71 protein-coding genes, 1 rRNA gene and 1 other annotated feature (1 of these 73 cut by a window edge) are annotated in these 54,598 nt (G+C 51.7%); of the genes, 3 read left to right on the forward strand and 69 right to left on the reverse strand.

All coding sequences use genetic code 11. The annotated features are described in order from the left end of the window. From FE783_RS33220 to FE783_RS33230, 3 genes are all read right to left on the reverse strand, one after another. Positions 1–124 (reverse strand): 16S ribosomal RNA (locus FE783_RS33220); the annotation flags it as partial. 480 nt (positions 125–604) lie between these two features. Beyond that, positions 605–823, reverse strand: a complete 219-nt coding sequence (locus tag FE783_RS33225) for a hypothetical protein (protein WP_138883706.1) — start codon at positions 821–823, stop codon at positions 605–607. A 133-nt stretch (positions 824–956) separates the two neighbouring features. Continuing rightward, positions 957–1,568: a stage II sporulation protein M gene (locus FE783_RS33230; RefSeq protein ID WP_138883707.1), complete on the reverse strand. Its 612-nt coding sequence runs from the start codon at positions 1,566–1,568 to the stop codon at positions 957–959. A gap of 145 nt (positions 1,569–1,713) precedes the next feature. Between FE783_RS33230 and pdaB the strand changes: the two genes are divergently transcribed. After that, complete coding sequence (pdaB, locus tag FE783_RS33235; protein WP_138883774.1) at positions 1,714–2,496, forward strand: polysaccharide deacetylase family sporulation protein PdaB; 783 nt, start codon at positions 1,714–1,716, stop codon at positions 2,494–2,496. Between the two features lie 117 nt (positions 2,497–2,613). On the opposite strand, the gene FE783_RS33240 is transcribed toward pdaB, so the two are convergent. Beyond that, entirely contained in the window at positions 2,614–3,237 is a 624-nt protein-coding gene (locus FE783_RS33240; protein WP_138883708.1) for a KinB-signaling pathway activation protein, read from the reverse strand. 174 nt (positions 3,238–3,411) lie between these two features. On the opposite strand from FE783_RS33240, the gene gerD reads away from it, so the two are divergent. After that, positions 3,412–4,140 carry a spore germination lipoprotein GerD gene (gerD, locus tag FE783_RS33245; protein WP_138883709.1) on the forward strand — a complete coding sequence of 243 codons (729 nt, stop codon included), beginning with the start codon at positions 3,412–3,414 and terminating at the stop codon, positions 4,138–4,140. A gap of 64 nt (positions 4,141–4,204) precedes the next feature. On the opposite strand, the gene FE783_RS33250 is transcribed toward gerD, so the two are convergent. The 62 genes from FE783_RS33250 to FE783_RS33555 form a co-directional block, all read right to left on the reverse strand. Further along, positions 4,205–5,278, reverse strand: a complete 1,074-nt coding sequence (locus FE783_RS33250) for an Mrp/NBP35 family ATP-binding protein (RefSeq protein ID WP_138883710.1) — start codon at positions 5,276–5,278, stop codon at positions 4,205–4,207. An 87-nt stretch (positions 5,279–5,365) separates the two neighbouring features. After that, positions 5,366–6,106 (reverse strand): N-acetylmuramoyl-L-alanine amidase CwlD, encoded by a 741-nt coding sequence (gene cwlD, locus FE783_RS33255; RefSeq protein ID WP_138883711.1) that lies wholly within the window; start codon positions 6,104–6,106, stop codon positions 5,366–5,368. A gap of 67 nt (positions 6,107–6,173) precedes the next feature. Continuing rightward, positions 6,174–7,358, reverse strand: coding sequence for a sulfate adenylyltransferase (gene sat / locus FE783_RS33260; RefSeq protein ID WP_138883712.1), 1,185 nt, complete (start codon positions 7,356–7,358; stop codon positions 6,174–6,176). 100 nt (positions 7,359–7,458) lie between these two features. Then, positions 7,459–8,151 (reverse strand): phosphoadenylyl-sulfate reductase, encoded by a 693-nt coding sequence (locus FE783_RS33265; protein WP_138883713.1) that lies wholly within the window; start codon positions 8,149–8,151, stop codon positions 7,459–7,461. A 218-nt stretch (positions 8,152–8,369) separates the two neighbouring features. Continuing rightward, positions 8,370–8,762, reverse strand: coding sequence for a 30S ribosomal protein S9 (gene rpsI / locus FE783_RS33270; RefSeq protein WP_138883714.1), 393 nt, complete (start codon positions 8,760–8,762; stop codon positions 8,370–8,372). 19 nt (positions 8,763–8,781) lie between these two features. Then, the gene (gene rplM / locus FE783_RS33275; protein WP_138883715.1) at positions 8,782–9,219 is read right to left on the reverse strand and encodes a 50S ribosomal protein L13; all 438 of its coding nucleotides are present in this window, start codon (positions 9,217–9,219) and stop codon (positions 8,782–8,784) included. A 178-nt stretch (positions 9,220–9,397) separates the two neighbouring features. Continuing rightward, on the reverse strand, positions 9,398–10,156 hold the full coding sequence (gene truA / locus FE783_RS33280) for a tRNA pseudouridine(38-40) synthase TruA (protein ID WP_138883716.1): 759 nt from the start codon (positions 10,154–10,156) through the stop codon (positions 9,398–9,400). A 132-nt stretch (positions 10,157–10,288) separates the two neighbouring features. Further along, on the reverse strand, positions 10,289–10,657 hold the full coding sequence (rplQ, locus tag FE783_RS33285) for a 50S ribosomal protein L17 (protein WP_138883717.1): 369 nt from the start codon (positions 10,655–10,657) through the stop codon (positions 10,289–10,291). A 71-nt stretch (positions 10,658–10,728) separates the two neighbouring features. After that, on the reverse strand, positions 10,729–11,673 hold the full coding sequence (locus FE783_RS33290) for a DNA-directed RNA polymerase subunit alpha (protein ID WP_138883718.1): 945 nt from the start codon (positions 11,671–11,673) through the stop codon (positions 10,729–10,731). 126 nt (positions 11,674–11,799) lie between these two features. After that, the gene (rpsK, locus tag FE783_RS33295; RefSeq protein ID WP_138883719.1) at positions 11,800–12,198 is read right to left on the reverse strand and encodes a 30S ribosomal protein S11; all 399 of its coding nucleotides are present in this window, start codon (positions 12,196–12,198) and stop codon (positions 11,800–11,802) included. Positions 12,199–12,216: 18 nt separating this feature from the next. Further along, positions 12,217–12,585 (reverse strand): 30S ribosomal protein S13, encoded by a 369-nt coding sequence (gene rpsM / locus FE783_RS33300; RefSeq protein WP_138883720.1) that lies wholly within the window; start codon positions 12,583–12,585, stop codon positions 12,217–12,219. 20 nt (positions 12,586–12,605) lie between these two features. Then, entirely contained in the window at positions 12,606–12,719 is a 114-nt protein-coding gene (rpmJ, locus tag FE783_RS33305) for a 50S ribosomal protein L36 (RefSeq protein WP_022738894.1), read from the reverse strand. Positions 12,720–12,850: 131 nt separating this feature from the next. Next, positions 12,851–13,069, reverse strand: a complete 219-nt coding sequence (gene infA, locus FE783_RS33310) for a translation initiation factor IF-1 (protein ID WP_110843848.1) — start codon at positions 13,067–13,069, stop codon at positions 12,851–12,853. 2 nt (positions 13,070–13,071) lie between these two features. Beyond that, positions 13,072–13,419, reverse strand: a complete 348-nt coding sequence (locus FE783_RS33315; protein WP_138883721.1) for a KOW domain-containing RNA-binding protein — start codon at positions 13,417–13,419, stop codon at positions 13,072–13,074. After that, positions 13,419–14,183, reverse strand: a complete 765-nt coding sequence (gene map, locus FE783_RS33320; RefSeq protein WP_138883722.1) for a type I methionyl aminopeptidase — start codon at positions 14,181–14,183, stop codon at positions 13,419–13,421. The genes FE783_RS33315 and map overlap by 1 nt, the downstream gene beginning before the upstream one ends. Beyond that, positions 14,183–14,833: an adenylate kinase gene (locus FE783_RS33325; RefSeq protein ID WP_138883723.1), complete on the reverse strand. Its 651-nt coding sequence runs from the start codon at positions 14,831–14,833 to the stop codon at positions 14,183–14,185. The genes map and FE783_RS33325 overlap by 1 nt, the downstream gene beginning before the upstream one ends. A 50-nt stretch (positions 14,834–14,883) precedes the next feature. Beyond that, positions 14,884–16,191 (reverse strand): preprotein translocase subunit SecY, encoded by a 1,308-nt coding sequence (gene secY / locus FE783_RS33330; protein ID WP_138883724.1) that lies wholly within the window; start codon positions 16,189–16,191, stop codon positions 14,884–14,886. After that, complete coding sequence (gene rplO / locus FE783_RS33335) at positions 16,191–16,631, reverse strand: 50S ribosomal protein L15 (protein ID WP_138883725.1); 441 nt, start codon at positions 16,629–16,631, stop codon at positions 16,191–16,193. Before rplO ends, secY begins: the two co-directional genes overlap by 1 nt. A gap of 64 nt (positions 16,632–16,695) precedes the next feature. Continuing rightward, entirely contained in the window at positions 16,696–16,878 is a 183-nt protein-coding gene (gene rpmD, locus FE783_RS33340; protein ID WP_138883726.1) for a 50S ribosomal protein L30, read from the reverse strand. Between the two features lie 12 nt (positions 16,879–16,890). Beyond that, the gene (gene rpsE, locus FE783_RS33345) at positions 16,891–17,388 is read right to left on the reverse strand and encodes a 30S ribosomal protein S5 (protein ID WP_138883727.1); all 498 of its coding nucleotides are present in this window, start codon (positions 17,386–17,388) and stop codon (positions 16,891–16,893) included. Between the two features lie 29 nt (positions 17,389–17,417). After that, complete coding sequence (gene rplR / locus FE783_RS33350; protein WP_138883728.1) at positions 17,418–17,786, reverse strand: 50S ribosomal protein L18; 369 nt, start codon at positions 17,784–17,786, stop codon at positions 17,418–17,420. A 95-nt stretch (positions 17,787–17,881) separates the two neighbouring features. Next, complete coding sequence (gene rplF, locus FE783_RS33355; protein ID WP_138883729.1) at positions 17,882–18,424, reverse strand: 50S ribosomal protein L6; 543 nt, start codon at positions 18,422–18,424, stop codon at positions 17,882–17,884. A 30-nt stretch (positions 18,425–18,454) separates the two neighbouring features. Next, positions 18,455–18,853, reverse strand: coding sequence for a 30S ribosomal protein S8 (gene rpsH / locus FE783_RS33360; protein ID WP_138883730.1), 399 nt, complete (start codon positions 18,851–18,853; stop codon positions 18,455–18,457). 34 nt (positions 18,854–18,887) lie between these two features. Further along, positions 18,888–19,073 carry a type Z 30S ribosomal protein S14 gene (locus tag FE783_RS33365; RefSeq protein WP_138883731.1) on the reverse strand — a complete coding sequence of 62 codons (186 nt, stop codon included), beginning with the start codon at positions 19,071–19,073 and terminating at the stop codon, positions 18,888–18,890. A gap of 35 nt (positions 19,074–19,108) precedes the next feature. Next, positions 19,109–19,651: a 50S ribosomal protein L5 gene (gene rplE, locus FE783_RS33370; RefSeq protein WP_138883732.1), complete on the reverse strand. Its 543-nt coding sequence runs from the start codon at positions 19,649–19,651 to the stop codon at positions 19,109–19,111. A gap of 32 nt (positions 19,652–19,683) precedes the next feature. Beyond that, positions 19,684–20,037: a 50S ribosomal protein L24 gene (gene rplX / locus FE783_RS33375; RefSeq protein WP_138883733.1), complete on the reverse strand. Its 354-nt coding sequence runs from the start codon at positions 20,035–20,037 to the stop codon at positions 19,684–19,686. Positions 20,038–20,143: 106 nt separating this feature from the next. Next, positions 20,144–20,512: a 50S ribosomal protein L14 gene (gene rplN, locus FE783_RS33380; protein ID WP_127584000.1), complete on the reverse strand. Its 369-nt coding sequence runs from the start codon at positions 20,510–20,512 to the stop codon at positions 20,144–20,146. 39 nt (positions 20,513–20,551) lie between these two features. Further along, entirely contained in the window at positions 20,552–20,815 is a 264-nt protein-coding gene (gene rpsQ, locus FE783_RS33385) for a 30S ribosomal protein S17 (RefSeq protein ID WP_120751510.1), read from the reverse strand. Positions 20,816–20,839: 24 nt separating this feature from the next. Continuing rightward, positions 20,840–21,037, reverse strand: a complete 198-nt coding sequence (rpmC, locus tag FE783_RS33390) for a 50S ribosomal protein L29 (RefSeq protein ID WP_138883734.1) — start codon at positions 21,035–21,037, stop codon at positions 20,840–20,842. Beyond that, complete coding sequence (rplP, locus tag FE783_RS33395; RefSeq protein ID WP_120751508.1) at positions 21,024–21,461, reverse strand: 50S ribosomal protein L16; 438 nt, start codon at positions 21,459–21,461, stop codon at positions 21,024–21,026. The genes rpmC and rplP overlap by 14 nt, the downstream gene beginning before the upstream one ends. A 2-nt stretch (positions 21,462–21,463) precedes the next feature. Beyond that, a complete protein-coding gene (gene rpsC / locus FE783_RS33400) occupies positions 21,464–22,126 on the reverse strand; it encodes a 30S ribosomal protein S3 (protein ID WP_138883735.1) in 663 nt (220 codons plus the stop codon). A gap of 13 nt (positions 22,127–22,139) precedes the next feature. After that, entirely contained in the window at positions 22,140–22,472 is a 333-nt protein-coding gene (gene rplV / locus FE783_RS33405; protein WP_138883736.1) for a 50S ribosomal protein L22, read from the reverse strand. A gap of 36 nt (positions 22,473–22,508) precedes the next feature. After that, positions 22,509–22,781, reverse strand: a complete 273-nt coding sequence (gene rpsS / locus FE783_RS33410; protein ID WP_138883737.1) for a 30S ribosomal protein S19 — start codon at positions 22,779–22,781, stop codon at positions 22,509–22,511. Positions 22,782–22,821: 40 nt separating this feature from the next. Next, positions 22,822–23,652 (reverse strand): 50S ribosomal protein L2, encoded by an 831-nt coding sequence (gene rplB / locus FE783_RS33415; RefSeq protein WP_138883738.1) that lies wholly within the window; start codon positions 23,650–23,652, stop codon positions 22,822–22,824. A 26-nt stretch (positions 23,653–23,678) separates the two neighbouring features. Then, a complete protein-coding gene (gene rplW, locus FE783_RS33420) occupies positions 23,679–23,969 on the reverse strand; it encodes a 50S ribosomal protein L23 (RefSeq protein ID WP_138883739.1) in 291 nt (96 codons plus the stop codon). Continuing rightward, entirely contained in the window at positions 23,969–24,592 is a 624-nt protein-coding gene (rplD, locus tag FE783_RS33425; RefSeq protein WP_138883740.1) for a 50S ribosomal protein L4, read from the reverse strand. The genes rplW and rplD overlap by 1 nt, the downstream gene beginning before the upstream one ends. 24 nt (positions 24,593–24,616) lie before the next feature. Beyond that, complete coding sequence (rplC, locus tag FE783_RS33430) at positions 24,617–25,243, reverse strand: 50S ribosomal protein L3 (RefSeq protein ID WP_138883741.1); 627 nt, start codon at positions 25,241–25,243, stop codon at positions 24,617–24,619. 107 nt (positions 25,244–25,350) lie between these two features. After that, the gene (rpsJ, locus tag FE783_RS33435) at positions 25,351–25,659 is read right to left on the reverse strand and encodes a 30S ribosomal protein S10 (RefSeq protein ID WP_013921163.1); all 309 of its coding nucleotides are present in this window, start codon (positions 25,657–25,659) and stop codon (positions 25,351–25,353) included. A gap of 464 nt (positions 25,660–26,123) precedes the next feature. Then, positions 26,124–27,314, reverse strand: a complete 1,191-nt coding sequence (tuf, locus tag FE783_RS33440) for an elongation factor Tu (RefSeq protein WP_138883742.1) — start codon at positions 27,312–27,314, stop codon at positions 26,124–26,126. Between the two features lie 33 nt (positions 27,315–27,347). Next, complete coding sequence (gene fusA / locus FE783_RS33445; RefSeq protein WP_138883743.1) at positions 27,348–29,420, reverse strand: elongation factor G; 2,073 nt, start codon at positions 29,418–29,420, stop codon at positions 27,348–27,350. A gap of 77 nt (positions 29,421–29,497) precedes the next feature. Then, the gene (rpsG, locus tag FE783_RS33450; protein WP_138883744.1) at positions 29,498–29,968 is read right to left on the reverse strand and encodes a 30S ribosomal protein S7; all 471 of its coding nucleotides are present in this window, start codon (positions 29,966–29,968) and stop codon (positions 29,498–29,500) included. A gap of 59 nt (positions 29,969–30,027) precedes the next feature. Continuing rightward, positions 30,028–30,447 carry a 30S ribosomal protein S12 gene (gene rpsL, locus FE783_RS33455; protein ID WP_138883745.1) on the reverse strand — a complete coding sequence of 140 codons (420 nt, stop codon included), beginning with the start codon at positions 30,445–30,447 and terminating at the stop codon, positions 30,028–30,030. A gap of 190 nt (positions 30,448–30,637) precedes the next feature. Next, positions 30,638–30,889: a 50S ribosomal protein L7ae-like protein gene (locus FE783_RS33460; RefSeq protein ID WP_138883746.1), complete on the reverse strand. Its 252-nt coding sequence runs from the start codon at positions 30,887–30,889 to the stop codon at positions 30,638–30,640. Between the two features lie 97 nt (positions 30,890–30,986). After that, complete coding sequence (gene rpoC, locus FE783_RS33465; protein ID WP_138883747.1) at positions 30,987–34,607, reverse strand: DNA-directed RNA polymerase subunit beta'; 3,621 nt, start codon at positions 34,605–34,607, stop codon at positions 30,987–30,989. A 46-nt stretch (positions 34,608–34,653) separates the two neighbouring features. Next, positions 34,654–38,190, reverse strand: coding sequence for a DNA-directed RNA polymerase subunit beta (gene rpoB / locus FE783_RS33470; protein ID WP_138883748.1), 3,537 nt, complete (start codon positions 38,188–38,190; stop codon positions 34,654–34,656). Positions 38,191–38,697: 507 nt separating this feature from the next. Further along, the gene (locus tag FE783_RS33475) at positions 38,698–39,294 is read right to left on the reverse strand and encodes a class I SAM-dependent methyltransferase (RefSeq protein WP_138883749.1); all 597 of its coding nucleotides are present in this window, start codon (positions 39,292–39,294) and stop codon (positions 38,698–38,700) included. 94 nt (positions 39,295–39,388) lie between these two features. Next, positions 39,389–39,751: a 50S ribosomal protein L7/L12 gene (gene rplL / locus FE783_RS33480; RefSeq protein WP_138883750.1), complete on the reverse strand. Its 363-nt coding sequence runs from the start codon at positions 39,749–39,751 to the stop codon at positions 39,389–39,391. 42 nt (positions 39,752–39,793) lie between these two features. Next, the gene (gene rplJ, locus FE783_RS33485) at positions 39,794–40,303 is read right to left on the reverse strand and encodes a 50S ribosomal protein L10 (protein WP_138883751.1); all 510 of its coding nucleotides are present in this window, start codon (positions 40,301–40,303) and stop codon (positions 39,794–39,796) included. Positions 40,304–40,357: 54 nt separating this feature from the next. Next, positions 40,358–40,514, reverse strand: a sequence feature (ribosomal protein L10 leader region). A gap of 64 nt (positions 40,515–40,578) precedes the next feature. Then, complete coding sequence (gene rplA / locus FE783_RS33490) at positions 40,579–41,271, reverse strand: 50S ribosomal protein L1 (RefSeq protein WP_138883752.1); 693 nt, start codon at positions 41,269–41,271, stop codon at positions 40,579–40,581. A gap of 84 nt (positions 41,272–41,355) precedes the next feature. Continuing rightward, positions 41,356–41,781: a 50S ribosomal protein L11 gene (gene rplK, locus FE783_RS33495; RefSeq protein WP_138883753.1), complete on the reverse strand. Its 426-nt coding sequence runs from the start codon at positions 41,779–41,781 to the stop codon at positions 41,356–41,358. A gap of 103 nt (positions 41,782–41,884) precedes the next feature. Continuing rightward, complete coding sequence (nusG, locus tag FE783_RS33500) at positions 41,885–42,418, reverse strand: transcription termination/antitermination protein NusG (protein ID WP_138883754.1); 534 nt, start codon at positions 42,416–42,418, stop codon at positions 41,885–41,887. 18 nt (positions 42,419–42,436) lie between these two features. Further along, the gene (gene secE, locus FE783_RS33505) at positions 42,437–42,646 is read right to left on the reverse strand and encodes a preprotein translocase subunit SecE (protein WP_138883755.1); all 210 of its coding nucleotides are present in this window, start codon (positions 42,644–42,646) and stop codon (positions 42,437–42,439) included. 260 nt (positions 42,647–42,906) lie between these two features. Then, positions 42,907–43,551 (reverse strand): RNA polymerase sporulation sigma factor SigH, encoded by a 645-nt coding sequence (gene sigH, locus FE783_RS33510; RefSeq protein WP_138883756.1) that lies wholly within the window; start codon positions 43,549–43,551, stop codon positions 42,907–42,909. Between the two features lie 93 nt (positions 43,552–43,644). Next, positions 43,645–44,157, reverse strand: coding sequence for an NYN domain-containing protein (locus tag FE783_RS33515; protein ID WP_138883757.1), 513 nt, complete (start codon positions 44,155–44,157; stop codon positions 43,645–43,647). Positions 44,158–44,175: 18 nt separating this feature from the next. Then, positions 44,176–44,919, reverse strand: a complete 744-nt coding sequence (rlmB, locus tag FE783_RS33520) for a 23S rRNA (guanosine(2251)-2'-O)-methyltransferase RlmB (RefSeq protein WP_138883758.1) — start codon at positions 44,917–44,919, stop codon at positions 44,176–44,178. A gap of 4 nt (positions 44,920–44,923) precedes the next feature. Continuing rightward, complete coding sequence (locus FE783_RS33525; protein ID WP_138883759.1) at positions 44,924–45,334, reverse strand: Mini-ribonuclease 3; 411 nt, start codon at positions 45,332–45,334, stop codon at positions 44,924–44,926. Between the two features lie 13 nt (positions 45,335–45,347). Further along, the gene (gene cysS / locus FE783_RS33530) at positions 45,348–46,745 is read right to left on the reverse strand and encodes a cysteine--tRNA ligase (protein ID WP_138883760.1); all 1,398 of its coding nucleotides are present in this window, start codon (positions 46,743–46,745) and stop codon (positions 45,348–45,350) included. Then, positions 46,726–47,409 (reverse strand): serine O-acetyltransferase EpsC, encoded by a 684-nt coding sequence (epsC, locus tag FE783_RS33535; RefSeq protein ID WP_138883761.1) that lies wholly within the window; start codon positions 47,407–47,409, stop codon positions 46,726–46,728. The genes cysS and epsC overlap by 20 nt, the downstream gene beginning before the upstream one ends. A 413-nt stretch (positions 47,410–47,822) precedes the next feature. Further along, positions 47,823–49,289, reverse strand: coding sequence for a glutamate--tRNA ligase (gltX, locus tag FE783_RS33540; RefSeq protein WP_138883762.1), 1,467 nt, complete (start codon positions 49,287–49,289; stop codon positions 47,823–47,825). Between the two features lie 36 nt (positions 49,290–49,325). Next, on the reverse strand, positions 49,326–49,808 hold the full coding sequence (ispF, locus tag FE783_RS33545) for a 2-C-methyl-D-erythritol 2,4-cyclodiphosphate synthase (RefSeq protein WP_138883763.1): 483 nt from the start codon (positions 49,806–49,808) through the stop codon (positions 49,326–49,328). Continuing rightward, entirely contained in the window at positions 49,805–50,515 is a 711-nt protein-coding gene (gene ispD / locus FE783_RS33550; protein WP_138883764.1) for a 2-C-methyl-D-erythritol 4-phosphate cytidylyltransferase, read from the reverse strand. The genes ispF and ispD overlap by 4 nt, the downstream gene beginning before the upstream one ends. Positions 50,516–50,574: 59 nt before the next feature. Next, a complete protein-coding gene (locus FE783_RS33555; RefSeq protein ID WP_138883765.1) occupies positions 50,575–51,660 on the reverse strand; it encodes a PIN/TRAM domain-containing protein in 1,086 nt (361 codons plus the stop codon). Between the two features lie 166 nt (positions 51,661–51,826). Here FE783_RS33555 and FE783_RS33560 point away from each other — a divergent pair, with 166 nt between their 5' ends. Next, on the forward strand, positions 51,827–52,222 hold the full coding sequence (locus tag FE783_RS33560) for a DUF1573 domain-containing protein (RefSeq protein WP_138883766.1): 396 nt from the start codon (positions 51,827–51,829) through the stop codon (positions 52,220–52,222). An 82-nt stretch (positions 52,223–52,304) separates the two neighbouring features. Here FE783_RS33560 and pssA read toward each other — a convergent pair whose 3' ends face one another. The 3 genes from pssA to radA form a co-directional block, all read right to left on the reverse strand. After that, the gene (gene pssA, locus FE783_RS33565) at positions 52,305–53,063 is read right to left on the reverse strand and encodes a CDP-diacylglycerol--serine O-phosphatidyltransferase (protein ID WP_138883767.1); all 759 of its coding nucleotides are present in this window, start codon (positions 53,061–53,063) and stop codon (positions 52,305–52,307) included. Positions 53,064–53,161: 98 nt separating this feature from the next. Further along, a complete protein-coding gene (gene disA / locus FE783_RS33570; RefSeq protein ID WP_274381471.1) occupies positions 53,162–54,238 on the reverse strand; it encodes a DNA integrity scanning diadenylate cyclase DisA in 1,077 nt (358 codons plus the stop codon). Positions 54,239–54,288: 50 nt separating this feature from the next. After that, positions 54,289–54,598: the 3' portion of a DNA repair protein RadA gene (gene radA / locus FE783_RS33575; RefSeq protein ID WP_138883768.1), read on the reverse strand. Its footprint extends 1,058 nt past the window's final position; 310 of the gene's 1,368 nt are visible here — the last part of the coding sequence; its start codon lies beyond the right edge, outside the window — the gene reads right to left on this strand; the stop codon is at positions 54,289–54,291.

Raw genomic sequence — 54,598 nt, forward strand, 5'->3', positions numbered from 1 at the left:
TTACAGGCAGGTTGCCTACGTGTTACTCACCCGTCCGCCGCTAGGCCCGAAGGCCTCGCTCGACTTGCATGTATTAGGCACGCCGCCAGCGTTCGTCCTGAGCCAGGATCAAACTCTCCAATAAGGTATTGCTTATTAGATGAGCTGATTGCTCAATTCGTACTGACTTGTGTCGAATCTTTCGGAGTTTGCACAACCGAAAATTCAACTTGTTTGGCTTCTTGCGAAGCCTCACTTGCACGCTCGTTGTTCAGTTTTCAAGGAGCAATTTCTTGCTAAAAGCCGTCATTCAAGTCCATTCATTTCATTGAATACCGTTTAGCGACGACCTCTTTAATATATCATATCTACTTGTACTAACGCAAGCTTTTTTTAAAACTTTCTTTAAAAGCTTGTCCCGTACAGATGTGGATCGATGGTGCGAAACATAATTTATCACATCTGCTTTAGAAAAGTCAAGCATCCTTTTACAAAAACCATCGATCTTTTTTTACGATAAAAAATGTTTAAGTTCGCTAAAAGCGAAACACAACATTCATTACCCAGAAAAACTTTGTTTTAATCACGGTCACTCATTTTTGAAATTCGAAGATAGTCCTTTTTGTTACTGATAGTTATGATTTCGCGCATACCGCGATAAATCCTTGGAAGATGCCAGCCTGGCATACATGCGGAAGACGACTTTATACCGCGATTCGATCGCTTTCTTTACTTCACTGTCCAAGCGGTTGTCTTTCAGGTCGAACAGCATCTCGTCCAGCTCTTTGCGCAGCACGTACCCTAATTCCTTGCATTCTCTTTGATTAAATAGAAATCCGAGCATAGTACAGCCAAGCGCCCCCTGTTAAATAAAGTCGGTAGCCTTCTTCTCGCAAGGTAATGTTCACCGCTTTACTGTTATGCTCACAATTTGGCAATTTTATGATCGCTTACAGTCAAAAACTCATAAATTTTGTCTACATTCGGATGAGCCACGGCGTGATCGTGCTCTCGATTATGGCAGCCACAAGCAAAGAAACGACCAATAGACCGATCAGCGGCACCGTAAGCTTGATAAACCGTTCCAGATCCGCGGCGAACAGGTTTCTCCCTCTGGAGCTGAGCAATCGAAGCAGCCCTTTGCCCATAATACTCCCGAATTTGATACCATAAGCGCATGCCACTATAATGGCGGGAATCTCTATAATGCCATGCGGCAGAATGCCCTTAAAGAAAACGCCCATAAGCCCTGCATCAGCTTGCAGCTCGGCCAAATACCCGATTACCATTCCATTGATCAGCAAAAAACCGATCGGAAGCAAGCCGAAAAAAATGCCGGCAAAAATAATCAATATCGATTTCAAAGCATTGTTCAAGAAAATGAAACCGAACAGCCATAACATGGAATGATCTTTGGCCTGGATCGACTTCGCCAACTCGCGCAAACCTTCGATTTGACTTTGGAGCACCGCCTCAAACCGTTCGGAATAGCCGTATCCGAGCACAATACCGGCTGCAAATACAAGTGCGGCGGCAATGAAATAGTTGTTCATTTCTTTAAAATGGGCGAACAGCGCCTTCAAGGTCATTTTTTTCCCTCCGCATCAACTGTTTGTCCGCGAATCCGAGCATAAGATTCGTGTACGGGCATACATTTTATTATAAATCATAAACAAGCCTTTCGCGCACGACCCCGATGGCCGTGAAAGGAACCAAAGGAGGCATCGATTGACCGTGAACTTCTTCTACGTCATGAACGGAACGAAGCTGAAACGTTATTTAATCATCTTTATTGCCGTATTATTCGCAATCGGTATCGTTTATTCCGAAAGTGACAACATTACGGTCTTTTCCCAAGGCGAACCGTCGGCCGTCTACAGTGTGGAAACGGACAAGAAAGTCATCGCCCTCACGTTCGATATAAGCTGGGGAGATAAACGCGCGGAACCGATCCTCAAAATTTTGGAGGATAAAGGTGTAAAGAAAGCCACCTTCTTCTTATCCTCTCCCTGGAGTCAACAGCATCCCCAAATCGTCCAAAAAATCGTCAAGGGCGGTTGGGAAATCGGCAGCCACGGACACAAGCACGTCAATTACAGCAAGCTGAGCGACGAGGAGATACGAACGCAGATCCAAACCGCTCACGGCATTTTACAGCAGGTCACGGGACAAAATCCGAATCTGATCCGCATGCCGAACGGCGACTTCGATAAAAGAGTGCTTCGTATCGCCGGCGAACTGAATTACAAAGTGATCCAGTGGGATACCGACTCGCTCGATTGGATGAATAAAGGCGTCGACAATATCGTCAACCGCGTCCTGACAAAGGCGCACTCGGGCGACATCGTACTGATGCATGCCAGCGATACATGCACGCAAACGCATGAAGCGCTCCCGACAATTATCGACCAGCTTCGAGCCAAAGGATACGAGTTCGTCACCGTCGGAGAGCTTCTCCAGCAAACAAGCGTCGAGCATAAGGAAGCGGAACGATTGTCCAGCGGAAAAATTCATTAAGGATCCGGTCATTAGGGAGCAGGTACGTTATTCCGTTAAAGTTCCTAAGAAAAAAAGAGCTAGCAGCTAGCTCTTCATGTAAGTCGTCAGCCCCGAGAATCGTCAGAAGGCTATTTTTCAAGCCTTCGACATCTTCTCGGGGTTGTTATTTGCGGGCAGCAGCCGATGCAGCAGCATAATTTGCCAAGCGTTGCAGGCAAGTAAAGGTACTACCATAATAATCGTGTAAGAGGCTTCGTTCAAATTGAAAGCCGGGATCGCCTCCATAATCGTTACGACGCACATGAAAAATAAGGTGGGGATCCGCGCCTTCCGATTCGTCTCCTTCACCTTCCGATGAGCGACCGCAATAGATACGAGCAGGATGACGATGGGGAGCACAATATATTGAACCCATCCGTTTCCGTTGTCAGCGGCGCCGGTATACCGCAAATAAACGATATCGAATAAGGCAACAATAATAATAATGACCTGAAGAATGTCCCAATACAGCAGTTTGCCACGGAACAAACTCATTGCCACGAACCGGACGGTTAAATAAGCAAAGAAGCCCATCTCGCTGAGCACTGCGATCATGCTGGCGCCGAACAACATAAAGATCCATTCGTACCAACCGACCGATATGCCGAGAAAATCAAAATCCGGGACGGCCAGCTTGATGATGACGCTCGTGATCATGCCGGCGATCGTTCCGATGAGCAGCGTTGTCCAGAACAAATAGTTCCATTTTTTTAATGTCAACTTCCAACCCCTCCGCAATCCCTTCTCCATCGTAAGCAACCTGCACCCTATTATAGTCAATTGTACCAACACGTACAACAAAAAGCGAATCGGCAAAACCAAAGTTCTCCGAACATAAAGAGGCGAAATGAACAAATACTAAGCGCAAACCACATGAAGGGAGCAACAGGTTCCATGACTTGGAAAAAGGTGCGCGGATTATCCGCTTTTCTGCTGTTGCCTTTATTGATTGCTTGCGGCAGCGGCGGTTCTTCCGAAGGAAGCAGCTCTTCAGGCTATAAAGATACAAAATCGATGGTCCTTGATATTTTAAAATCGGATGACGGCAAGAAAGCCATTAAAGAAGCGTCCAAAACCGGCGATGAAACGGCGACCGGCATGATTCAAGCGCAATCCGCGCAAAGCGGCGGCGGTGGCGGCGGCAAAATTCAAATGCTGTCCGCTCAAGACGCCCAGCAGCTTCAATTGGTCGTCAAGGATGTTCTTACATCCGACGGCAGCGATAAAATGCTCAAAGCGATGATGACCGATCCCAAGTTCGCCGGCGATTTCGCCAAAGCACTCCAGAAAGAAAATAAACAACTGCAAAAAGATTTGATGAAGGATCCGGAATACCAGAAGCAAATGCTGGATCTGATGAAAAACCCGGATTACGAAAAGCTGATGATCGACAACATGAAAAGCGCCCAATACCGGCAGCAGGTTATGACGATCATGCAGGAAGCACTTCAAAGCCCATTGTACCGTCTTGAGCTTATGACTTTGCTGAAAAAGGTTATGGAGGAAGAGGCTCAGCCAAAAGGCGCTCAGGGCAAAGGTAAGCAAGGCGAAAAGAAACAAGAGAAGAAACAAGAAGGTGGCGGAGATAGCAGCGGCGGTGGAGGCGGTGGCGGCGGACAATAGTCGTAAACGATAATCTCCCGTCACGCAAAAGGGACAGGCTTCAAAGCCCGTCCCTTTCTCTCGTTTATTGTTCGCAGCGGCGGATAACCGCATCGGCTACTTCCAAATACATGCCGCCTGCCTCCGTATCGGCTCTATAGATCGAAGGCGAGTAATCCGGTTCAGCGGGATGGTTGTCCGGCGCTCCAAGCGGGATTTGCGCCAGCAGTTGCGTATGAAGCTCATCCGCCAGCTTAGCCCCGCCTCCGCGGCCGAACACGTAATCTTTATGCCCGCACTGTCCGCACGAGTAATAGGCCATATTCTCGACGACGCCTATAATTTCATGATTCGTATGCACGGCCATCGCGCCTGCCCTGGCCGCTACGAAAGCAGCTGTAGCGTGCGGGGTCGTGACGATAATTTCTTTGCTTTGCGGAATCATTTGATGTACGTCCAGCGCCACATCGCCTGTTCCGGGCGGGAGATCGAGCACCATGTAGTCAATCTCACCCCATTCGACTTCGTTAAAAAAGTTTCTCAGCATTTTGCCGAGCATCGGACCGCGCCATATGACAGGAGCGTTATCTTGTACAAAAAAACCCATCGAAATGATTTTGACTCCGAACCGTTCAACAGGCCGAATAAGCTGATCGACGAGCTCCGGACGTTCTTCGATGCCCATCATGTCGGGTACGCTGAAGCCGTAAATGTCCGCGTCGATAATCCCGACCTTCTTACCTTTTCTCGCGAGTGCAACGGCCAAATTAACCGCTACCGTGGACTTGCCTACACCGCCTTTACCGCTTGCTACGGCAATGAAGGTGGTTTTGGACTCAGCGCCCAACAGATTGGTAGGAGTCGGCTTAGCCGGCTCCGGCTGCGGATTGGTCCGCTTGGATATTTCCGTACGCTCGTAATCGGACATGGCGCGAAATCGGATATGTACATCAGCAATTCCTTCCTTGCCGAGCGTTTCCTCAATTTGTCGGCGAAGTTCATCCTTCCGTTCCTCTTCGTCCGAGGAGAGGACAACGCTCATCGCTACGCCGCCTTCCTTCACCATAATATCCTTGATCAAATTTAATTCGACCATGCTTATACGATAAACCGGATCGTGCAGATGACGCAGCTTCTCCAGCACTTGTTCCCGAGTCATGTGGACAGCCTCCCGTGACGACATTATAAATTCTCCGATTATTATATCATATGTCAGGTTACGGGATGAAATCGAACGGTTTCAACTTTACTGATCGGCGGCATATCGAACGATACCCCGATAAATGGACTCCGCCACTTTTTTCTGGTAGTCGGCACCGGCCATCAACCGGGCTTCCTCGGGATTGGAAAGAAAACCGATCTCGACCAATACCGCAGGAACGGTCAACGCTTTAAGCAAATAAAATTTGTCCTCGGTCCTCGGAACCCGATCGGTATTGCTTAAATTGGCGCGTATTTCATTTTGAATGGATTCGGCCAGCTTCTTCCCTTCCGCATTGGATGGATAATAAAACGTCTGAGCCCCTTTCCACTTGCTTGAAGGAATACTATTCAGATGGACGCTGATCAACATGCCCGCTTTATTTTTTTCGATAAGATCGACACGATTGAGCAAGTCTTCGGTTTTCCGCTTGCTGTAACCTTTCGTCGCATCGCTTGCCAAATCACGGTCATTCTCCCGGGTCATGACGACCAGTGCTCCGGCTTGCTGTAAATAATCGCGCAAATAAAGCGAGATGGCGAGATTCACCTCTTTCTCGATCAAGCCGTCCTTACTGACCGCCCCCCCATCCGGACCACCGTGGCCGGCGTCAATGGCAATCACTCTGCCCGATAAAGGCATCGTCCAGTAGGTCCAGGTACGGGTCGAGGGCAGCTCGTACGTAAACAAAAAAATCATGAGCATGACTAACGCCGCCGACATAAATAGTTTCAACATGCCGTTCATGTTCAGCCAGACGACGATTCGAGCCCTTCTTCTGCGCATATAAAAACCACCCCAGTTCCACAAGACTTCTCATAGAAATCTTATGGACGAGGGTGGACAATTATACCTACGGATTGGACGAAGGGATCAGTTGATCGGACATTCCTTCGATCAGCACTTGAGCCACTTCAGGACGGGTAAATTCTGCAGGAGGACAAATGCCTTCTCTCAACATCGCGCGCACCTTCGTACCCGACAAATGCATATGGTGCGACTTATCGTGCGGGCACGTTTTGCTCGTTCCCATATTGCCGCATTTCGTGCAGAAGAAGCTGTGTTCGAAAAATAAAGGGGTAATGCCCAGTTCTTCCGCCGAGAAATTTTTGAAAATGTCTTGGGCCTCGTAAGTACCGTAGTAGTCTCCTACACCTGCATGGTCCCTTCCTACGATAAAATGCGTACAGCCATAATTTTTGCGAACCATGGCGTGGAAGATCGCTTCACGTGGGCCGGCATAGCGCATAGCCGCCGGGAACACTCCGAGAAACGTACGCTGCTTAGGGTAGTAATTCTCCAACAGCACCAGATAGCTTCTCATCCGGACGTCGGCGGAAATATCGTCGGACTTCGTTTCCCCTACAAGCGGATTCAGAAACAGACCGTCTACAATTTCCATCGCCGTTTTCTGAATGTATTCGTGAGCGCGGTGAACGGGATTGCGCGTTTGAAAACCGACTACCGTCTTCCAGCCGTTTTGCACGAACCGTTTGCGCGTCTCCGCAGGGTCGAAATAAAATTCTTGAAATTTGTTCGGCTTCGGACGATTCAACACTTGTACCGGGCCGCCCACATAGGTTTTGGATCTCGCGAACAGCTTCTGTACGCCCGGGTGCTCCAGATCGTCAGTCTTGAATACCTTTATCGCTTCATCGCGCTGATCGACCCGATAAATGCTTCGCACCTCGAGTGTGCCGTAGACGATCTTATCTTCTTCTCCTACAAGGGCAACGCGCTCACCTACCAACAGCCGTTCGGCCAAAGCCTCTTCGACCGGAAGTACGATCGGAATGCTCCATACCGTGCCGTCGGACAAACGCATCCGGTCCACAACCGATTTATAGTCCTTTTCTTCCAGAAAGCCGGTCAGCGGCGAAAAAGCTCCGATACCGATCAGATCCAGATCGGATATCGTCCAGGCGTTTACGGGGATTTGCTGAAGCTGTTCCGCTTCCTTCAACAGCTTGCTGCGAGTTTCACCCGTTGCCACGCGGTTTATCAGTGTGCCGCCGTGCGGTTTTATCGTTTCGCTCATTGGGGTTCCTCCTAAGAGCATTGCCGTAGGCAATGCTAGCTTCGTAAGCATCTACAGAGCTTTGCATCGCAAAGCTTTCTTCGTAAGCATTAGCAATCTATTATTTGTGCAAGCCGCACTCCGTCTTCTCGAATCCCGACCAACGACCCGCCCGGGGATCTTCGCCAGGCAATACTTGGCGTGTGCATTTCTCACAGCCGATGCTTGGATAATACTGATCGTGCAACGGATTGTAAATCAGGTTATGTTCGCGGATATAGTTCCAAACGTCTTCGGACGTCCAGTTGGCGATAGGATTAAACTTCACAAGGCCGAACTTTACATCATATTCGATTTTCTTCGCATTTGCGCGCGTTGGAGCTTGATCCCGGCGAATACCAGTAATCCACGCTTCGTATTTCCCTAAAATATTCGTCAACGGCTCCACTTTACGAATGTTGCAGCACGCAGTCGGTTCCGATTTCCATAATTCATCTCCATGCTGCTCGGCTTGCTGCTCCAAAGTAAGTTTAGGGCTAACGCGTACAAATTTCAAGCCATAATGCGCTTCCAGACGGTCGCGGGTTTCGTATGTTTCTTTGAAATGCAGATCCGTGTCCAAGTAAAAAATATCGGTGGAAGGCGAAATTTTCTGCAGCATATCGACAAGAACTACATCTTCTGCACCGAAGCTGCAGGCAAACGTTATATTCGGGAACCTCTCGATCGCCCACCGCAGTATATGTTCGGGAGATTCCGACTCCAAGGTTTCAGCCGCATCGCGGATCAGAGCTTCCTTTTCAAGCAAGTTCATTCGAATGATCCTCCTTGTATTATTTCCGAGTTTGTTTATATGAATTAAAGTATATACCTCATTATAAGGTTAATTGATGGGGTGTCAATAGGAATCGTGATGAACCGAATTAAAAAACTTAGGCACATCTCTATAGTATGGCGCCTTTGCACATTGGTGAAAAAAAAGAAAAAACCTTTTCCGCCCGAAGGGAAAAGGTTTTTGTTTTGCAGTTCGAATTAACGTTTGGAGAACTGTGGTGCACGACGAGCTGCTTTCAAGCCGTACTTTTTACGTTCTTTCATACGCGGATCGCGTGTCAGGAAGCCGGCGCGTTTCAAAGAACCGCGGTATTCCGGATCGGCTTTCAACAACGCACGGGAAATCCCGTGACGGATTGCTCCCGCTTGTCCGGTTGTGCCGCCGCCGTTGGCGATGACGATAACATCGTATCGGCTGCCCGTTTCCGTCAGCGTCAACGGTTGTTTCACGATCAGTTTCAACGTTTCCAGTCCGAAGTACTCATCCAGCGGACGATTATTGATTACGATTTGGCCTTCGCCCGGTACGAGACGTACACGTGCTACCGAGTGTTTCCGACGGCCGGTTCCATAGTATTGAACTTGTGCCATGAACAGGTCCTCCCTCTAATTATCCGCGAAGTTGCCAAACTTCAGGTTGTTGTGCTTGATGCGGGTGCTCCGAGCCAGCGTACACTTTCAGCTTCGTTTTCAAGCTGTCGCCCAAACGGTTTTTCGGCAGCATACCGAAAACAGCCAGTTCGATCATCCGATCAGGTCTATTGTTCAGCATTTCTTGAGCAGTTGTCGTTTTCAAACCGCCTTGGTATTGCGAGTGGCGGTAATATTTTTTTTGCAGAAGCTTCTTGCCGGTCAGTACAACTTTGTCGGCATTGATGATGATCACGAAATCGCCTGTATCGACGTGCGGAGTAAACTCCGGTTTCGTTTTGCCGCGCAAAATGGATGCCGCTTCACTAGCCATACGTCCGAGCGTTTGGCCGGCTGCATCGATAATGTACCATTTCTTCTCAACTTCATTGGGCTTAGCCATATATGTGGTACGCATTCGCAATGTCCTCCTAAATAAATCTCCGTCAAAGCATACATATTCATAGGTAACGTAAGGTCAAATCGTCTCTTTCCATAACGTGGGGCGTGGGAGGCCCGTTATGAAAAGCCAAATAATATATTACAACATTTCCGGGCGTAGCGCAAGTCAAATTTAGCTATCCCTTCAAGTGTCTTCAATATACGACTTCCCACAGCATCAAGCCGTGAGACATCGCCGTCGGTCCCGCCCGTGAACGGTCTTTCGCCTTCAGAACGGCTTCCATATCCGCTGCACTCCGTTTGCCTTCCCCTACCTGCAGCAGCGTGCCGACGATGATGCGAACCATATGTTGCAGAAAACCGCTGCCGGTCACAGTAAAATGAATAAGTCCAGGAGACGCCGATAACCCGGTATTGTTCTGGCGTTCGATACGGGCATCGAATATTGTTCGCACATGAGAAAGCTGGGTCGATCTCACGGAGCAGAATGACGTAAAATCATGTTCGCCAATCAACGTCTGGAGCGCATGGCGCATCGCTTCCACGTCGAGCGGAGTCGGATGGTGGTACTGCAAATGCCGCATAAAAACATCCGGAGTCCGATTGTTGTCGATCGCGTACCGATACGTTTTCCTCTTCGCCCATCTGCGCGCGTGGAATTCCGGATCCGCCATACGCGCCTCCAGAATGCGAATGTCCGGAGGCAGACGCGAATTAAGCGCGAATGCCCACCGCTCTAGCGGTATGGAGGACGCGGTGTGAAAGTTGAAGATTTGCGCTCTTGCATGGACTCCTGCATCGGTTCGCCCCGACGAGGTGATGGTGATATTCTCTCCCGTAAGATGCCCGATAGCTTTCTCGATCCGGTCTTGAATCGTATTGCCGCCCGGTTGGGCTTGAAAACCGAAATAGTTCGTTCCATCGTAGCTTACGGTCATGACCAAATTCCTCATAACGCCTCAGGCAATCTTCCCTTCAGAGCGATAGTTGGGGAACAGCTGCTAGATCAGCCACCTTCACCTTGCCGAGACAAAAAAAGGGCTTCATCAGAATCAGCGATTCTGTCCACCCTTTCATCCGGTCGATTAAGCTCGATCCACCAATTCCAAGAAAACCATAGGAGCAGCATCGCCCCTGCGAGGCCCGAGCTTCAGGATACGGGTGTATCCACCTGGACGTTCGGAGTAGCGAGTCGCAAGTTCAGAGAACAACTTTTGAATCGCGTCGGATTCCGAACCTTCCAGCTGTTCGCGACGTACGAAGGCAGCAGCTTGACGGCGCGCGTGCAGATCGCCGCGCTTGGCCAGCGTAATCAGCCTTTCCGCAATGGAACGAACTTCTTTTGCTTTGGCTTCGGTTGTTTGGATTCGTTCGTATAAGAACAGGTCAGTTACCAGATCCCGGAACAACGCCTTACGAGCGCTAGTATCACGACCTAATTTTTGGTATGCCATGTGTCTTTCCCCTCCTTCTGTAATCGTCGGTTGAACCAAGAACGGCTGCACCGCCATAGAAGATCGACGGATCAATCTTCCGCGCGCAAGCCGAGTCCGAGCTCTTCCAGCTTCTCTTGAACTTCCTCCAAAGATTTGCGGCCCAAATTGCGGACCTTCATCATATCTTCTTCGGTTTTCGTGATCAGCTCTTGTACGGTATTAATGCCCGCACGCTTCAAGCAGTTGTAGGAACGCACCGAAAGATCGAGCTCTTCGATGGTCATCTCTAACACTTTCTCTTTTTTGTCTTCTTCTTTTTCGACCATAATTTCCGCATCTTTTGCTTCGTCGGTCAGTCCGACAAAAAGCAGCAAATGCTCGGTCAAAATTTTAGCACCGAGGCTTACGGCTTCTTCCGGTCGAATGCTTCCATCGGTCCACACTTCGAGGGTAAGTTTGTCGTAGTTCGTGACTTGACCGACACGGGTGTTTTCGACGCTGTAATTGACGCGGGAGATCGGCGTATAGATCGAGTCAACCGGAATGACGCCAATCGGCTGGTCCTCTTTCTTGTTCCGATCCGCAGGCACGTATCCTCTGCCACGACCGGCATGAATACGCATATGCAGTCTGGCATCCGATGAGAGCGTGGCAATATGCAAATCCGGATTAAGGATTTCCACATCGCTGTCCGCACGGATGTCGCCTGCAACGACATTGCCTTCGCCTTCGGCGTCAATCTCCAGTACCTTTTCTTCGTCGGAGTGTATTTTCAAAGACAATCCTTTTAAATTCAGGATAATCTCCGTCACGTCCTCCTTCACGCCCGGCACTGTCGAAAACTCGTGCAGCACACCGTCGATTTGAACGGAATTGACAGCCGCGCCCGGCAACGAAGAAAGCAGGATGCGGCGCAAGGAGTTCCCGAGCGTTGTGCCGTATCCGCGCTCCAGCGGTTCGATCACGAACTTGCCGTATTTGCCGTCTTCGCTCAGTTCAACGGTTTCGATTTTTGGCTTTTCAATTTCGATCATGAACTTAACCCTCCTTAAAAACGTCGTTTCCCTCCGGATTCCTTGCATGCGCAAAAATGTATAGTATGCCTATCGTCCACAACCATTATTCACATGTTTCTGATATTTATACTATAGGAACCACAATTAGACACGACGACGTTTCGGCGGACGGCAGCCATTGTGCGGAACCGGAGTAACGTCTTTGATCAGGTTGACTTCGAGACCTGCAGCCTGAAGCGAACGGATCGCGGCTTCGCGGCCTGCGCCCGGTCCTTTAACCATAACCTCGACGCTTCTCATGCCATGCTCCATAGCGGCTTTCGCTGCGGATTCGGCAGCCATTTGGGCGGCGAACGGAGTGCTCTTACGCGATCCTTTAAAGCCGAGGTTTCCTGCGCTTGCCCAGGAAATCGCATTGCCGTGCGGATCGGTAATCGTTACGATCGTGTTGTTGAACGTAGAACGGATATGAGCCACTCCGGATTCGATATTTTTACGGTCACGACGTTTCGTGCGTGCTGCTGCTTTTTTAGGCTTTGCCATGAGAGTTATCCCCCCTTATTATTTCTTCTTATTCGCTACGGTACGGCGTGGACCTTTGCGCGTACGAGCGTTAGTTTTGGTGCGTTGACCGCGAACCGGCAAGCCGCGACGATGACGAATGCCGCGATAGCAGCCGATTTCAACGAGCCTCTTGATGTTCAGGGCAATCTCACGACGAAGGTCGCCTTCCACCTTTTGCGTTTTGTCGATGTTCTCACGGATTTTGCTTACTTCGTCCTCCGTCAGGTCGCGAACGCGGGTGTTCGGATTGATGCCGGTTTCGGCGATGATTTTTTGGGACGTCGTTTTGCCGATCCCAAAAATATACGTCAACGCGATTTCAACGCGTTTGTCACGGGGCAAGTCTACTCCAGCTATACGAGCCATTAGTGTTCGTGCACCTCCTTTTATCCTTGTTTTTGCTTATGCTTCGGATTTTCGCAAATGACCATGACGGCGCCTTTGCGACGAATAACTTTGCATTTTTCGCAGATCGGTTTGACCGACGGTCTTACCTTCATTATTATTACCTCCTGAGAGCTTTCTGGAAGAAAGCTGCTTCGTAAGCACTACTTAACTTTGCTGAGCAAAGTTAACTTCGTAAGGATAAGCTAGGCTTTCTGGAAGAAAGCTGCTTCGTAACGACGAACTTTTATTTAAACCGATACGTGATCCGGCCTCTGCTCAAATCATATGGCGATAACTCTACAGTAACTTTATCCCCCGGTAAAATTCGGATGAAGTGCATCCGGATTTTGCCTGAAACGTGGGCCAGCACTTGATGTCCGTTTTCGAGCTCCACCTTGAACATCGCGTTCGGGAGAGGTTCGATTACTTTGCCTTCTACCTCAATCACATCTTCTTTGGCCACGGTCATTCTCCTTTCTCATGCGCTTCGGATTGCCCGCTTTCCAAAAACTTGTTCAACGCGTAACGTAGCTTTCCATTGGTTACACGACCCGTCTCCATAATGCTGTCGGCTACCTCGCCGCTCACATACGCAAGCAGCTCCAGATGAAGCAGGTTTTTCTTCTTAGGTTGATCGAACTTGCGCTTGTCACCGTCGGCAATCCAAACGAACCGATCATCGATGATCCGGACGATTACAGCGTAACCTTCCTGTTCACGCCCGCGAAGCACCCTTACGATTCTGCCGATTGACGGCCCAATCGCGGGTTCCTCGGATGACGAATTCCGTTTGTTGAAATTCGCGGCATCCATCAACGCTCACCCGTTCCTTCGGATTTGGTCAATATCTCATATCCGTCGGGGGTAATGGCGATCGTATGCTCGAAGTGCGCACATAACGAACCATCGGCGGTAACGACCGTCCAATTGTCCTCCAACGTCCTTACATACCGCTCGCCGACGTTGACCATCGGCTCGATCGCAAGCACCATGCCCGGCTTCAAGCGTGGACCGCGATCCGGCATGCCGTAGTTGGGAATTTCCGGTTCCTCATGCAAGTTTTGACCAATTCCGTGCCCCTCATACTCGCGCACGATCGAAAACCCTTCTTCCTCTGCGCATGTCTGAATGGCATGCGAGATGGTAGACAGGCGGACATCCGCTTTCGCCTTTGCTAAACCCGCATACAGCGATCGCTCCGTAACTTCAAGCAGCTTCCGGGCCGTTTCCGATATCCGGCCCACCGGATAAGTCCATGCCGAATCGCCATGGTATCCTTTGTACTGCGCTCCGATATCGATCGTAATGATGTCGCCTTCCTTCAGCTTTCTGTCGCCGGGAAATCCGTGAACCAGTTGCTCGTTAACCGAAGCACAGATGCTGGCAGGAAAACCGTTATAGCCTTTGAAAGATGGAGTAGCACCTTGACTGCGTATATACGTTTCCGCGATATGATCCAATTCCTTGGTTGTAATGCCAGGCTGAACCGCTTCCGCCATCAGCCGGTGCGTCTCGGCGACGATCCGGCCGGCTTCCCGCATAAGGACAAGTTCAGCTTCGGACTTACAAATGATCATCAGGCTTGACCTCGCAGCAAGGAAGAAATTCCAGCCGTTACCTCATCGATGTCTTGTTGTCCGTCCACTTCTCGCAGCAGTCCTTTGGTCTCGTAATACTTGAGCAAAGGAGCGGTTTTGTTGTTGTATTCATCCAACCGCGTGCCAACCTTCTCCTCGGTGTCGTCCGAACGCTGATACAGCTCGCCGGAGCATTTGTCGCAGACGCCCTCGACCTTAGGAGGATTGAACAGCACATGATAGGTGGAGCCGCACGATTTGCATATGCGCCGGCCGGTCAAACGTCCGAGCAGCAAATCGCGATCGACTTTCAAGTTGATGACGTGATCGATCCGTTTCCCCATAGAAGCCAACATATCGTCAAGCGCCTCCGCTTGCGCGATCGTTCTAGGAAATCCGTCGAGCAGGAATCCGTTGTCGCAATCCGATTTCTCCAGACGCTCTCTGACGATTCCGTTCGTAATCTCGTCCGGTACAAGCAAGCCTTGATCGACAAAGCTCTTGGCTTGAACACCAAGCGGAGTTCCCTGACTCATCGCGAGACGGAAAGCGTCGCCTGTGGAAATATGCGGTACGCGAAACTCGTCTACGATTCGTTCGGCTTGAGTTCCTTTGCCGGCTCCCGGAGGACCCATGAAAAGAATGTTCAAAGTACGCACCCTCCCTGGAAGTTTCCGTTTAAAGAAACATCCTACATGCGTTATTTATTGATAAACCCTTTGTAGTGGCGTTTAATCAATTGGCTTTCAATTTGCTTCATCGTTTCCAGCGCGACACCGACTACGATAAGCAGCGAAGTGCCGCCGATCGTAACTTGCTGCGGAAGACCCGCCAAGTTGGTGAAGAACACCGGCAAAATCGAAATAAGCGCCAGGAATATCGCACCGGACAGTGTAATGCGGGTCATGACGCGCGTCAAGTAAGTCGCGGTAGTTTTACCTGGACGAATGCCCGGGATATAGCCCCCGTTTTTCTTCATCTGATCGGCCATTTGAACCGGATTGATTTGCACGAACGTGTAGAAGTAAGTGAAACCGATAATCAACAGCACGTACAGCACCATGCCCAAGGCAGCAGTGTAAGACAAGTTGTTGATGATCCAGTCCGCCACGACATTACCGCGCCAGAACTGCGCGATTGTCGGAGGAAACACGAGCAGAGACGAAGCGAAGATTACCGGGATAACGCCCGCCGCGTTGACTTTCAACGGAATATGCGTCGATTGACCGCCGTACATTTTGCGTCCGACTACGCGTTTCGCATATTGTACCGGTATTTTGCGTACGCCTTGCTGAACATAGATAACTCCGATCACGATGGCCACAATGACCAGCAGGATGATCAGCACTTTCAAAATGTTCAGGAACAACGCGCCCTCGGCCGATTCGGCAAACATGTTCAAGTAGATCATGTTGATCCCGTTAGGGATCGAGGCGATAATACCGGCGAAGATGATGATGGAAATCCCGTTTCCGATGCCATGTTCGGTGATTTGCTCGCCGAGCCACATCAGGAAGGCCGTACCTGCCGTCAGCACGATCGCAATCAACAGGTAAGTCGTAAACCCGGCATCCGTAACCAACTGCATGCCGTACAGCCGGTTAAAGCCGAACGCCACGCTGTAGGCCTGGATCAGGCCGAGCACGATAGTGCCGTAACGGGTAATTTGAGCAAGTTTCTTTCTGCCGACCTCGCCTTCTTTCGCCCACTGCGCAAAACGGGGTACGACGTCCATCGACAGCAGCTGCACGATGATGGAGGACGTGATGTACGGCATAATCCCGAGTGCGAATATAGAGAACTGGAACAAGGCGCCGCCGGAGAAAGTATTCAGCAAGCCGAATACGCCTCCGCTGCTCGATTGATCGATGCTTTTCAGTATTTCCGAATCGATGTTCGGCACTGGAATGAAAGCGCCGATCCGGTACACGATCAGGAGGAGAAGAGTAAAAATAATTCTTCTTCTCAGATCTTGCACCTTCATGATGTTGGATAACGTCTTGAACATCAAATCACCTCGGTTGTACCGCCGGCAGCTTGAATCTTTTCGACGGCAGATTGAGAGAACTTATTCGCTTTAACTGTCAATTGGACAGTAAGCTCGCCGTTACCCAAAATCTTAATGCCGTCTTTCGGGTTTTTCACAACACCCGATTGCAATAGCAGTTCCGGTGTGACTTCCGTTCCCGCGGAAAATTGATTCAGCTCGCTCAGGTTCACAACCGCGTATTCCGTACGGAAACGATTGTTGAAACCGCGCTTCGGCAAACGACGGTACAGAGGGTTCTGTCCGCCTTCGAAGCCCGGGCGAACGCCGCCGCCGGAGCGTGCGTTTTGACCTTTGTGACCTTTACCTGAAGTTTTGCCGTTTCCGCTTCCGATCCCGCGTCCTACACGGTTGCGAGTTTTCTTCGAACCCGGTGCAGGTGAAAGTTCGTGTAACTTCATCGGTGCACCTCCTCAACAAGATTGTTAAAACGAACTTGCCGTTCGTAGTTGTATATTGTACTGCTTACACTTCTTTAACTTCAACCAAGTGACTTACTTGGTTGATCATGCCGCGGATCGACGCCGTGTCGTTTTGAACGACTGTCGAATTCAGCTTCCGCAAACCGAGCGTTCTAACGGTTACACGTTGGCTTTCCGGGCGGCCGATCAAACTGCGCTTAAGCGTAATTTGCAATTGCTTGGACATCCGAATCCCTCCTTAACCGAGAAGCTCTTCAACCGTTTTACCGCGAAGCTTAGCTACATCTTCAGCCCGTTTCAAACGTTGCAAACCTTCCAATGTCGCATTAACCATGTTGATGGAGTTGGAAGATCCGAGCGATTTCGTCAAAATGTCGCCGATGCCAGCCAGTTCCAGAACAGCGCGAACCGGGCCGCCGGCAATAACTCCGGTACCTTTCGATGCAGGCTTCAGCAGTACGCGGCCGGCTCCGAAATGACCAATGACCTGATGAGGAATCGTAGTGCCTACGATCGGAACGTGAATCAGGTTTTTCTTGGCGTCTTCGATACCTTTGCGGATAGCGTCAGGTACTTCGCCCGCTTTGCCGATTCCGGCGCCTACCCAACCGTTGCCGTCGCCGACTACAACCAGTGCGCTAAAGCTGAATCGACGTCCGCCTTTAACAACCTTAGCTACGCGGTTCAGGTTGACCAACTTTTCTTTAAGGTCCAATGTATTGGGATCTACACGCAAGTCGCTTACCTCCTTGTTAAAGATTTCGTTTAGAACTCGAGTCCTGCTTCGCGGGCAGCGTCAGCCAAAGCTTGAACGCGTCCGTGGTACAAATATCCGCCGCGGTCGAAGACCACTTGGTCGATGCCTTTTTCTTTTGCGCGTTGCGCAACGAGGGCGCCGACTTTTTGAGCCGCTTCGGTGTTGCCGCCGTTCTCGAATTGACCTTTCAGTTCCTTATCCTGCGTCGATGCGGATGCGATCGTTACGCCGTTCACATCGTCGATGAGTTGAGCGTACATATGCTTGGAGGAACGGAAAATATTCAAACGCGGACGAGCCTGCGTGCCTTGGATCTTCTTGCGTACGCGCAGATGTCTTTTTTGGCGGGCTTTGTTTTTATCGCCTTTTGTAATCATCGGGTGTTCACTCCTTCCCTTCTGCCAAGAAGCGCTTTGCGGCTTCTTAGTGGTTTAAGCGATCCTTATCGGATCATGCGGCCGTAAGCGGAATCTTACTTCTTCTTGCCCGCTTTGCCTTCCTTGCGGAGAATGCGCTCGCCTTCATACTTGATACCTTTGCCTTTGTAAGGCTCCGGCTCGCGTACGGAACGGACTTTGGCAGCCGTTGCTCCGACAAGCTCCTTATCGATGCCCTTCACGATAATTTTCGTGTTGGACGGTACATCGAACTCGATGCCGTTCTCCGGTACGATTTCAACCGGGTGGGAGTACCCGACGTTCAGTACCAATTTGTTGCCCGTCTTGTTGGCGCGGTAACCGACGCCTACGAGATCGAGAGATTTCGAGAAGCCTTCCGTTACGCCGCTAACCATGTTGTTGATCACGCTGCGGGTCGTACCGTGAAGGGAGCGGTGCAGTTTGTTGTCGGAAGGGCGTTCCACGTTAATAACGTTGCCTTCTACAGCGACTTTCATATCTTTATGCAGCTCACGGCTCAGCGTTCCTTTAGGACCTTTAACCGTAATGAGCGTATTCTCTAACGAAACATTTACCCCAGATGGGATCGTAATGGGTTTACGACCAATACGAGACATTGTTGCACCTCCATTCTTACGCGATGTGGATTACCATACGTAGCAAATCACTTCGCCGCCGGATTTCGATTGGCGGGCGTCTTTGTCGCTCATAACGCCTTTGGAAGTGGACAGGATGGCGAGTCCGAGACCGCCGAGAACCTTCGGCACTTCCTGGCTTTTCGCGTAAACGCGCAGGCCCGGTTTGCTGATGCGTTTCAGGCCGGTGATAACGCGCTCTTGATTAGGGCCGTATTTCAGGAACATACGGATAATCCCTTGTTTGTTGTCTTCGATATATTCAGCGTCGCGGATGAAGCCCTCTTTCTTCAAAATCTCGGCGATTTCGCGTTTGATTTTCGAAGCCGGAACTTCTACCGTTTCATGACGCACGACGTTGGCATTGCGGATGCGTGTAAGCATATCTGCAATTGGATCTGACATAACCATTAGTTTGCGAACCTCCTTCCGAAAGACGGTTTGATTACCAGCTTGCTTTTTTCACGCCAGGAATTTGACCTTTATAAGCCAATTCACGGAAACAGATACGGCAAATTTTGAACTTGCGCAGTACGGAATGCGGCCGACCGCAGCGCTCGCAGCGCGTATAGGCTTGAACCGCAAATTTCGGTTTGCGCTGCTGCTTGATGATCATCGAAGTTTTTGCCACTGTTACACCTCCGAACTCTATCAGATTTCCGGATCTTATTTCACGAACGGCATTCCGAGTTGTTCCAACAGCTCGCGGGATTCTTCGTCCGATTTCGCTGTCGTGACAATGACGATGTCCATTCCGCGTACTTTGTCCACTTTATCGTACTCGATCTCAGGGAAAATCAGCTGTTCCTTGATACCGAGCGTATAGTTGCCGCGTCCGTCGAAAGCTTTGTTCGAAACGCCGCGGAAGTCGCGAACGCGAGGCAAAGCGATGTTGAACAGCTTGTCGAGGAAATAATACATCCGGTCGCCGCGCAGCGTTACTTTCACGCCGATCGGCATGTTCTCGCGAACTTTGAAGCCTGCGATCGATTTTTTGGCGCGAGTTACAACCGGTTTTTGACCGGCGATAATTTGCATATCGTTCACGGCCGTGTCGATGATTTTGGAGTTCCCTACCGCGTCGCCTACGCCCATGTTGATGACGACTTTCTCGATTTTCGGAACTTGCATCACCGTCGTGTAGTTAAACTTCTGCATCAGAGCAGGAGTCACTTCGTTCAAGAAACGATCTTTCATTCTTGTTGCCATTCAGGATGGACCTCCTTTCTAAGCCGGATAAATTAGTCGATCACTTCGCCCGATTTTTTCGCTACGCGCACTTTATCGCCGTTGTCCAGCACTTTGTAACCTACGCGAGTCGGTTGTCCGCTTTTCGGGTCGAGCAGCATCACGTTGGAGACGTGAATCGGCGCTTCCTGATTGAGAATTCCGCCTTGCGGGTTTTGCTGGTTCGGCTTTTGGTGCTTCTTCACCATGTTCACACCTTCGATGAGAACGCGGTTTTCACGCGGATACGCAGCGATGACGCGACCTTTTTTGCCTTTATCTTTGCCGGTAATGACGATTACCGTGTCGTCTTTTTTCACATGAAGCTTGTTGTTGTGGGACTCAAGCTGCTTTTTCGCTTTCGGCATCTTCGTTACACCTCCAATACTCGCCCCCGGATGAGAGTGCGGCTCGGCGCCCTCTGACAGGCACTTTTCGGGGAGCACATGTCCGTTCAGTTTCGCTGACCTCGGATTAGATAACTTCCGGTGCCAGGGATACGATTTTCATGAAATCTTTGTCGCGAAGTTCGCGAGCGACTGGTCCAAAAATACGGGTTCCGCGCGGGCTCTTGTCGTCCTTTACGATAACCGCAGCATTCTCGTCGAAACGGATATAGGAACCGTCTTTACGACGGGTAGAGCGCTTCGTGCGCACGATAACCGCTTTGACTACGTCGCCTTTCTTGACAACGCCGCCTGGTGTTGCTTCTTTCACAGAGCAAATGATCAAATCGCCGATCGCTCCTACGCGACGACCGGTACCGCCAAGAACACGGATACACATCAATTGCTTGGCGCCGGAATTGTCGGCGGAAGTCAGTCGTGTAAATGGTTGGATCATCGGAATGCCCTCCTTTCAAATGTGTGTGTGTCGTCCGAATTATACAAGAACCGCTTTTTCGACGATTTCCACGAGTCTGAACCGTTTGTCTTTCGACAGCGGGCGAGTCTCCATGATTTTGACCGTATCGCCGATTTTGGCTTCGTTGTTTTCGTCGTGCGCCTTGAACTTCTTCGTATATTTAATCCGCTTGTGGTACAAGCTGTGCTTCTTGTAAGTTTCAACGGCGACAACGATCGTTTTGTCCATTTTGTCGCTTACGACTTTACCGATTTGCACTTTGCGTTCGTTGCGTTGTTCCATCGATTGCCCTCCTCTCTAAATGTTTCAGCTAATCCCGAGTTCTCTTTCCCGTATCACGGTCTTCGCGCGGGCAATCTCCTTGCGAAGCTCACGAAGTCGAATCGGATTGTCCAGTTGGCCCGTCGCCAATTGAAAACGGAGGTTGAACAACTCTTCTTTGTATCCGGAAATCTTTTGCTCGATTTCAGCAGTGGTCAGGTTGCGAAATTCACTGGCTTTCATTTGCTTCACCACCCACTTCTTCTCGTTTCACAAATTTCGTCTTGATCGGGAGCTTGTGGGAAGCAAGGCGCATCGCTTCGCGCGCGATTTCTTCGCTCACCCCGGCCAGTTCAAACAAAATTTTACCTGGCTTTACTACAGCTACCCACTTCTCGACGTTACCTTTACCGCTACCCATCCGTACCTCAAGCGGCTTTTGCGTGATCGGCTTGGAAGGGAAAATTTTAATCCATACTTTACCGCCCCGCTTGATGTAACGGGTCATGGCAATACGTGCAGCTTCGATTTGACGGTTGGTTACCCAAGCCGGCTCAAGCGCCTGCAATCCGTATTCGCCGAACGCGATGTCCGTACCGCCTTTGGCGCGGCCTTTCATATTACCGCGTTGCTCTTTGCGGTGTTTGACGCGTTTTGGCAACAACATGATTAGTTTCCTCCTTCCTGAACGTCCTTTTTCTTCGCTGTCGGAAGAACTTCGCCGCGATAGATCCAGACTTTAACGCCGATCCGTCCGTATGTCGTATGTGCTTCCGCCGTACCGTAGTCAATATCCGCACGCAGCGTGTGCAGAGGAACCGTACCTTCGCTGTAGCCTTCGCTCCGCGCAATTTCCGCACCGCCGAGACGACCGCTTACTCCGGTTTTGATTCCTTTCGCTCCTGCTCTCATCGTACGTTGAATCGCTTGTTTCATCGCGCGGCGGAACGAAATGCGGCGTTCCAGCTGTTGGGCGATGCTTTCGGCAACCAAGATCGCGTCGAGCTCCGGATTTTTGATTTCCGCAATGTTGATGTGGACTTTTTTGCCCGACATTTTGGAGATGTGATTGCGGATCACTTCGACTTCCGCTCCGCCTTTACCGATAACCATACCGGGCTTGGCCGTATGAATCGTGACGTTGACGCGGTTAGCCGCACGTTCGATATCGATATGGGAAACAGCCGAATCTTTCAGCTTGTTTTTCAGATATTCACGAATTTTGACGTCTTCCATAAGCAGCGTTCCGAACTCTTTATCGGCATACCACTTGGATTCCCAATCTCGGATGACACCAATTCTGAGGCCTACTGGGCTTACCTTTTGACCCACACTTTATCCCTCCTTATTTTTCAGATACCACGAGCGTAATGTGGCTGGTCCGTTTCAAAATCTTGAACGCCCGACCTTGCGAACGCGGACGAATCCGTTTCAACGTCGGACCTTGATTGACGTATGCTTCTTGAACGACCAGTTTGTTCGGGTCGAGCGAGAAGTTATGCTCGGCGTTGGCAATAGCCGATTTCAGCAATTTTTCCACGACCGGAGAAGCCGAACGCGGCGTGTTGCTCAAAATAGCAATTGCATCGCCTACTTGCTTGCCCCGGATCAAGTCGACTACAAGTCGCACCTTACGAGGAGCGATGCGAATGTGATTCGCATGTGCCTTTGCTTGCATGGAAGTACCTCCTCTCAAACATAAGCTGTATCTTTATTACCGTTTGCCGGTTTTCTTGTCGTCGTCGTGCCCTTTATACGTACGAGTCGGCGCGAATTCGCCCAACTTGTGTCCAACCATGTCTTCCGTTACATAGACCGGCACATGCTTTCTGCCATCGTATACGGCGAACGTATGTCCGACGAATTGCGGGAAAATGGTAGACCGGCGAGACCAAGTCTTGATAACGGTTTTTTTCTGACCGATACCCTCGACTTTTTTCATCAAGTGGTCATCCACAAAAGGTCCTTTTTTCAAACTGCGGCCCATTTACGAAATCCTCCTTTCATCCAACCGAAGCCTTCCGTTCTTACTTCGTGCGGCGACGGATGATGTATTTGTTGGATGCTTTTTTCTTCTTGCGCGTTTTGTATCCGAGCGTAGGCTTGCCCCAAGGAGACATTGGCGATTTGCGTCCGATCGGAGCGCGGCCTTCGCCACCACCGTGAGGGTGATCGACCGGGTTCATGACGACCCCGCGGACTGTAGGGCGTTTGCCCAACCAGCGGTTGCGTCCTGCTTTACCGATATTGAGCAGCTCGTGGTCTTCGTTGCCGACAGTACCGATCGTAGCGCGGCATGCTTTCAAAATGCGGCGCACTTCGCCCGAGGACAAACGGATCGAAACATATTCAGCTTCTTTACCGAGCAATTGAGCCGAAGTGCCGGCAGCGCGAGCCAACTGACCGCCTTTGCCTGGTTTCAGTTCGATGTTGTGGATAACGGAACCGACCGGGATGTTCTCGAGCGGAAGCGCGTTTCCGATTTTGATGTCCGACTCAGGACCGGAATAAATCGTGTCGCCGACTTTCAAGCCTTTAGGAGCGATAATGTAACGTTTCTCTCCGTCCGCATAGTTGATCAGCGCGATGTTGGCCGTACGGTTCGGATCGTATTCGATCGTAGCAACGCGGCCTGGTATTCCGTCTTTGGTACGTTTGAAATCGATAATACGGTATTTGCGTTTATGTCCGCCGCCTTGGTGACGAACCGTAATCTTACCTTGGTTGTTACGGCCGGCCTTGACCATAAGAGGAGCAAGCAAAGACTTCTCCGGTTTGGACGCCGTAATCTCTTCGAATGTAGAAACCGTCATTTGCCGTTTGGACGGCGAAGTCGGCTTAAACGATTTGATAGGCACGCTGTTTCCCTCCTTGCCACATAAAATTAGACCGTCTCAAAAAATTCCAACGGCTTGCTGTCTTTATCCAAAGTAACGATCGCTTTTTTCCACTCGGACGTATATCCGGAATAGCGGCCGTACCGTTTCGGTTTAGCCGGAACGATCATCGTGTTTACTTTTTCGACTTTGGTCTTGAAAATTTCTTGAACCGCCAACTTGATTTCCGTCTTGTTCGCACGTTTGTCAACTTCGAAGACGTACGTGTTGTTGCCCATCAAGTCGCTGGATTTCTCAGAAATAATCGGGCGCTTGATAATATCGCGTGGGTTCTTCATTACGCAAGCACCTCCTCTACTTTCTGAACTGCATCCTTCGTGATGATCAATTTGTCGTGTGCGAGCACGTCAAGCACGTTAATTCCTTCGGCGGAAACAAACTTCACTCCCGGAATGTTGCGCGTGGACAATGCCACATTGTCATCGTAGCTTCCGGTAACAACCAAAGCTTTGCGTTCCACTTTCAGATTGCCCAAGATGGCCGCAAATTCTTTTGTTTTCGGTGCTGCCAAAGACAATTGATCCAATACGATGATATCACTGTCAATCACTTTCGACGAAAGAGCGGATCTGATTGCAAGACGACGCACTTTCTTCGGCAGTTTGAAGCCGTAGCTGCGAGGAGTCGGTCCGAATACGACGCCGCCGCCTTTCCATTGTGGAGAACGGATGCTTCCTTGACGAGCGCGTCCGGTTCCTTTTTGCTTCCAAGGTTTGCGACCGCCGCCGCGAACTTCCGAACGACCCTTCGTTTTGTGCGTTCCAAGACGCTGGGAAGCTTGTTGCAATACGACTGCGGAATGAACGACGTGTACGTTCGGCTCGATACCGAAGACGGCATCTGCGAGTTCGACTTCGCCCACTTGCGCTCCGCTCACGTTATACAGTGCTACTTTTGGCATGTGTGTTCCTCCTTTCTCGCTACCTTATTGCTTTACGGTCGATTTTACGCTGACGTAGCTGTTATTCGGTCCCGGAATGGAGCCTTTCACCAAGATCACGTTGCGCTCTGCATCGACTTTAACAACTTGCAATTTTTGAATCGTAATCGTTTCATGACCAAGGCGACCGGCGTTTTTCTTGCCTTTCGGTACTTTGTTACTCGTACGCGCAATAGCTTGAGAACCGGCACCGCGATGATATTTCGAGCCGTGAGACATCGGTCCGCGGGAGTAGCCCCAACGTTTGATCGCACCGGCTGTTCCTTTACCTTTGGACGTACCCGTCACGTCAACATATTCGCCTTCGGCGAAGAGATCTGCTTTAAGCTCCTGGCCAACTTCATACTCGCCAAGGTTCGCTCCGCGAATCTCCTTGATGTAGCGCTTAGGTGCGGCATTGGCTTTCTTAGCATGGCCAATCGCAGGTTTCGTTGCGTTCTTTTCCTTCTTGTCGTCGAAGCCGATTTGGATCGCTTCGTATCCGTCGTTGTCTTGGTCTTTCTTTTGCAGAACGACGCAAGGACCTGCTTGGATAACCGTTACAGGAACGACTGTACCGTCAGCGGCAAACACCTGAGTCATACCCAGTTTTTTTCCTAAGATACCTTTCATGTTGACACCTCTTTTCGTCATACGTTTGCTGTTTTCATTCCGTACATGCAACAAATGTTTCCGCGGCAGCCGCGGTTTAAGCACCTTTGCTTTGCTTCAAACAGATGTTACAGTTTGATTTCGATATCTACACCAGACGGCAGATCCAAGCGCATCAAAGCATCGACCGTTTGCGGAGTCGGATTCACGATGTCGATCAGACGCTTATGCGTACGCATTTCGAACTGCTCTCTGGAATCCTTGTACTTGTGCACCGCGCGCAAAATCGTAATGATTTGCTTCTCCGTCGGCAACGGAATCGGACCGGACACTCCTGCACCGGAACGTTTCGCCGTGTCGACGATTTTCTCTGCGGATTGATCGAGTACTCTGTGATCGTACGCCTTCAAGCGGATACGAATCTTTTGCTTTGCCATATTGTTCCCTCCTTCTATCGCCCAATTTGATTATCGGACATACTCCGCGAAAATCTCCTGACATCCCGCCATGGCAAAGGGGCCGGGTGTGTCAGCAACCTCTCGCATCATCGCAACGTCACAGACCAACGCTCACTATTATATAAAAAATCGGGACGGAAAGCAAGAAATTTTCAAGAAAGTTTTCATATTATAAAAACCGGCTTCTTGAAGTATGAATGGTCGAGGAGAATAAGTAAGCTCCAGCCTCCCGTTGAACTCGCATCCCTTGATTGTATTATGGTTACGATGCGAGTTCAAATGAGGCCCATCGCAAAGCGCCTTTCCGCTCTACTTATCTCATCCCTCCGAGTTTCATCCCTTTCGATTCTCGGTTATATTTCTTGCATTCCATCCCTTGGGGAAAGAAAAAAGAAAGTCCCCGACGTTACCGCCGGGGACTGTTTCTTCTATTATATAGAAGCTTACTTAATGATCGTAGCAACTGCGCCTGCGCCTACCGTACGGCCGCCTTCGCGGATAGCGAATTTCGTGCCTTGCTCGATAGCGATCGGAGCGATCAGTTCAACCGTAACGGTGATGTTGTCGCCAGGCATAACCATTTCCGTGCCTTCCGGCAGGTTGATGATACCCGTAACGTCAGTCGTCCGGAAGTAGAACTGAGGACGGTAACCTGTGAAGAAAGGCTTATGACGGCCACCTTCTTCTTTGGTCAGGACGTAGATTTGAGCCGTGAAGTTCGTGTGGGCTTTAACCGAACCCGGTTTAGCCAAAACTTGTCCGCGCTCGATATCTTTACGCTCAACGCCGCGAAGCAGTGCGCCGATGTTGTCGCCCGCTTGAGCGGAATCGAGCAGCTTGCGGAACATTTCTACGCCGGTAACAACGGATTTACGGGATTCTTCGGCAAGACCGAGGATCTCGATTTCCTCACCGACTTTAATCGTACCACGCTCTACGCGGCCCGTAGCAACGGTACCACGACCAGTGATCGTGAACACGTCCTCGACAGGCATCAAGAAAGGCTTGTCGGTATCGCGCTGAGGAGTAGGGATGTAAGTGTCGACTTGCTCGAACAGCTCAACGATTTTGTTAGCCCATTCGCCGTCCGGATTTTGGAGAGCTTCACGAGCGGAACCGCGGATGATCGGAGTGTCGTCGCCCGGGAACTCATACTCGTTCAGCAGGTCGCGAACTTCCATTTCTACGAGCTCAAGCAACTCTTCGTCTTCAACCATGTCGCATTTGTTCAAGAATACGACGATGTAAGGAACGCCTACTTGGCGGGAAAGCAGGATGTGCTCGCGAGTTTGCGGCATTGGGCCGTCAGCTGCGGATACAACCAAGATCGCGCCGTCCATTTGAGCTGCGCCGGTGATCATGTTTTTAACATAGTCGGCGTGTCCTGGGCAGTCAACGTGTGCATAGTGGCGGTTCGGAGTTTCGTACTCAACGTGAGCCGTCGAGATCGTGATACCGCGCTCGCGCTCTTCCGGAGCTTTGTCGATTTGGTCGAATGCTACAGCGCTACCGCCGTATTTTTTCGCCAAAACAGTCGTGATTGCAGCCGTCAGCGTCGTTTTACCATGGTCAACGTGACCGATCGTACCGATGTTAACGTGCGGCTTATTACGTTCAAATTTCGCTTTTGCCATGACTACAATTCCTCCTTAAATAAGAGATTATGATTATGCGCCCTTGTTCTTTGCAATAATTTCTTCTGCAATACTCTTAGGCACTTCTTCATAATGGGATATTTCCATCGAATATACGCCGCGTCCTTGTGTACGCGAACGAAGCGTAGTGGAGTAACCGAACATTTCGGAGAGCGGTACTTTGGAACGGATAACTTGAGCGCCTGCGCGGGCATCCATACCTTCGATACGGCCGCGGCGGGAGTTCAAGTCGCCCATAACGTCGCCCATGTACTCGTCCGGAACGGTAACTTCAACTTTCATAATCGGCTCGAGAATAGCCGGATCACACTTATCCTTGGCCGCTTTCAAAGCCATCGAACCTGCAATTTTGAACGCCATTTCGCTGGAGTCAACATCGTGGTAGGAACCGTCAACAATACGGGCCCTCAGATCCACGAGCGGATATCCGGCAAGAACGCCATTCTTCATTGATTCTTCGATACCGGCTTGAACAGCTGGAACGTATTCTCTCGGTACTACGCCGCCGACGATTTTGTTCTCGAATTGAAAGCCCGTACCCGGCTCAAGCGGTTCGAACTCGATCCATACGTGACCGTATTGACCGCGTCCGCCGGATTGGCGCACGAATTTTCCTTCGACTTTTGCCGGCTTGCGGAATCTTTCGCGGTAAGCAACTTGCGGCTTACCTACGTTTGTTTCAACTTTGAACTCGCGAAGCATACGGTCGACAATGATTTCAAGGTGGAGCTCGCCCATACCTTGGATAATCGTCTGGCCCGTTTCTTCATCCGTGTAGTAACGGAAAGTCGGATCTTCTTCCGCCAATTTGGAGAGAGCAACGCCCATCTTGTCTTGGTCGGCTTTTGTTTTCGGTTCTACGGCGATGGAGATAACCGGCTCTGGGAAGTTCATCGACTCCAGAATAACCGGGTTTTTCTCGTCACACAACGTATCGCCTGTGATCGTATCTTTCAGACCTACCGCAGCCGCGATATCACCCGAGTATACCTCGCTGATTTCTTGACGGCTGTTGGCATGCATCTGCAGAATACGACCGATCCGTTCGCGTTTGCCTTTCGTAGCATTCAATACGTACGAGCCGGATTGAAGAACGCCCGAATAGACACGGAAGAACGTCAACTTACCTACATAAGGGTCCGTCGCAATCTTGAACGCAAGCGCCGAGAAAGGCTCTGTGTCGCTCGATTTGCGAACTACTTCGGTTCCGTCTTCAAGCGTTCCGCGGATATCCGGTACGTCGATTGGAGCCGGCAAGTAGTCTACGACGGCGTCCAGCATAAGCTGAACCCCTTTGTTTTTGTAAGACGAACCGCAAATGACCGGGAAAATTTTCACTCCGCATACGCCTTTGCGCAGAGCCGCTTTGATTTCCGGGATGGAAATTTCTTCTCCTTCCAGATATTTCATCGTCAGCTCTTCGTCTAGTTCCGCTACTTTCTCGACAAGCTCGGTCCGAAGCTCGGCAACCTTGGAAAGGAATTCAGCCGGGATTTCTTCTTTCTCGAATTTGCCTTGATCGTCTTTGAAAATATAAGCGACTTGCTCAACCAAATCGATGATGCCTTTGAAGTCCGCTTCGGCACCGATCGGAAGTTGAATAGCTACCGCATTGGCTTTCAGACGGTCGCGCATTTGGTCAATAACGCCCAGGAAATCAGAGCCGATGATATCCATCTTATTGACATAGGCGATCCGCGGTACACCATAGCGATCCGCTTGTCTCCAGACGGTCTCGGATTGGGGTTCAACGCCTTCTTTGGCACTGAACACGCCGACCGCGCCGTCAAGAACGCGCAGGGAACGTTCGACTTCAACCGTGAAGTCTACGTGTCCTGGCGTATCGATAATGTTGACCCGGTGCTCTTTCCACTGACAGGTCGTAGCTGCGGACGTAATCGTAATTCCGCGCTCTTGCTCCTGCTCCATCCAGTCCATCGTCGCTGCACCTTCATGCACTTCGCCGATTTTGTGAACGCGGCCTGTGAAGAACAGAATCCGCTCGGTGGTAGTAGTCTTGCCGGCATCGATATGCGCCATAATCCCGATGTTGCGCGTCTTAGCTAAGGAGAACTCTCTTGCCATACGATCTTTCTCCTTTCAAGATGTAATTCACTTGGGTTTATGTAGAAAGACTCCTGTAAAGAAGCCTTTCTAGCAGATTACCAGCGATAGTGTGCAAAAGCTTTGTTCGCTTCCGCCATTTTGTGCGTGTCTTCCCGTTTCTTCACGGAAGCTCCGGTGTTGTTGCTGGCGTCCATAATTTCAGCCGCCAAGCGCTCTTCCATCGTCTTCTCGCCGCGAAGGCGCGAATAATGGACCAACCAACGAAGACCTAGTGCAGTACGGCGCTCCGGCTTAACCTCCACCGGAACTTGGTAGTTGGAACCGCCGACACGACGAGCTTTAACTTCAAGCACAGGCATGATGTTCTTGATCGCCGCTTCGAATACTTCCATAGGCTCTTTACCGGAACGGTCTTTGATCAAGTTGAACGCGTTGTACAAAATCGTTTGTGCAACTCCACGCTTTCCGTCGATCATGATCCGGTTGATAAGTCGGGTAACGAGCTTGCTGCTGTAAATCGGATCCGGCAATACGTCTCTTTTCGGTACTGGACCTTTACGAGGCATAGTTATCCCCCTTTCTTGCGAGTTTCATCCATTTCATTCCGCTGTTAGACGGTAGATTCTTATTTTTTCACTTTAGGACGTTTCGTTCCGTATTTGGAACGGGCTTGTTTCCGGTTGTTTACGCCGGAAGTATCCAGTGCGCCGCGAACGATATGGTAACGGACACCCGGAAGGTCTTTAACCCGGCCACCGCGGATCAATACGACGCTGTGCTCTTGCAGGTTGTGTCCGATACCCGGAATGTAAGCCGTAACCTCGACGCGGTTGGTCAAGCGTACGCGAGCGTACTTCCGCAGTGCGGAGTTCGGTTTCTTCGGCGTCATCGTGCCTACGCGAGTGCAGACGCCGCGTTTTTGCGGAGCGCTCAAGTCGGTCGCTTCCCGTTTCAGGGCGTTAAACCCTCTTTGAAGAGCAGGCGATTTCGACTTGGTGATTTTCGCCTTGCGGCCTTTACGAACCAATTGGTTAATAGTTGGCATGTCGCCACCTCCTTCCCCTTGTTGCTATTAGACTGCCATGTTCCGATTCAAGTCCACAGATCCAGGTGGTTCGCGTTTAGGCAAACGAAATGTTTTTGCCGCCCGCCTTCCCGCATTTTCTGCAGTTCGCAGGCGACAAAAACATGGTGTAAGCTGCGGGGACTACCTGTCAGTCCGCCGCGCTTCTTAATTATTCGTTCACTGCGGCGACCATCGCCGCACCGACTTCGATTCCGCACGCTTTGCCAAGCTGCTTCATCGAGTCGACATATGTTACTTGAACCCCCATTTTCTTGCACAGGTTCACGATCTTGGCTGTTATTCTCGGATCTGCATCTTTCGCGACAAAAACTTCGGTAGCTTTTCCGAGCTCCACCATCTTTGTCGTTTGCTTCGTGCCTATCGAAATGTTCTCCGCCTGTTTGACTTTTTCATAAGACATCGCGCTTATCCTCCAAAGTGCAGGAGTGAAAACTTAGGCTTCGGCACACACTTTGATAGTTTAGCATTTCGAAAATGCGGTGTCAAGAACGAAAGATTCAAGACTCGGCGGCGACCGTTTCCAATTCTTGTTCGGAATCGGATTCTTCCATATTCGGATCGTTCACCCGGATGCTGCGATAACGGGACATTCCCGTACCGGCCGGAATGAGCTTGCCGATAATGACGTTTTCTTTCAGGCCGAGCAGCTGGTCTACTTTGCCTTTGATAGCGGCGTCGGTCAGAACGCGCGTCGTCTCTTGGAAAGAAGCCGCCGACAAGAACGAATCCGTCTCAAGCGATGCTTTCGTAATCCCGAGCAGAACCGGCTTAGCGACCGCAGGCTCTTCTCCGGAGAACAACACCTGACGGTTCGCTTCCTCGTACTCGTGCATATCGACGAACGAGCCCGGCAACAAAATCGTGTTGCCGCTGTCGACGATCCGGATTTTGCGCAACATTTGGCGGATCATGATCTCGATATGCTTGTCGTTGATCTCAACGCCCTGGTTCCGGTAAACGCGCTGAACTTCTTGCAAAATATAGTTCTGCACGCCGCGGATCCCTTTGATGCGCAGCATTTCTTTCGGGTCGATCGAGCCTTCGGTCAGCTCGTCGCCTGCTTCAACCTGATGGCCGATCGCTACGCGAATACGGGAACCGTAGGTGACCGAATACGTCTTGGACTCGGCTTCCCCTTCGATCTCGATTTCGCGGCGGTCTTTGCCTTCGCGGATGTCTTTCACCTTGCCGTCGATTTCGGATATTGTCGCTTGGCCTTTCGGATTGCGCGCCTCGAACAGCTCCTGAATCCGCGGCAAACCTTGCGTAATATCGTCTCCCGCAACGCCCCCGGTATGGAACGTACGCATCGTAAGCTGGGTACCCGGCTCACCGATGGACTGAGCGGCAATGATGCCGACCGCTTCGCCGATCTCGACATGCGTTCCGGTAGCCAAGTTGCGGCCGTAGCACTTCTTGCACACGCCATGACGGGTTCGGCAGCTGAGTACGGAACGAATTTGCAGCTTTTGCACGCCTGCCGCAATGATCGCATCGGCTTTCGCGGACTCGATCAGCTCGTTGCGGTTTACGATGATCTCGCCCGTTTGCGGATGACGTACCGTTTCAAACGAGTACCGCCCTTCGATACGGTCGTACAGATCCTCGATAACTTCCTTGCCGTCCTGGATTTTGCTTACAACGAACCCTTTGTCCGTGCCGCAGTCTTCGTCGCGAACGATGACGTCCTGCGCCACGTCGACGAGACGGCGGGTCAAGTAACCGGAGTCCGCCGTACGGAGCGCCGTATCGGCCAAACCTTTCCGCGCGCCGTGCGTGGAGATAAAGTACTCCAATACGGTCAAGCCTTCGCGGAAGTTCGATTTGATCGGCAATTCGTAAATCCGGCCGGACGGCGTAGCCATGAGACCCCGCATACCGCCAAGCTGGGTAATCTGCGATTTGTTACCGCGCGCCTTCGATTCGACCATCATCATGATCGAATTGAACTTGTCGAGCGACTTCATGAGCACTTCCGTAATCCGGTCCTTCGTTTCGCTCCAGATCGTGATTACGCGGTCGTACCGTTCGTCGTCGGTAATGAGACCGCGACGGTATTGCTGCATGACGACCTTGACCTTCTCTTCGGACTCGGCGAGAATGACTTCCTTCTCCTTCGGTACGATAACGTCGGAGACGGCAACGGTAATACCCGCGCGAGTCGAATAAGTAAAGCCGTTTTGCTTGATTTTATCCAAAATGATCGATGTTTCCATCGTATGGTACTGACGGAAGCATTCCCCGATAATCGTGCCTAGGTAGTCTTTGCCTACGGCGCCGCGGGACGGAATGTTCTGGATAAACTCCCGTACGTCGGCACCCTTCTCGAATATGAAATATTCATCGGAAATCCCGTTGAACAAGTTGTTTTTGGTCGCTTCGTTAATGTACGGGAAATCGCTCGGGAAAATTTCGTTGAATATGATTTTCCCTACGGTAGTTACGAGCAGCGCTTCTTGCTGCTGGGCCGTAAAGCTGGCTTTGTTCAATACTTTCGCAGGAATGGCGACACGCGCATGCAACGATGCCGCTCCGCGCTGGTAGGCGGAAACCGCTTCGTGAACATTGCGGAAAATCGTACCTGTTCCTTGGGCCTGCGGATTATCCATAGTCAAGTAGAAGCTTCCGAGTACCATGTCCTGAGACGGCGTAACGACAGGCTTACCGTCCTTCGGGTTCAAAATGTTGCCTGAAGCAAGCATCAGAATGCGGGCTTCCGCCTGCGCTTCCGCGGACAACGGAACGTGAACGGCCATCTGGTCGCCATCGAAGTCGGCGTTATAAGCCGTACAGACGAGCGGATGCAGCTTGATCGCACGCCCTTCCACGAGAATCGGCTCGAACGCTTGAATCCCGAGACGGTGAAGCGTAGGGGCGCGGTTCAGCAATACCGGATGCTCTTTGATGACTTCCTCGAGAACGTCCCATACTTCCGGGCTGACGCGCTCTACCTTGCGCTTTGCGCTCTTGATATTATGGGCAAGCCCTTTGTTGACGAGCTCTTTCATCACGAAAGGTTTGAACAGCTCGAGCGCCATTTCCTTCGGCAGCCCGCACTGGTACATTTTCAAGCTTGGTCCTACTACGATAACGGAACGGCCGGAATAGTCGACCCGTTTACCGAGCAGGTTTTGACGGAAACGCCCTTGCTTACCCTTAAGCATATGGCTAAGCGATTTGAGCGGACGATTGCCCGGGCCCGTAACCGGACGGCCACGACGGCCGTTGTCGATCAAAGCGTCGACGGCTTCCTGCAGCATCCGTTTCTCGTTCTGCACGATAATATCCGGCGCCCCGAGATCGAGCAGACGCTTCAACCGGTTATTCCGGTTAATAACGCGGCGGTACAAGTCGTTCAAGTCCGACGTTGCGAAACGTCCGCCGTCGAGCTGTACCATCGGCCGCAGCTCCGGCGGGATAACCGGAAGCACGTCGAGCACCATCCAGTCGGGTTCGTTGCCGGAATTGCGGAATGCTTCCATGACTTCAAGACGTTTGATCGCGCGGTTACGGCGCTGACCTTGGGCCGTCCGCAGCTCTTCCTTGAGCGAGTCGACTTCTTTGTTGATGTCGATATCCTGAAGCAGCTTCTTCACCGCTTCGGCGCCCATTCCGGCTTGGAAGGCGTAGCCGTATTTCTCGCGGTAGCTGCGGTATTCTTTCTCGGACAGCAGCTGTTTTTTCTCCAGAGGCGTATCGCCCGGATCGGTTACTACATACGATGCGAAATATATGATCTCTTCAAGGGAACGCGGAGACATGTCGAGCGCCAAGCCCATACGGCTCGGTATCCCCTTAAAGTACCAAATGTGAGATACGGGAGCGGCCAGTTCGATATGGCCCATGCGCTCGCGGCGCACTTTCGCGCGGGTCACTTCGACGCCGCAGCGGTCGCAGACGACGCCTTTGTAGCGGACGCGCTTATATTTGCCGCAATGACATTCCCAGTCTTTCGTCGGTCCGAATATTTTCTCGCAGAACAAGCCTTCTTTTTCCGGCTTCAAGGTCCGGTAGTTGATCGTTTCCGGCTTCTTGACTTCCCCACGGGACCAGGAACGGATTTTATCGGGCGAAGCGAGACCTATCTTCATGTACTCGAAATTGTTTACGTCCAACAAGGAGCAACCCTCCTCCAGTGTATGCTGCCTACGGAATCACACCGTATCATTCGATTCCCGCTTCGGAGCCTTCCAAGTTGAGATTGAGCTTGTCGCCGGACACATCGTCTTCGTCGTCCAGCTCCTTCATCTCGATCTCCTCTTCGTTCTCCGACAAAATTTTGACGTCCATACCCAAGCTTTGCAGCTCTTTGATCAATACTTTGAACGATTCCGGAACGCCTGGCTCCGGCACGTTCTCGCCTTTGACGATCGACTCGTACGTTTTGACGCGTCCGACGACGTCATCGGATTTGACGGTCAAAATTTCTTGCAGCGTATAGGCAGCGCCGTATGCTTCCAGCGCCCAAACTTCCATCTCCCCGAAGCGTTGTCCGCCGAACTGCGCCTTACCGCCCAGCGGCTGCTGCGTAACGAGCGAGTACGGACCGGTCGAACGGGCATGGATTTTATCGTCGACCATGTGCGCCAGCTTGATCATGTACATGACTCCGACGGTAACTTCCCGTTCAAACGGTTCGCCGGTGCGTCCGTCGTACAAAATCGTTTTGCCGTTGCGCTGCATGCCGGCTTCTTCCATCGTATCGAATACGTCATACTCGCGCGCGCCGTCGAATACGGGCGTAGCGGTATGGATGCCGAGACGAAGGGCCGCCATGCCGAGATGCACCTCGAGCACCTGGCCGATGTTCATCCGCGACGGAACCCCTAGCGGGTTAAGCACGACTTGAACCGGAGTGCCGTCCGGAAGGAACGGCATATCCTCCTCGGGCAAAATGCGCGCGATAACGCCCTTGTTCCCGTGGCGGCCGGCCATTTTATCGCCTTCGGATATTTTTCTTTTTTGGGCAATATAAACACGAACGAGTTGATTGACACCCGGCGGCAATTCGTCGCCGTTCTCGCGGGTAAACACTTTGACGTCGACAACGATACCGTCGGTACCGTGAGGAACGCGGAGCGACGTATCCCGGACTTCACGAGCTTTCTCGCCGAAGATGGCATGCAGGAGACGCTCTTCCGCAGTCAACTCGGTTACGCCTTTCGGCGTCACTTTGCCGACCAGAATATCTCCGGCGCCGATTTCCGCACCGACGCGAATGATGCCGCGCTCGTCAAGATTCCGCAGCGCATCCTCGCCGACATTCGGAATGTCGCGCGTAATTTCTTCGGGACCGAGCTTCGTATCACGGGCTTCGGACTCGTATTCTTCGATATGGATCGAAGTGTAGACGTCTTCCTTCACGAGCTTCTGGCTGAGCAGGATCGCATCCTCGTAGTTGTAGCCTTCCCACGTCATGAACGCTACGACAACGTTGCGCCCAAGCGCAAGCTCACCCATCTCCGTCGAAGGTCCGTCGGCCAAAATATCGCCGGCTGTGATTACATCGCCTTTGTTGACGATTGGACGCTGGTTGATGCATGTTCCTTGGTTGGAACGAATAAATTTATGGAGTCTGTGCTTGATCAGATCGCCTTCGACAAGGCGGCCGTCCACCATTGCGCGGCGGCGCACCCACACTTCGTTCGCCGACACGCGCTCCACGATGCCGTCATGCTTGCTTACGATACATACGCCGGAATCTTTGGCACTCTTATGCTCCATGCCCGTACCGACCAAAGGCGATTTCGGAATGAGCAGCGGAACGGCCTGCCGCTGCATGTTCGATCCCATGAGCGCGCGGTTGGAGTCGTCATTTTCCAGGAACGGGATAAGAGCCGTTGCCACGGATACGACCTGTTTCGGCGAAACGTCCATATAGTCGACGCGTTCTTTCGGCAGCGTCAAAATGTCATCCTTGTAACGAACAATTACCGTATCGTTCGCGAAAGTGCCGTCTTCATTCAGCTCGGCATTCGCCTGTCCGATTACGTAATTGTCTTCTTCGTCTGCAGTCAAGTAGCCGATTTGTTCGGTTACAACGCCTGTTTTCGGATCGACCCAGCGATACGGAGCTTCGATAAAGCCGTATTCGTTAATGCGGGCGAACGACGACAAGGAGTTGATCAAGCCGATGTTCGGACCTTCCGGCGTCTCGATCGGGCACATCCGGCCATAGTGAGAATGGTGGACGTCGCGGACTTCCATGCCGGCGCGTTCGCGTGTCAAACCGCCAGGACCGAGTGCGGACAAACGGCGCTTATGCGTCAATTCGGCAAGCGGATTCGTCTGGTCCATGAACTGCGACAGCTGGGAGCTTCCGAAAAACTCCTTGATCGAAGCGATGACCGGACGAATGTTGATAAGCGCCTGCGGCGTGATGACGTTGGCGTCCTGAATCGACATCCGCTCTCTTACGACGCGCTCCATCCGGGACAAGCCGATGCGGAACTGGTTTTGCAGCAATTCGCCGACAGAACGCAATCTCCGGTTGCCCAAGTGGTCGATGTCGTCCGTGCTGCCGATGCCGTGCAGCAGGTTGATGAAATAGTTGATCGACGAAATGATATCCGCCGGCGTAATGTTTTTAACCGATTTATCGATGATCCCGTTGGAAATGACCTTGACGATCTTGCCTTCTTCCTGCGGGGAGTATACGTTAATAGCTTGCATCGGAATGCGGTCCGCATCAAGAACCCCGCTGCTGACGCCAAATTCGACAAAGCCGACATCCTTCTCGAGATACGGCAGTATTTGGTCAAGCAGGCGGCGATCCATCATTTGACCGGCTTCCGCGATAATTTCGCCCGTCTCCGGATTCGCCAGCGTTTCCGCAAGGCGTTGGTTGAACAGACGGTTTTTGATATGCAGCTTTTTATTGATTTTGTAACGGCCGACATTCGCCAGGTCGTAACGCTTCGGATCGAAGAAACGGGCGATTAGTAAGCTCTTCGCATTATCCAGCGTAGGAGGCTCGCCCGGACGGAGACGCTCGTAAATTTCGATCAAAGCTTTATCCGTCGTATCGGTGTTGTCCTTGTCCAGCGTATTGCGGATATATTCGTTGTCACCGAGCAAATCGATGATCTCCGCGTCCGATCCGAAACCGAGTGCGCGAAGCAGGACGGTTACCGGTATTTTGCGCGTCCGGTCGATCCGTACGTAAATAATATCTTTAGCATCCGTTTCCAGCTCGAGCCACGCGCCCCGATTCGGAATTACGGTAGCGGTGTAACTTTTCTTACCGTTTTTGTCGACTTTTGTGCTAAAATAAACACTGGGGGAACGAACGAGCTGACTGACGATAACCCGTTCGGCACCGTTAATAATAAAGGTACCGGTATCCGTCATGAGCGGGAAATCGCCCATGAACACTTCCTGCTCCTTCACTTCGCCGGTTTCTTTATTGATTAAACGCACCTTGACGCGCAGCGGAGCTGCGTACGTGACGTCACGTTCCTTTGAATCATCGACGGAATATTTGGGCTCGCCCAAGCTGTAATCGATGAATTCCAGCACCAAGTTACCCGTGAAATCCTGAATCGGCGAAATATCTTGAAACATTTCGCGCAAACCTTCGTCCAAAAACCACTGGTACGATTTTTGCTGGATTTCGATCAGGTTCGGGACTTCCAGCACTTCATTAATCCGTGCGTACGTTCTGCGATTGCGACGTCCGTATTGAACAGTATGACCCGCCAACTTTCCTTCACCCCTCACATCGACTCGAAAAATACTGCAAGCAAAAAAAGAAGAAAAGCCTCGTTGAAAGCCTTGCGGCATTGCAGAGAGACCTTTTTTCTGCGGTATCGTGGCAGCCTTCCAAATGTTCACATTTAAGTAGATTTTCCCAAAATGCAAACATTATACTTCATTCGCTAAAATTTATTCATGCCCTCCAAAAAAAGACTTGACATTTTAGCGAAATAAAGACATAGCACCCATCTTAATACTGACATTTTATAATATTACCACAATGGGAAACGCGAGTCAAATACAACTTACTCGGGCGTATCTTGGTCCCCCAAAAGTGAAGTAGGCCTCCGAAGCTTATTCCAGGTACTTTTGGGGGAGCCCCCTAAACTAATCCCCAAAAAGTGAAGCTAACCTTCGATGCTTATTCCGAGTACTTTTTGGGGAGCCCCCGTAAACCAAACCCCCAAAATTCAATCCCAAAACCAGTCCCCGAAACCAACAAATCTCCCAAGCCTATTTAGTCGCCCGGTAGATCCGGTATCTCTTGTCTTTGGTCACTTCTTCAACCGTTCCGAACAGCGACTCGAGCTTCGCCTGCGCCGAAGGTGCACCCTGCTTTTTCTGGATGACGATCCACAACTGTCCCCCTTCGACCAGATGCTCAAAGGCCAGTTCGAAAATGCGATGCACCACCTGTTTGCCCGCCCGGATCGGCGGATTCGTCAATATTTTCGTAAACGTCTTCCCTTCCATGGACTCGAATAAATCCCCCTGAACGATATCCGCATTGGCAATGCCGTTCCTACGGGCATTTTCCCGGGCCAGCTCCACGGCCCTTTCATTAATATCCACCATCGTCACCCGTCCCCGGTGCGCGAGCGATGCCGCCGTCAGACCGATCGGGCCGTACCCGCAGCCTACGTCAAGCACTTCGTCCGTTTCCGCGATGTCCATCGCTTCGATCAGGAGACGGCTTCCGAAATCGATGCCTTCCTTGGAAAATACGCCCGCATCGGTCGTAAACTCGAACGTTTTGCCGCGCAGCGACGTCCGAACCGTCTGCCGGTCACTCGATACCGACGGTTTTTTCGAGTAATAGTGATCCGCCATGCTTCACCCTCCGCGCTGGAATAACCCCGCCACTTTACATGGAAAAAATCCCCTCCGAAGCATGATGCTCCGAAGGGGATCCCCTTAGTCCCGATTACTTCACTTCTACTTTTGCGCCTGCTTCTTCGAGCTTTGCTTTCAGAGCGTCGGCATCAGCTTTGGAAATTTTCTCTTTGATCGGCTTCGGTGCGCCGTCTACGAGGTCTTTCGCTTCTTTCAGGCCGAGACCCGTAATTTCGCGAACGACTTTGATAACGTTGATTTTGGAAGCGCCAGCTTCAGCAAGAATAACGTCGAATTCTGTTTGCTCTTCTACTTCTGCAACTGCGCCGCCGGCTACAACTGCTACAGGAGCAGCTGCTGTTACGCCGAATTCTTCTTCGATTGCTTTTACGAGATCGTTCAGTTCAAGAACGGTCATGCCTTTGATGGCTTCCAAGATTTGCTCTTTGCTCATGGGTTAACCCTCCAATAATTGTTTTATAATTTGGTAATCCGATTAAGCTTGCGCTCCGCCCTCTTGCTTCTCCGATACGGCTTTAACCGCAAGCGCGAAGTTGCGGATCGGCGCTTGGAGCACGCTGAGGAGCATGGACAGCAATCCTTCGCGGGAAGGAAGATTGGCCAGATCCTTGATTTGATCGACGTCAACGACGCGACCTTCGACAACGCCGCCTTTTACTTTGAGCGCCTCGTTTTTCTTGGCGAATTCGCTCAAAATTTTGGCTGCAGCTACGACGTCGTCTTTGCTGAATGCAATCGCGGTAGGACCCGTCAGCGCGCTGTCCAGCTCGGACAACTCGGCTTCGGCAGTCGCACGGCGAACCAACGTGTTCTTCAAAACTTGGAAGTCGACGCCCGCTTCGCGAAGACGTTTACGCAGCTCGGTTACTTGAGCCACGTTCAGACCGCGATAGTCGGCTACGATCGTGCTCGCGCTCTCGCGCAGCTTCGCCGCCACTTCGGAAACGACTTGCTGTTTCTCTTGAATTACATTTGCATTTGCCATTTTGTACACCTCCTGTAAACTTGCATCGCTTTCTTGAACGGAATGCTGCCGACGCGTGTTACGTAAAAAGCCTCCGTGGATTAGACGGAGGCAGGACGTTCCGTATAACTTTCCCGAATAACGAAAAAGAGAATCGGACTGTATCGCAACACCTCGGTAGGACATTAAGCCTTGCGGCACCTACTGTCTACGGTAAACATATTCGTTTTTTGAACCTACAACAGATTACCACGAATAGTTGCGGAATGCAAATGGCAATTACTTGCCTACGCGGCTTATCTGAAGGTTTGCGGGTTTACGCGCACGCTCGGTCCCATCGTGGACGAAACGGCGATGTTGCGCAAATATACGCCTTTGGCTGCTGCCGGTTTCGCTCGGACAAGAGCTTCCACGAGAGCGCGGAAGTTTTCTTGCAGCTGCTCGGCGCCAAAGGATACTTTGCCGATCGGCGCGTGAATTTGTCCGGCGCGGTCGAGACGGTACTCGATTTTACCTGCCTTGATTTCCTTCACGGCGTTAGCGACATCAAACGTTACCGTACCGGCTTTAGGGTTAGGCATCAAACCTTTGCCCCCGAGCAGACGGCCGAGTTTACCGACTTCGCTCATCATGTCCGGCGTAGCCACACAGACGTCGAAATCGAACCAGCCTTGCTGGATTTTGCTGATCAAATCTTGGTCTCCTACGAAATCCGCGCCTGCCGCTTCGGCTTCTTTAGCCTTGTCGCCTTTCGCGAATACGAGGACCCGTTTCGTTTTACCCGTTCCGTTCGGAAGCACGACGACGCCGCGTACGGCTTGGTCTTGCTTCTTCGGGTCTACCCCGAGGCGAACGGCAACTTCGACGGTTTCGTCGAACTTGGCGGGAGCTGCCTTTTTAACCAAATCAATCGCTTCTGCCGGCTCGTAGCTGGCATCCGGATTAACCAGTTTGGCAACTTCTTGGTACTTCTTACCGCGTTTTGCCATTGTGTAACGTTCCTCCTTTTGTGGTGTTAGCGGAAAATCCTCCCACTTGTGCGGCACATGTCCGCGTACAACCAAAATAAGCGATTAGTCTTGGATAACAACGCCCATGCTGCGGGCAGTACCTTCGATCATCCGCATTGCGGCTTCCACGGAAGCGGCATTGAGGTCTTGCATTTTTTGCTCGGCGATTTGACGGACTACGTCACGCTTCACGGTAGCGACTTTCTTCTTGTTCGGTTCGCCGGATCCTTTATCGATCTTGGCGGCTACGCGCAACAGAACGGCAGCCGGAGGAGTTTTCGTTTCGAAAGTGAAAGAACGGTCCTCGTATACCGTAATGACAACCGGAATGATCAAACCTGCTTGATCCGCGGTACGAGCGTTGAACTCTTTACAGAAAGCCATAATGTTGACCCCTGCTTGACCGAGTGCCGGACCGATTGGCGGAGCCGGATTCGCTTTACCTGCGTTTACTTGCAGTTTCACCATTTTAATAACCTTTTTAGCCATGCGACACACCTCCTTGCGCATAATGTGGTGCGAGCGGAGCCTTGCGGCACCTCCCACGAGCTCGGCCTATCCGATAGACAGGCCCAGAAACCAGACAAAAACACTATATCTTCTCCACTTGCGTATATTCCAACTCAAGCGGGGTTTCCCGTCCAAACATGTTGACGTGCACTTTAAGCTTCGCCTTATCGACCAAAATATCTTCGACCGTACCGACGAAGTTGGCGAACGGACCGACCTTGACGCGGACGGTTTCCTTCAGCTCGAAATCGATCTTCGGCTTCGGATTCTCGATGCCCATATGCTTCAGGATCGCATCGACTTCTTCCGGCAAAAGCGCGGTAGGCTTCGATCCGGAACCGGTCGATCCGACAAATCCGGTTACTCCCGGCGTGTTGCGCACGACGTACCAGGAATCGTCAGTCTGAATCATCTCGACAAGCACATAGCCGGGATATACTTTCCGCATGACGGTCTTTTTCTTGCCGTCCTTGTTGACGATCTCTTCTTCCATTGGAACGAGAACGCGGAAAATTTTATCCTGCATGTTCATCGATTCGACGCGCTTTTCCAAGTTAGCCTTGACTTTGTTTTCATACCCGGAATAGGTATGTACGACGTACCATCTTTTTTCCATATCGTCACCCAGCCCCCATTAGTCGAACAGGCGCAGGATTTCGCTCAGCCCGAGGTCAATCAGCCAAAAGTAGATGGTTACAAACGTGCACGTCGCAATCACCACGAGAGTGTAACTGATGAGCTCCTTACGGCTTGGCCATTTGACCTTCTTCAATTCCGCCCAGCTGTCGGTAAAGAAAGAAAAGGTTGTACCAAAACCTTGCTTCATTCTTTGCAAAAACGTCACGATTACCCCTCCAAACCTGCGGCTAGCCGATTTTTCGCAGACATAAAAAAAAATCCCGAAAAGAGGGCTACCTGAACTAATTTATCATAGTCTTTAAGGCGTGTCAAGAAAACGCCCTCGTGTGTGCCGCGCCTAATCGCTTGTACCAGCATTGCCATTCCCGTCCGATTGTAAACCTATATCGTTCTAGCAAACGGATTGGGAGCAGCTCCAAAATAGAAACGGCACTCTTTCTCCGACAGCGGATGAAAGAATGCCCCTTATACGTCGCGAACTTCGAGATACCTCTCCAGCTTGCGCTTGACGCGCTGCAGCGCGTTGTCGATCGACTTGACGTGACGGTCCAAATCTACGGCGATTTCCTGATACGATCGGCCGTCCAAGTACAACATCAGCACCTTGCGCTCCAAATCGCTCAAAATTTCCCCCATCTTGTCTTCCAGCCCGCTGAATTCTTCCTGATTGATAATGAGTTCTTCCGGGTCGGTTACACGCGAACCGCATATGACGTCAAGCAGTGTACGGTCCGAATCTTCATCATAAATGGGCTTGTCCAGAGAAACGTAGGAATTTAAAGGGATATGTTTTTGCCGGGTGGCGGTTTTGATCGCGGTAATGATTTGCCGGGTTATGCATAGCTCGGCAAAGGCTTTGAAGGTAGCGAGCTTGTCCTCGCGGAAATCGCGGATCGACTTGTAAAGGCCGATCATGCCTTCCTGCACGATATCTTCGCGATCGGCGCCGATCAGAAAGTAGGAGCGGGCTTTGGCCCTGACGAAATTTTTGTACTTGTTGATCAAATACTCAAGCGCTTCGCTGCTGCCTACGCGGACCGATTCGACCACTTCTTCGTCGGACATCAGGTCGTATTCGTGCATTCTCAGTTCTTTGAGGTCGATGCTCACCCGTATCCCTCCGACTGCAAGCTAAACAACAGCGTTGCTGCAACAAAAGATAGGATTAGTATACATTATGTAATCTATTAACGTCAACAAGCGCTATAAGCCCCGCCGCCACTTTTCGAACTTCTCGCGAAGCTCGTCGGTCAGCTTGCTGTCGACGGAATTTTTGGCCGGAGCGGTCGTTTCTTCGATCTTGGAGCGTATTTCTTTGCGGATTTCGCGAATCGTGAAGAGCAGCTCTCGGGCCGGCAGGCGAAGAGCCCCCTGACCGAATGTCACATGCTGTTCGACCGAATCGGAAGTGGCCACATAGATTTGTACCCTTCTCCCTCGCAATTCCGCTACCAATCTCTCGATCCTCTCGTCCGCGGTTTCTTTCTCCCGCGTGTACACCACTTCGATCTGCAGTTGGCGATACTTGCCGCCAAGGCCGGGAACTTGGTGCGCGTCGAATACGACATACACCTTGTGCCCTTTATAAGCCTTGTAATCGGCAAGCATATCGATCAGCCTGTCTCTCGCTTCCTCCAAGCTATGCTCTTTCAGCTTCTGCAGTTCCGCCCAGGCCCCTATGATGTTGTAGCCGTCCACGATGACAACCTGTTTCATCTCTCCATGACCGGCCGGTTACGACACGATCGCGCCGCGCTGGCGGACGACTTCGTACATCAACACGGATGCCGCGACCGAGGCGTTCAGCGAGTTGATTTGCCCGGACATCGGCAGTTTGACGAGAAAATCGCATTTATCTTTGATCAAACGGCCGATCCCGCGGCTTTCATTGCCGATTACGATCGCGATCGGCATCTTGAAATCGGCGGAGTACACGAGCTGCGTCGCTTCCACATCGGCCCCGGCCACCCATACGCCCTTTTCCTTCAACGATTCGATCGTTTGAGCGATATTGGTTACCCGGGCGACCGGCACATATTCGACGGCACCGGCCGAAGTCTTGGACACCGTCGCGGTCAAGCCGACCGAGCGGCGTTTCGGGATAATGACCCCGTGAACCCCCGTACAATCGGCACTGCGGAGAATGGAGCCCAAATTATGCGGGTCTTCGATCTCGTCCAATATAAGCAGGAACGGCGCTTCTCCGCGGGCTTGCGCCCGCTCCAGCAGCTCATCCACTTCGACGTAATCGTGGGCCGTTACTTGCGCAACGACGCCCTGATGCGGTACATCGCTGACGAGAGAGTCCAGCTTGCGCTTATCGGCAAACTGAACGACGATATTTTGCTTCTTCGCTTCCGCTACGATCGGCAGCGTATGATGCTTCTGCGCCTGCTCGGAGATCCAAATTTTGTGGATCGTACGTCCCGAGCGGAGCGCTTCCAATACGGAATGTTTACCTGCAATCCATTCTTCCATCAAGTCATCTCCCCGGTTCTGTCAGGATCAGCCCGAGCAGCTGCCCCAGCCGATCGAACCGCTTCGTATAGTACAAATATCCGATCAAACATTCAAATGCCGTGCTGTGGCGATAGTCCAGTACGTCCGCGTTTTTCGGTATCGTGCCCGACTTGGCGTTGCGGCCGCGCTTTACGATATCCGTCTCCTCCGTCGTCAAATGCTCCATGAGCGCTTGCAGCGATCTCGCCTGGGCCTTGGCCGATACAAACTTCACGGCTTCGCGGTGCAAATGGTTAGGTCTATGGTTCGGCCGCGATACGACGTACTGCCTGACGGCCATCTCGAACACCGCATCACCCATATATGCCAGCACGAGCGGGTTAAGCTGACCCGGATCCTTCGCCGGCGCAAACAGAAATAAATTCGTGTCCATCAAAGCTTCACCGTCATTTCCGGCGCCAACGAAGGCCTTGGGGCGTATCCTCCAGATGGATCCCTTTTGCAGTCAACAAATCGCGGATTTCATCGGCACGCGCCCAATTTTTGCTCTTGCGCGCTTCCGTCCGTTCTACGATCAGCTGCTCGATCTCTTCATCCAGCAATTCGTTGCGCTCTTCCGGTAGTATGCCCAAAACCGCATCCAACTCCTGAAGGGCGGCAAGCAGCAGTTCAAGCGTAGCAGCCGTTACGTCCGCAGAGGCCGTATACCCGTTGCTTTCGGCGATCAAATCGAACACTGCGGTCAAAGCATCCGCCGTGTTGAAATCGTCATCCATCCTCTCACGGAACTCGGCCCTAATCCGTTCCACCGCCGCGGCCACCCGCTCATCTGCCGCACCGGCCGAAGCGCTCCCTAGCCTATGGCGGAGGTTGGCGATTCCGTTCTCGATCCGCTCCAGACCGCCCGCGGCCTGCTCGAGCCCTTCCTCGCTAAAATTTAACGGATTCCGGTAATGGGTGGACAGGAACAAGAAGCGGAGCACCTGCGGCTTGACCCGCTTCACCAGCTCTTTGACGTTGACCCCGTTGCCCAGCGACTTGGACATTTTCTCGTTGTTGATATGAATGTAGCCGTTGTGCATCCAGTAATTCGCCAAAGGCTTGCCGCTCGCGCTCTCGGACTGGGCGATCTCGCATTCGTGATGCGGAAATTGCAGGTCGTGTCCGCCGCCGTGAATATCGATCGTTTCCCCCAAATATTTGCGCGCCATGGCGGAGCATTCGATATGCCATCCGGGGCGTCCTTCTCCCCAAGGGCTCGGCCAATGGATCTCGCCCGGCTTCGCCCCCTTCCACAGGACGAAATCTTGCGGATTTTCTTTGCGCTCGCCGACCTCGACCCGGATGCCGAACTGCAGCTCGTGCAGATTCTGGTGCGACAGCTTGCCGTACTCCTCGAATTTCTCGGTGCGGAAATAAACGTCACCGCCGCTTTCGTAGGCATAACCGGTATCTACCAATTCCTGAATGAGCGTCACGATTTCCGGAATATTCTCGGTCACTCTCGGGTTGGCGCTCGCTTTGCGGATGCCGAGCGCTTCTATATCCTCGTAATAAGCGGCGATGTATTTCTCCGCAATTTCCGGAACCGTTTCTCCGGTTTGCTCGGCTTTGCGGATCAGCTTATCGTCTACGTCGGTAAAATTGACGACGTAATTGACGTTATACCCGCTCATTTCCAAGTAGCGCCGCACGACGTCGAAAAAAATGGCGGGCCTCGCGTTGCCGATATGAATATAGTCGTATACGGTCGGGCCGCATACGTACATTTGGATTTCGCCCGGTGTGATCGGTACGAACGTTTCTTTAGCCCGAGTCATCGTGTTATACACTTTTAGACTCATACGATTGAATCCCTCCGTTTTGTCGCTGCACCTCTTCTTGCAGACGCTCCACTTCCGTCTTCAAGTCCTGGATCTGCTTCTCCATGCTCCGGAACAGCTCGATGACCGGATCCGGCAGCTTGTCGTTACTCAGCTTGTTCAGGCTGACGCCGTCCTGTTTGACGATGCGGGCCTTCACGCCGACGACCGTACTGTTTGGCGGCACTTCGGCCAAAACGACCGAATTGGCCCCGATTTTGGAATTGTCGCCTACCCGAAACGAGCCCATCACTTTGGCACCGGACGAGATGAAGACATTGTTGCCGATAGTCGGATGGCGCTTCCCTTTCTCTTTGCCGGTTCCTCCCAAAGTGACTCCTTGATACAATACCACATCGTCGCCAATTTCGCATGTTTCCCCGATCACGACGCCCATGCCGTGATCGATGAACAACCGTTTGCCGATTCGCGCTCCCGGATGAATTTCGATGCCGGTCATAAACCGGCTGATCTGCGAAATGATTCTCGCAACCGTAAACCATCTATGCCGGAACAACCAGTGGGCAACCCGATGCGCCCATATGGCATGCAGCCCGGAATAAGTGAATACCACCTCGAAAACGCTGCGTGCGGCCGGATCGTTGTCGAATACGGCCCGAATATCCGATTTCATGCTGCGAAACATGGACTCACCCACTTTGTATCCCGGGAAAGCGACGGCATCGTTTCCGGGACCCCGATTTTTTTAAAGCAGCAACAACAAAAAACGCCCCTGCAGCTCTAGGCTGCAGAGACGTGGGTACGCGGTTCCACTCTGCTTGGACAGTCTCGATTCCTTCGCGGACATACGATCGCGAAGCAAGGACCATCCCTCTCGATATCCTTAACGCGGAATAACGGCGACGCCTACCCTGCGCTTGCGCAGCTCAGTCGTGCGGCTCACGGGCGCATTTCCATAAGCGGCGGGTATGGGCAACTCGCAGCCGACGAATCGCTCGCCGATCACCCTCTCTGGAAAACCCGACCGATACGTACTTTCCCGATCGATGCCTTTCTTACGATCAAACATCGCTTTGAAATTAAACCAAGTATACAATATCAGCCGATCTGTGACAACAGCTTTCGCAGCTGTCCGACGACCCGCTCTTGCCCGAGCAGCACCAGCGTCTGATTCAGATCGCGCCCGTGCATTTGTCCCGTCAGCGCTACGCGGACAGGCATAAACAGCTGCTTGCCTTTATGTCCGGTTTCCTTCTGGACGCTTTTCAGCATCGCCTGAATCGCTTCAGCCGTGAAGTCGCCGGACTGCTCGGCCAAGCCGAGGAAGCTCCGCAGCACTTCGGGAACGTGCGCTTCTCCGAGCAAGGCGCGTCCTTCTTCGTCATACTCCGGCTCTTCGCGGAAAAACATTCCCGTAAGCTCCACGATATCGGAGGCGCAGTTCATCTGCTCCTGATAAAGCGCCACCAGCGCCCGCACCCACTCCCGCTTCTGCGCATCAAGCGTTTCCGGAACAAGTCCGGCCTTCTGCAGATGAGGGACAGCGAGTGTCGTCACCCGATCCAAGTCGGCTTTTTTCAAATAATGATTGTTCATCCAGCTCAGCTTGTTCGTATCGAAAGCGGCCGGGCTCTTGGACAGCCGATCGGCGTCAAAAGCAGCAATGAGCTCTTCCCGCGAGAAAATCTCGTTCTCGCCTTCCGGCGACCAGCCGAGCAGCGCGATGAAGTTGAACATGGCTTCGGGCAAATAACCGAGCTGGTCATATTGCTCGATGAACTGGATGATCGACTCGTCGCGCTTGCTCAGCTTTTTCCGCTGTTCGTTGACGATTAGCGTCATATGGGCGAATTGCGGCGGCTCCCAGCCAAGTGCCTCGTAGATCATCAGCTGGCGCGGCGTATTCGAGATATGGTCCTCTCCGCGAAGCACGTGCGAAATCTCCATCAAATAGTCGTCGATGACGACGGCGAAATTGTAGGTCGCTATCCCGTCCTTCTTCACGATAACGAAATCGCCGATCCCGTCCGATTCGAACGAAATGTCGCCTTTGACCTGATCGCCAAACGTATAAGTCTTGCCTTCCTCGACGCGGAAACGGATGCTCGGTATGCGGCCTTCCGCTTCGTAAGCCCGGCGCTGCTCGTCCGTAATATTCCGGTGCTTGCCCGAATAGCGCGGAGTTTCTCCCCGCTCGGTCTGCTCCTCCCGTTCCTTCTCCAGCTCTTCCTCGGTACAGTAGCAGTAATAGGCACGGCCTGCCGCTATTAGCTGCTCGGCATATTTGCGGTACAGGTCCAACCGCTCGGTTTGGCGGTAAGGGCCGTAAGGCCCGCCGACGTCGATGCTTTCGTCCCAGTCGACGCCGAGCCATTTCAAATAAGTGAGCTGATTGTCTTCTCCGCCCGCCACATTGCGCTTAATGTCGGTATCTTCGATGCGGATGATGAATTTGCCGTTATGATGCCGCGCGAACAAATAATTGAACAGCGCCGTCCGGGCGTTCCCGATATGCAGATGGCCGGTCGGGCTCGGCGCGTAACGGACGCGAATCGGTCTTGTCATGGAAATGCTCCTTCTCGCGTAAGCTTTTTCAGACGATCATAGCACAACTTTCTGCAAACAGACAACCGCTTGCGCGGCAATGCCTTCGCCGCGTCCGGTGAAGCCGAGCTTCTCCGTCGTAGTCGCTTTGACGTTTACTTGGGAAACGTCCGCTTCCAGCACCCTGGCGATCACTTCCACCATTTGCGGGATATAGGGAGCCATCTTCGGCTTCTGCGCGATAATCGTACAGTCGATGTTGCCGAGACGATACCCCATGTTCACGGCGATGCCCCAGACATGCTCCAGCAGCTTGACGCTGTCGGCATCCTTATAGGCCGGATCGGTATCCGGAAAATGCTTGCCGATATCTCCCTGACCGAGAGCTCCGAGTATCGCGTCGCTTACCGTATGAAGCAGTACGTCCGCGTCGGAATGGCCGAGCAGCCCTTTCTCGTAGGGAATGTCGACGCCGCCGATGATGCATTTGCGCCCTTCCACCAATTGGTGCACGTCAAAGCCTTGTCCGATTCGAATCATGCCCGTTCAACCCTCTCCCCTTGTTGTTCTTGCAAAAGGCGTTCCGCCCACAGCAAATCGTCCGGTGTCGTTATTTTAATGTTCGTGTAATCCCCCTCGACGACATGGACCGAATGTCCAAGCCGTTCCACGAGCATCGCATCGTCGGTTCCGACGAAGCCGTCGCGTTCGGCCAGCATATGCGCTTGCCGCAGCAGCTCAAGACGAAAAGCCTGTGGGGTTTGCACCGCCCACAAGCTCTTCCGTTCCGGCGTCGCTTGAATCCGACCGGACGAATCGACCACCTTGATCGTATCTTTGACCGGCACCGCCAATACGGCCCCACCGGCCTCATAAGCTTTATGCAAACATTCGGCGGTTCTCGCTTCCGTTACGAACGGCCGGACCGCATCATGAACGGCGACCACGTCCAGCCCCGCCGGCAGCCTTTCAAGGCCGATGCGGACCGAATGCTGACGCTCCTCGCCTCCCGCCGTAACGGCGACGACCTTCGTAAGCGAATATTGTTCGACGTACGCAGCGCAGCGTTCGATGTCGCCGCTCCCCGTAACGAGAACGATCGATTCGATTTGCGGCATCCGCTGAAACCTCTCCAGCGTATGTACCAGAATCGGCTTGCCGCGGAGCGGCAAATATTGCTTGCTTTCGGATGTCCCCATCCGGGTACCTTTACCCGCCGCCACTATGACGACGCCGTTTCTCGCCATGTTCGCTTCCCTGCCCCGCTGTATAACGATAATAATAAACAACTTCTATCATAATCGTTTTACTGCGCTTTTTCCAACAGTTTCGGCTTCGCGAATATCATCCGGCCCGCCGACGTTTGCAGCACGCTCGTCACCAGCACCTCGATCGTGGCGCCTATATACTCGCGTCCGCCTTCCACGACGATCATCGTGCCGTCGTCCAAATAGGCGACGCCTTGGCCATGCTCCTTGCCGTCCTTGATCACCTGCACGAGAATTTCTTCCCCCGGCAGCACGACCGGTTTCACCGCATTGGCCAAATCGTTGATGTTGAGAACGGATACTCCCTGCAGCTCGCACACCTTGTTCAGGTTGAAATCGTTCGTGATCACTTTGCCCTGCAAAACTTTAGCCAGCCGGACGAGCTTGCTGTCGACCTCGGATATTTCCTCGAAATCGCCCTCATAGATAAGCACCTTGACGTCCAGTTCTTTTTGGATTTTATTCAAAATATCGAGTCCCCGCCGCCCGCGGTTGCGCTTCAGCAAGTCGGAGGAATCAGCGATATGCTGAAGCTCCTCCAGCACGAATTCGGGAATGACCAGCGTGCCTTCGATAAACCCCGTTTTGCAAATGTCGGCGATTCGGCCGTCAATAATGACGCTCGTATCCAATATTTTGTGCTCGTCCTTTTGCGGAGTTCCTTTCTTCTTGTCCCGGAAGCCCGAAGTAAGAACATTCAATAAATCTTCGCGCTTCTGGTACCCGATCCGAAACCCGTAAACGCCGAGCAAGGCGGTTACCGTATAGACGAGCAGCGTGCCGACCCAACCTGCGTTGCTCAGCGCCGGATGCAGCAGCGCGGATATGATAAGTCCCAGAATCAAGCCGATCAAGCCGGACAGCAAATCGAGAGTAGGCGTTCTGACGACGCGATCTTCCCAAGTCCGAAATCGCTCCGCCCCATAACCGAATAACCACCCGGATGCGCCATAAAGCACAATGGCGCCGATGCCGATTCCCCAATACGCCGGCCCGGCAATGTACTCAATTCCAAACGAAGGGCCTACTATTCTTAACAAAAATTGCTCGATCGCTTCATTCCATTGATATCCCAGCAAGCCTCCCACCATTGCCAGAACATACTGAAGTTGCCGTTTTGCCATGCATCAATCACCTCCAATAGAATCGTTGTTTCTTCCCATTACCAATTATGATCCAATTTCACCGTACCTAATCCGGACCAGCAAACTTTTTCCTGTAAATTGAACTTTCCCGGCGATTCTTTTATAATGTTACATAGTGAGAATATGGGAATTTGGGGTGAATGGAATGAGCGGCTTAACCTTAAAGCAGTTTCAAGAGCAAGTTTCCGATTTGCTACTCCGTCACCGAAGTTTATTGGACGTTTTGTCCAAATCGCAGCAATCGAGCGCGTCGGTCAACAGAAGCGTCATCAAGTCGGTTACCGAATGCGGTTGCATCTCGCTGCAAGCGAACAAGCAGCCTTATCAGGACGAACTGACGCTGGAAGAAGCCAAAGAGCTGATCCAAACCCATATTAACGGAAATTTATGTGAAAACTGCGTCGATGCCATAACGGTGCAGCTGGGTAAACATTTGTTCTACTTGTCTTCGCTGTGCAATTTGCTCGACCTGGACCTTGACGACGTAATCGCCAAAGAATCGCAGAAATGCTCCACACTCGGCCTCTTCAACTTGTCGTAGAGAACCAGCCGAACAAAAAAAAAAGCATTTATTTTCTGAAGTTCAGAAAATAAATGCTTTTTATTTTCGCGCATCTTATGAATTATCCGTGAGTTTCGGACTTGGTCGGCTCGTCGGCCGAGTTTCTCCGTTTACGGCGGCGAAATAATCGTCTAGCGTTTTTTTTTAGCCCGTTCAAGCCGTACAAAGCATAAATAACGAGCGGGATAAAGATCAGCTTCGACAGCATGCCAGGGTAAATAATGGCAAGCGTCACCGCTCCGGCGACAATGACGGGTGTCAGCCAAATAGCCGTTTTGGGAATGCCTACTTTTTTGAAATTCGGATATTTCACGGTGCTGACCATCAGGAAAGAAAGAGCTACCGTACTCGCAAGCAAAATCGCCGAAGGAATCTCATTGTGGAACAAAGCCAATGTGCTTAGCACGCTGCCCGCTGCCGGAATCGGCAGCCCTATGAAGTAACCGGGCGTTCCTGCAACTACATTGAAGCGAGCCAGTCGGAGAGCGCCGCAGATCGGGAAGATCGCGGTGACGATCCAAGCAAGGGCTGAAGCCTCCATCGATTGGAAAGCAACGACATACATAATAAAAGCCGGCGCAACGCCGAACGAAATTACGTCGGATAACGAATCGAGCTCTTTGCCGAATTCACTTTGTGCATTCAAGGCGCGTGCCACTCGTCCGTCCAAACCGTCCAGCAGCATGGCCACAATAACAAAAATGGCGGCAAGCTCGGCGTTCTTGTTGTCCGCTCCGGAATTAAACGCCAAAATGATCGCGATAATCCCTAGAAACAAATTGCCTACCGTAAACATGCTGGGAATCGAGTTTTTAATCATGAAAGGCTCCACCTCTACCCTTTACTATTCCCCAAAGTGATGCGAAGCATCCTTCGCGCTCTCGGGCAATGCGAACCTATCTTCCGATTGTAGACAAATTAAATATGTCTGTCAATGAACAATTGCTCTTGGATCCGCTTCAGCCCTTCCTTGATCGCCCGGGCGCGGACTTCCCCGATGCCGTCTACTTCGTCGAGCTCCTCGATCGTCGCCATCACCATGTGCGGCAGCCTCTCGAACCGTTCGACCAGATTATGAATGATAATGTGGGGAAGCCGCGGCAGCTTATGCAGCATCCGGTAACCGCGCGGAGAAACATTTTCCTCGAGCATCGTATTCGTATGAGGGTATCCGAGCATCCTTACGATATGCTGCTGATCCAGCAGCTCCTCGGAGCTCAGCCGTTTCAAGCCGGCCGAAATTTCTTTGATCTTCTCCTCGCTGCATTCCCGGCAGTAATCTTTAATCAGAAGCAGAGCTTCATGCTCGGTGCCGCCGACCAATTCATCCAGCTGCATGCTGATCAGACGTCCTTCGGTTCCCAGCTCGTTGATGTATCGCTTGATTTCCGCTTTGACGCGGAGAACCATTTCAAATCGTTGAATGACGTTGGCCACTTCGTACAGCGTGACCAGTTCCTCGAATTCCGACGCCCCTAGATTGGTCAGCGATTGGTCCAATACCGATCTGTATTTTTCCAGCGTTTGGATCGCTTGATTCGCTTTGGTCAGGATGACGCCGATATCTTTAAGCGCATATCGCAAATTTCCTTGATAGACGGTAATGACATTCCTGCGCTGCGAGATCGAGACGACGAGCTTTCCGGTTTGCTTGGCGACTCGTTCCGCGGTTCTATGACGGATTCCCGTTTCGATCGAGGCAATAGTGGAGTTTGGAATCAGCTGAGTGTTAGCGTACAAGATGCGTTTAATGTCCTCGCTTAAAATGATGGCTCCGTCCATCTTGGCCAGCTCATACAAATAGTTGGGCGAGAAATCGCAATTGATCGAGAAGCCTCCGTCGACGATTTCCATCACTCCCGGACTGTAGCCCACTACGATCAAAGCACCGGTTTTGGCCCGGAGAACGTTCTCCAATCCTTCGCGAAACGGCGTACCGGGAGCGACCAGCTGCAAAATTTGCGTCATAACGTCCCGCTTCGTATCGTCCTTCACTACGTTTCCTCCTTATCGCTCCCTATTCCCCGCAAATGCTGCTGATGCTATTATTCCAACGCGGCCGTCAGCGCTTCCGATACCGTCTCGACGCCGATAATTTCGATTCCTTGGGGAGGCGTCCACCCTTTCATGCTTTTGCGCGGCATAATGATACGCTTGAATCCGAGCTTCTGCGCTTCTTTAACCCGCTGATCGATACGCGAAACGCCGCGCACCTCGCCGGTAAGTCCGATTTCACCGAATACGACGTCGAACGGCTGAGTCGGCCGATCCTTGAAGCTCGAAGCAATGGCTACCGCCGCGGCCAGATCGACGGCCGGTTCGTCCAGCTTGACGCCCCCCGCCACATTCAAGTAT

Source organism: Paenibacillus mesophilus (genome assembly GCF_005938385.1).
Classification (GTDB): Bacteria; Bacillota; Bacilli; order Paenibacillales; family NBRC-103111; genus Paenibacillus_AB; species Paenibacillus_AB mesophilus.

Excerpts from the sequence above, each read along its gene's own strand:
- rpsK (WP_138883719.1), bottom strand. The coding sequence starts at position 12,198 with ATGGCAAAGCCTAAAAAAGCAGCAGCACGCACGAAACGTCGTGACCGT.
- cysS (WP_138883760.1), bottom strand. The coding sequence starts at position 46,745 with ATGAGTCTAAAAGTGTATAACACGATGACTCGGGCTAAAGAAACGTTC.
- FE783_RS33230 (WP_138883707.1), bottom strand. The coding sequence starts at position 1,568 with ATGACCTTGAAGGCGCTGTTCGCCCATTTTAAAGAAATGAACAACTAT.
- FE783_RS33290 (WP_138883718.1), bottom strand. The coding sequence starts at position 11,673 with ATGATCGAAATTGAAAAGCCAAAAATCGAAACCGTTGAACTGAGCGAA.
- pssA (WP_138883767.1), bottom strand. The coding sequence starts at position 53,063 with ATGATTAAAAACTCGATTCCCAGCATGTTTACGGTAGGCAATTTGTTT.
- gerD (WP_138883709.1), top strand. The coding sequence starts at position 3,412 with ATGACTTGGAAAAAGGTGCGCGGATTATCCGCTTTTCTGCTGTTGCCT.
- rpmD (WP_138883726.1), bottom strand. The coding sequence starts at position 16,878 with ATGTCCAAGCAATTGCAAATTACGCTTAAGCGCAGTTTGATCGGCCGC.
- FE783_RS33555 (WP_138883765.1), bottom strand. The coding sequence starts at position 51,660 with ATGGCAAAACGGCAACTTCAGTATGTTCTGGCAATGGTGGGAGGCTTG.
- FE783_RS33315 (WP_138883721.1), bottom strand. The coding sequence starts at position 13,419 with ATGGATGCCGCGAATTTCAACAAACGGAATTCGTCATCCGAGGAACCC.
- rlmB (WP_138883758.1), bottom strand. The coding sequence starts at position 44,919 with ATGGAAGAATGGATTGCAGGTAAACATTCCGTATTGGAAGCGCTCCGC.
- FE783_RS33250 (WP_138883710.1), bottom strand. The coding sequence starts at position 5,278 with ATGACTCGGGAACAAGTGCTGGAGAAGCTGCGTCATCTGCACGATCCG.
- rpsM (WP_138883720.1), bottom strand. The coding sequence starts at position 12,585 with ATGGCTCGTATAGCTGGAGTAGACTTGCCCCGTGACAAACGCGTTGAA.
- FE783_RS33475 (WP_138883749.1), bottom strand. The coding sequence starts at position 39,294 with ATGGCGGATCACTATTACTCGAAAAAACCGTCGGTATCGAGTGACCGG.
- rplX (WP_138883733.1), bottom strand. The coding sequence starts at position 20,037 with ATGCCGAAAGCGAAAAAGCAGCTTGAGTCCCACAACAACAAGCTTCAT.
- rplD (WP_138883740.1), bottom strand. The coding sequence starts at position 24,592 with ATGCCAAAAGTAGCACTGTATAACGTGAGCGGAGCGCAAGTGGGCGAA.
- rpmC (WP_138883734.1), bottom strand. The coding sequence starts at position 21,037 with ATGAAAGCCAGTGAATTTCGCAACCTGACCACTGCTGAAATCGAGCAA.
- fusA (WP_138883743.1), bottom strand. The coding sequence starts at position 29,420 with ATGGCAAGAGAGTTCTCCTTAGCTAAGACGCGCAACATCGGGATTATG.
- rpsQ (WP_120751510.1), bottom strand. The coding sequence starts at position 20,815 with ATGGAACAACGCAACGAACGCAAAGTGCAAATCGGTAAAGTCGTAAGC.
- secY (WP_138883724.1), bottom strand. The coding sequence starts at position 16,191 with ATGTTCAAGACGTTATCCAACATCATGAAGGTGCAAGATCTGAGAAGA.
- rplO (WP_138883725.1), bottom strand. The coding sequence starts at position 16,631 with ATGAAGTTACACGAACTTTCACCTGCACCGGGTTCGAAGAAAACTCGC.
- nusG (WP_138883754.1), bottom strand. The coding sequence starts at position 42,418 with ATGGAAAAAAGATGGTACGTCGTACATACCTATTCCGGGTATGAAAAC.
- FE783_RS33560 (WP_138883766.1), top strand. The coding sequence starts at position 51,827 with ATGAGCGGCTTAACCTTAAAGCAGTTTCAAGAGCAAGTTTCCGATTTG.
- rpmJ (WP_022738894.1), bottom strand. The coding sequence starts at position 12,719 with ATGAAGGTAAGACCGTCGGTCAAACCGATCTGCGAAAAATGCAAAGTT.
- rplK (WP_138883753.1), bottom strand. The coding sequence starts at position 41,781 with ATGGCTAAAAAGGTTATTAAAATGGTGAAACTGCAAGTAAACGCAGGT.
- tuf (WP_138883742.1), bottom strand. The coding sequence starts at position 27,314 with ATGGCAAAAGCGAAATTTGAACGTAATAAGCCGCACGTTAACATCGGT.
- rplJ (WP_138883751.1), bottom strand. The coding sequence starts at position 40,303 with ATGGCAAATGCAAATGTAATTCAAGAGAAACAGCAAGTCGTTTCCGAA.
- cwlD (WP_138883711.1), bottom strand. The coding sequence starts at position 6,106 with ATGCGCAGAAGAAGGGCTCGAATCGTCGTCTGGCTGAACATGAACGGC.
- sat (WP_138883712.1), bottom strand. The coding sequence starts at position 7,358 with ATGAGCGAAACGATAAAACCGCACGGCGGCACACTGATAAACCGCGTG.
- map (WP_138883722.1), bottom strand. The coding sequence starts at position 14,183 with ATGATCATTTGTAAGTCCGAAGCTGAACTTGTCCTTATGCGGGAAGCC.
- rplN (WP_127584000.1), bottom strand. The coding sequence starts at position 20,512 with ATGATCCAACCATTTACACGACTGACTTCCGCCGACAATTCCGGCGCC.
- FE783_RS33460 (WP_138883746.1), bottom strand. The coding sequence starts at position 30,889 with ATGTCTTATGAAAAAGTCAAACAGGCGGAGAACATTTCGATAGGCACG.
- rpsJ (WP_013921163.1), bottom strand. The coding sequence starts at position 25,659 with ATGGCAAAGCAAAAGATTCGTATCCGCTTGAAGGCGTACGATCACAGA.
- rpsL (WP_138883745.1), bottom strand. The coding sequence starts at position 30,447 with ATGCCAACTATTAACCAATTGGTTCGTAAAGGCCGCAAGGCGAAAATC.
- ispD (WP_138883764.1), bottom strand. The coding sequence starts at position 50,515 with ATGGCGAGAAACGGCGTCGTCATAGTGGCGGCGGGTAAAGGTACCCGG.
- rplQ (WP_138883717.1), bottom strand. The coding sequence starts at position 10,657 with ATGGCATACCAAAAATTAGGTCGTGATACTAGCGCTCGTAAGGCGTTG.
- gltX (WP_138883762.1), bottom strand. The coding sequence starts at position 49,289 with ATGACAAGACCGATTCGCGTCCGTTACGCGCCGAGCCCGACCGGCCAT.
- rplM (WP_138883715.1), bottom strand. The coding sequence starts at position 9,219 with ATGCGTACCACATATATGGCTAAGCCCAATGAAGTTGAGAAGAAATGG.
- ispF (WP_138883763.1), bottom strand. The coding sequence starts at position 49,808 with ATGATTCGAATCGGACAAGGCTTTGACGTGCACCAATTGGTGGAAGGG.
- rplV (WP_138883736.1), bottom strand. The coding sequence starts at position 22,472 with ATGCAAGCAAAGGCACATGCGAATCACATTCGCATCGCTCCTCGTAAG.
- truA (WP_138883716.1), bottom strand. The coding sequence starts at position 10,156 with ATGAGGAATTTGGTCATGACCGTAAGCTACGATGGAACGAACTATTTC.
- rplR (WP_138883728.1), bottom strand. The coding sequence starts at position 17,786 with ATGATTACAAAAGGCGATAAAAACAAAGCCCGCCAAAAAAGACATCTG.
- FE783_RS33265 (WP_138883713.1), bottom strand. The coding sequence starts at position 8,151 with ATGAACTTGCTTGAAAAGGAAGCTCTGATCCGCGATGCGGCTGAAACC.
- rplF (WP_138883729.1), bottom strand. The coding sequence starts at position 18,424 with ATGTCTCGTATTGGTCGTAAACCCATTACGATCCCATCTGGGGTAAAT.
- rplA (WP_138883752.1), bottom strand. The coding sequence starts at position 41,271 with ATGGCAAAACGCGGTAAGAAGTACCAAGAAGTTGCCAAACTGGTTAAT.
- FE783_RS33225 (WP_138883706.1), bottom strand. The coding sequence starts at position 823 with ATGCTCGGATTTCTATTTAATCAAAGAGAATGCAAGGAATTAGGGTAC.
- rplP (WP_120751508.1), bottom strand. The coding sequence starts at position 21,461 with ATGTTGTTGCCAAAACGCGTCAAACACCGCAAAGAGCAACGCGGTAAT.
- FE783_RS33525 (WP_138883759.1), bottom strand. The coding sequence starts at position 45,334 with ATGGACACGAATTTATTTCTGTTTGCGCCGGCGAAGGATCCGGGTCAG.
- rplE (WP_138883732.1), bottom strand. The coding sequence starts at position 19,651 with ATGGCAACAAGAATGAAAGATCGTTTCTTGAACGAAGTGACTCCTGCT.
- rpsI (WP_138883714.1), bottom strand. The coding sequence starts at position 8,762 with ATGGCACAAGTTCAATACTATGGAACCGGCCGTCGGAAACACTCGGTA.
- rplW (WP_138883739.1), bottom strand. The coding sequence starts at position 23,969 with ATGAAGAACCCACGCGATATTATCAAGCGCCCGATTATTTCTGAGAAA.
- rplL (WP_138883750.1), bottom strand. The coding sequence starts at position 39,751 with ATGAGCAAAGAGCAAATCTTGGAAGCCATCAAAGGCATGACCGTTCTT.
- rpsS (WP_138883737.1), bottom strand. The coding sequence starts at position 22,781 with ATGGGCCGCAGTTTGAAAAAAGGACCTTTTGTGGATGACCACTTGATG.
- rplC (WP_138883741.1), bottom strand. The coding sequence starts at position 25,243 with ATGAAAGGTATCTTAGGAAAAAAACTGGGTATGACTCAGGTGTTTGCC.
- epsC (WP_138883761.1), bottom strand. The coding sequence starts at position 47,409 with ATGTTTCGCAGCATGAAATCGGATATTCGGGCCGTATTCGACAACGAT.
- FE783_RS33515 (WP_138883757.1), bottom strand. The coding sequence starts at position 44,157 with ATGAAACAGGTTGTCATCGTGGACGGCTACAACATCATAGGGGCCTGG.
- rpsG (WP_138883744.1), bottom strand. The coding sequence starts at position 29,968 with ATGCCTCGTAAAGGTCCAGTACCGAAAAGAGACGTATTGCCGGATCCG.
- rpsH (WP_138883730.1), bottom strand. The coding sequence starts at position 18,853 with ATGGTTATGTCAGATCCAATTGCAGATATGCTTACACGCATCCGCAAT.